The sequence below is a fragment of the Fodinicola feengrottensis genome (assembly GCF_010993775.1).
Taxonomy (GTDB): domain Bacteria; phylum Actinomycetota; class Actinomycetes; order Mycobacteriales; family HKI-0501; genus Fodinicola; species Fodinicola feengrottensis.
Window position 1 is genome coordinate 1 of record NZ_WOTO01000001.1, and the last position, 54,612, is coordinate 54,612.

Consider the following 54,612-nt stretch of genomic DNA (forward strand, 5'->3'; position numbering starts at 1 on the left):
GAATGCCGATGCCGAGATAGTCCGACTACGACGCGCGGCACAGTCCTCAGGAAACCAGTGTGGCACTGATGAGTGCGGTACCTCGATGGGACGACGCCGGCTGTGGAGGTCGTGGGCTGTGGAGCGGACGGCTGCGGGTACGAGCCGTCCCCAGCCCTAGCAACAGCATCGGGTCGCACCGGCCACGCTCGTTCACGCAAGCCCCGGTGTTGACCTGCGAGTCGTGGTCGGGGCCGGCACACTGCTCGGACTGGACGACAAACCAGCCTTCCTCGCCGGGTGCGGCGCGATCCCGGCCAGCATGGCCCGCCGCCTGGCCAAAGACTCCACCTGGCGGCGGCTGCTCACCGACCCGAGCTCCACCAAGCTCATGGAAGCCGGTCGGGCACGTTATCGACCGTCGATGGCATTGCAGGAATTCATCGAAGCCCGAGACGTGACGTGTCGTTGGCCTGGGTGTCGCTGTGCTGCCCAGCGTTGCGACAAGGACCACTCCATCCCGTTTCCGGACGGGTGCACCTGCAAGGAAAATCTCCTCTGCCTCTGCCGTTTTCACCACCGGTTGAAAACGCATTCGGATTGGAAAGCCAGACTCGACCCCGACGGCACCTACACCGTCCTGAGCCCCACCGGACGCGTCTACGTCACCGAGCCACCACCGCCCGGAGAAGACGTCGCGCCACCGACCAGAAACGGACGCCGCGGGTCGATTTACCTGAACGACAAGGACGAACCACACGTCCAACCGCCACCACCCGAAAAAAACCCACCACCTGGCCAACCGAACCACCGTTCTAAAGAGCGGTCAGCTGGCCACCCAGAGGCAGAAGGGGTGGCCAGCTGGGTCGAGGTGTACGCGTACGTCGTCCTGCGGTTGGAAGTCGGCCAGCGTCGACCCGCAGGCGAGGGCGTGGGCGCTGGCGGCCTGGAGGTCGTCGACGCGGATCTCCAGGTGCATCATCATTTGCTGTTTGGATGGCTCGGTGGGCCAGCTCGGTCGCTCGTACGGGCTCTCGGTTTGGAAGGACAGCCGCACGCCACCGTCCGGCGCGTCGAGCATGACCCAGTCCTGCTCGTCGACCAGGACATTCCGGTTGAGCAGTCTCGCGTAGAACTGGGCGAGCTCGCGCGCATCGGGTGCGCTGATATTGACCGTCGTCAGCGTCAAATGTGAATGTCCCATTCTCGCCAGGCTAGCCGGCGGGAGGAACCTGCGGGTGATGGGCGAGCAGGGTGTGGCTGGCCTGACCAACCGTCGAATCGCCGCCGCGGCCGGCGTGTCGCTGGGCTCCCTCACGTACCACTTTCCCAACCGGTGCCACCGGCACCACCCAGGTCTCGGCCGCCCTCACCATGCTGGTGATCGGCGCCAGCAGCTAGTCCTTGGGGGGACGGCCTCGGCGGGGGATTTCGGGGGTGGCGCGGGGCATTCGGTTGGCGTCGGTCAGGGCCCGCCGGAGCAGGAACTCGATTTTGCGCGTTGGTGCTGCGGAGCTCGGCGGCGGCCCATTTCGCGAGGGCGTCGTGGACCGCCGGGTCGAGTCGTAGCAGGATGTTTTTTCGTTCCGCCACGGGAAAACCTCACTGGTAGAGCGAGCCGGCGTTGACCACGGGTTGGGTGTCGCGGTCGCCGCAGAGTACGACGAGCAGGTTGGACACCATGGTGGCCTTGCGCTCCTCGTCCAGTTGTACGACGTTGTTCTCGGCCAGCTTGTCCAGGGCCAGTTTCACCATGCCCACCGCGCCTTCCACGATTTGCTGCCGGGCCGCCACCACCGCGCCGGCCTGTTGGCGACGAAGCATCGCCTGGGCGATTTCCGGGGAATACGCCAAATGAGTGATGCGGGATTCGACGATCCGTACGCCGGCGGCCACCACTCTGGCCGCCACCTCGGAGGAGAGTTTCGCGGTGATCTCGTCCGCGTTGTCACGCAACGACATCTGGTTCGGGTTGTGCGCGTCGTACGGGTAGCTGTTGGCGATGTGCCGGACCGCGGTTTCGGTCTGGATGCCGACGAAAGCGCTGAAGTCATCGACCTCGAAAATCGCTCGCGCGGTGTCGGCGACCTGCCACACGACGACCGCGGCGATTTCGATCGGGTTGCCGTCGGCGTCGTTGACTTTCAGTGCGGTGGTCTCATGGTTGCGGATCCGGGTGGAGATCTTGCGCAGCTGGAAGAACGGGTTCACCCAGCGCAGACCGTCCTGCCGCAGGGTGCCGGAATAACGGCCGAAAAGCTGCAGGACCCGCGCCTCGCCGGGAGCCACCGACGTGAGTCCCTTGAGTGTCAGCCAGCCCAGGACGAACGCGAGCACGCCAACGACGACGGTCAGCAGGTTCGAGCCCGAAGAGGTGAGGCCGAACGAGGCCAGGATCGCCGAGTCCACCACGCCGAGCCCGAGCACGAACAGGCCCAGGCCGCCCAGCAGCAGAATCAGGCCGACGAAGAACATCACCAGGCCCGGCGCTCCGGGCTTCAGCTTCTCCCGCACCTGAGGGGCCGGCAGGTGCAGTCCCAGTTGTTCTGGGTTCGGAGTGTTCATCGCGCGCTCCTTGGCGTACGTGGATCAGATAGCCGGAGCATAGCATTGTGATATCACTTTTTCCATCGAGTGCGACGTGTCGAGATTGTCATGTTAGTTTTGACGTAACGGTTCCGGGAGGTGCGAATGTCGCTGCGGCACGCGTTGCTCGGCCTGTTGCACGACGGGCCGGCAAGCGGGTATGACCTGACCAAGATGTTCGAGAGCAGGCTGGAGCGGTTCGCCTGGCATGCCCGGCACAGCCAGATCTATCCGGAGCTCAACAAAATGGCGGTCGACGGGCTCGTCGAGGTGATCGAGGAGGGGGCCGCGCGGTCGCCGAACGTACGCGATCACCGAGGTCGGCCGGACCGACCTGCATGACTGGATGATGAACCCGCCGGCCGACCCGCAGGTGCGCAGCGAGCCACTGTTGCGGATGTTCCTGCTGTCCACATTGGACGCCGAGGACGCGCGCCCGCTGTTGCGAGCGCACGCCGACTCGGCGGCGGCCACGATCGACTGGCTCCGCCGGGAAACGGCCGAGATTCCCGCCGACCCCGACGAAACCCAGCTGGCACAGCGAATCCTCAACGAGATCGGGCTGCGCCAGAACCAGGCCGAATATGACTGGGCGATGTGGGCGATTGCCCAGCTGAACTAGCCGGTGGCCAGTTTCTGGAGTTGGGTGTAGGGACCGTTGAACCAGTCCTGGTCGCCGGGGAAGGTCCCGTGGTCCGCGCTTTGCCAGATCGTCTGGAATCCCCAGTTGAAGGGCATCGGGCCGGGCGAGCCGTTGTAGTTGGCCAGCGCCAGCGGGTTGGTCGACGAGAAGTCACCGGTGTTCCCGGTGCATTCACTCCACCACGAGGTCGCCGTGTAAATCATCGGCCACCGGGTTGTACGGGCATGGTATTCGTCGCTGAAAGCCTTGATCCAGGCCACCATCGAGCCGTAGCTCTGGCCGTAGCAGTCGGCGCCGTACGGGTTCCACTCGATGTCCAGCATTCCGGGCAGGGTTTTGCCGTCGCCGGACCAGCCGCCGCCATGGGAGACGAAATAGTCCGCCTGGGCCGCGCCGCCGGAGACATCCGGCCGCGCGAAATGGTACGAGGCGCGGATCATTCCCACGTTGTAGGAGCCGTTGTACTGCTGGGCGAAGTTCGGGCTGACATAGCCGGTGCCCTCGGTGGCCTTGACGTAGGCGAACTTGGCTCCGTTGTTCCAGGCGGTCTGCCAATCGACGTTTCCCTGCCAGGCGCTGACATCCATGCCCGGAACCTGGGTCGCGGGGGATTGGGCGATGTACGGCGCGGCGGACACGCCGTGGCTCGTACGGGACAGGCCCGAGCCGGCGTGATCGGCGTCGGGCGTCGGGGGGTGGGTGGCGCGGCGGCCGCCGATGAGGCACCGGCGGCCAACCACACGGCCGCCGCGAGGGCGGCCGCGAGCCACACCCTTCTTTGGGTGAACATGTTTTTAGCGCACATTGAACTGAACATTTCGGGGTTCTCCCTCGTTGCCCGAAGAGGTGTTCTTGCCAGCGCGATCGCGGTGGTAATACTTTGCGCTCTCGGGAGCGAAAGCGGAAGACTTCTCCGTCATGTGAATATTCGGGCAATACTGTGAGGATAATTAGCTTCAAACCGGATGGGAGGTCGAAAAGCTAACGAATGGGAAATCCATTTCTGGTGGGTTGGTCGAGAGTGTCCGACGAGCTCGCAGGCGCGGGTTCGCTTCCGCGCCAAGGGGTTGTCGCTGATTCGGGCGGCGCGTGCTTGGCCACGTAAGCGGCATAGATGGCGAACCATTGCTGAGTGGTGTAGGGCGACCAGCCGTGCGGTTTTGCTCGGCCGTAAACGAAAGTGGCGTCCGCCGGCGGTGACGTTTCGGCGTCGAGTTGCTGCTGGAGCAACTGGACGGCGTCATTGAGGTAGTACGTGTCGGTGTCGCCGACGTAAAGATAGATTTTCCCGCGTACCAGCGCCCCCGACCGTCGACCAGTGCGAAGCCAGGTACGCCCGGATGTCCTTGGCTTGCCAGCTGGCCGCGACGGTGTGGTTGATCTGCCCGGTTTTCTTGTCCCACACCAGCGCGGGATATCCGTCTGCCCCCGCGCGGTCCGTACACCGCCTCCCAGACCGCCCAGGCACCTTCGGACCGGTCGTGGTCGCCGCGGGCCAGTTCGTAGTGGTTTTCCTGCAGGTTGGTGTACTGGATTTCGCCGTCCACGGTCCGCGAGTCCGGCCGTTCCACCCGGTCCCATTCGTTCTGGACGAAATAGCCGTTCGCGTCGGAGTAGATGTTCACGATCTGGTAGCGGTGGAAGTCGACCGGGTCCGGATAGCCGGAGAAGGCGCCGCCGTAAACATCCGGATAGAAGACCTCGCTGGCCAGCGATTCCCAGCCGCCGGTGGAACCGCCGGACGTGACCCGGGCCCAAGGCTGGGCGATCGTCCGGAAATGCCCGTCCAGGTAGGCACCAACTCATGGTTGGTGGCTGTGCCGTACGGCCCGACGTTGGGGGGGGGAGTCGACGACGTAAGAGGAGTCGTAGAACGGGTTTTCCTCACGGAACACAATGGAAATGAACCGTGGTGCCGAGGCTGACAGCCACCAGGACGAGAAGCTGTTCGCGCCGTTCTCCTGGAATCCGTGCGGAGCGCCGGTGCTGAAGTGGCCGAAAGCGTATTCGACCGGGTAGTGGACACCGGCGTTCGCCGGGTCATCGTATCCGGCCGGCAACAGGACATTAGCCCCGATGTAGATCGGCCGTCCCCAGAATGTGGTCAGCGCGGGGCTGAGGATCTTGACATATTTCACGTGTGCGGTGTCGCTCGGATTGCCTTGCTGGCAGGTGCCGCCAGCGGGGACGGGCTGCGCCGGCGTGATCACGTGGTCCAGCGTCAGCGCGATCGCGCCGGAGTGATGTGGATCGAGGTGCAACAGTTTCGGGGTGCCGTAAAGGTTGCCGGGAGAGGAGAACATGTCCTGGCCGTCCCCGCACGGCATGTGCAGCCGTACGGTCGAGCCGTCGCCCCGGTGAAAGGTGTCGTACGTGTTGAGGAATGCCTGCACGTAATAGTCGCCGGCCGGCAGGCGGTCCAATGAAGACAGCGGATAGCCGTACACGTCTGGTTGGTCGCCGATCGACACCGGCCGGCCGGGCCGCAGGTCGGTCACGTTCCGGCCCCAGAACGGGACGCCGCCCACGATGTCGGTCTGGGTGATCGGCGCGGTGGCGCCATTGCGGGAGATCACCACGAGCACCCGACCGTCGACCGCGGTGTCGCGCACCTGCGGCGAGAACGACACCGTGAACTGCAGAGGTCGAGGCGCCGCCGGCGCCGCCGACGCGCTCAGTCCGCCGGCGGCCACCACGGCCGCCACCGCCGCGACAATCAGCCTTTTCCGCACGTTCATTCCCGACTCTCCTCACTCGTTCGGCTACGCTGCGATGGTGGATCGCGAGAAGATCAACCCTGACCGGTGCCCAGGAAACCATGCTCGCCACGCTTTACGGCCGTGCCCTGGACAGCCGGCTGCCCGCCTCCATCCTGCACGACGACGAGGCCGCGCGGGCCGTCAAACGGATTGACTACGACTTCCGGAAAACCGGCATCAAGCGCACGAGCGCGGTGGGGGTGGCCGTACGAGCGAAAACCCTCGACGACTGGGCCGCGGCCTTTCTGGCCAGGAACCAGGAGGCGACCGTGCTGCATCTCGCGTGCGGGCTGGACACTCGGGCGCAGCGGCTGAGTCCGCCGGCCTCGGTCGCGGGGGTGGACGTCGATTTTCCCGAGGTGATCGAGCTCCGTGAGCGGCTACTTCCCAGCCCAGCAGGCGATTACCGGATGGTCCGGTCGTCGGTGACCAGCGACGAATGGCTCCAGGAAATCCCGGCGGATCGTCCCACGGTGGCTGTTTTCGAAGGCCTGTCGATGTATTTGACAAAGGACGACGGGAAACGGCTGATCCAGCGGATCACACCGAGCGCTTTCGCGGTGGCGAACTGCTCTTCGACTGCTACGGGACTTTGGGCGTACGACTGCAGAAATGGGTGCCGGCAGTCCGGCGGACCGGCGCGTCACTGCATTGGGGAATCGACGACCCGACCGAGTTGGAAGCTTGGCATGACGGGCTTAAATGCCGAGAATCCCGGAACAGCATGGAACTGGGGCTGGACCAGATGTCCGCACTCGGCCGGCTGAACATGAAGATGCTCGCCGGCATTCCGGGTTTCCGGACCATTGGCCAGATCCTGCGCTACGAGTTCTAGTGTCCTGCGCCCGAAGTTCGCTACTTTCTCCGGCGCCCAGACGGCGACTGAGAGCACCGGAGAATCGCCCACATACCACCAGTATGAGGACGATCCTCCGGCGCACTCAGATCACCGTCTGGATCACCGAATAAAGCAACGAACTTCAGACGCAGGACACTAGCGGGCCTGGGGGAGCCGGACCGAGCCGGGTCGGGGTGGCGACGCGCGACGGACGAGGGCGGCACCGTTGGGCCGGCGTCCCCGTCCGGCGCCTCGTCCAGGTCGACGATGACCGGCGCGTGGTCGCTCGGCGCGGTGCCTTTTCGTGCCAGCCGGTCGATCCACGCGGCCCGTACGCGATCGGCCACCGGCCCGGTGGCCAGCGCCAGGTCGATTCGCATGCCGAGGTTCTTCTGGAAGAAGCCGCCGCGGTAGTCCCAATACGTGAAGATGCGCTCGTGCGGCCAGCGGTCCCTTACGACGTCATGTAGACCGAGCGCCTGCAACTCGGCCAGCGCGGCCCGCTCGGGCGCCGTCACGTGCGTCTCGTCGGCGTACGCCAGTGGGTCGAAAACATCGGCGTCGGTCGGCGCGATGTTCATGTCACCGCACACGATCGCGTCCCGAGGCCCGGTGCCGACCATGTCCCGCAGCGCCGCCAACCAAGCCAGTTTGTACTGGTAGTGGTCCGAGTCCGGCACCCGGCCGTTGGGCACGTACAACGAGTGCACCCGGATCCCGGCGCAGGTCGCGGCCACCGCGCGGGCCTCCGGGTCGGGAAAACCGGGCGCGCCGGGGATGCCGACGACGACATCGTTCAGGCCGACACGGGACAGGATCGCCACCCCGTTCCACTGCACCTCGCCGTTGAGCGCGACCTCGTACCCGCGGTCACTGAGCTCGTCGCCCAGCAGTTTGGTGAACGCGTTGTTGGCGAGTTTGGTCTCCTGCAGGCAAACCACGTCCGGTTGCCGCTGGTCCAGCCACGGCAGCAGCCGTGGCACCCGGCGCTTCACCGAGTTGACATTCCATGTCGCCACTCGCACCCGGTCAACCGTAGCGAATAATCACGTCAATGACGCCCGAACCGGCCCGCAACCGCCTGTTGCTGAACGCGATCCTCTTCAGCGCGCTGGCGATCGTGTGGGTGCTGCTGTCGCTCACGCTCGCCAGCACGACCCTGTCGATGATCCTGACCTGGGCCGGCGCGGTCCTCTGCGCGATCGCGGCCGCCGTCTTCTGGCTTCGCTACCTGCGCTGATCAGACCAGCGTTAAGACCACTGGTCTACACCTCTTGCTTCTGCCCAGGCGGACAGCTCGTCAAGATGGACCCGACGGCGGCTCGGTGGCGGTGGAGGTGCGATGGCTCGGCGAGGGATTCTGGGATGGGTGGCCAGCGGAGCGGGGCTGGTGCTGGCCGCGGGCGTACTGGCCGGCGGCACGGCACCGGCGGCGGCCGACGCGCGGGCGTCGGTGTGGACGGAGTCCTCCTACGCCAGCGTTTTCAAGGACAGTGGTCCATCGGCTGACGCGGGCCGCGAGATCCGGTTGGACACCGCGAAGAACGACTACGAGGCCGGCCAGGTTGTGCTGCGGATGGACCGGGCCTTCAGCATCGACGGGCTCTCGTTCTCCGATTTGCGAGCCGGCGGTCGAACGATCGCTGCGAGCAACGTCTCGTACAACTACGTCGGCTACGAATATCTCAACCACAGCTCGGTTTTCGGTACGCAGGAGGTCTATCCGCTGACTCGGTCGGGCCCCGGAGACTTCCCGGACCGGCTGCTCAACGATCACCGGATCTCGGTGCCGGCCAACACCACGCAGTCGGTGTGGGTGCGGGTGTACGTGCCGGCCACCGCCGCCGCCGGCATTTATCGAGGCAGGGTGACAGTCCGTACGAACCGCGGCGACTATTCCGTGCCGATTTCGGCGGACGTACGGAACGTGACGATTCCGTCGTCGCAGCAGGGCGACTTCACCAACGTGCTCTGGCAGTTGTTCACCGGGAACATTTCCTATGACGAAGGCGCCGGCGACACTGTCCAGCTCTACTACAAATTCGCGCGGTATTCCGACCAGTGGTGGCACTTGATCGACAATGTCGCCGAAGTGATGAAACGCTATCGTACCAACGAACTCTCGGTCCCGGTCGTACGGTTGCTGATCGATGGCGGCAGCAAGGTCGATGCGAGCGGCGACTATTCGTTCAACTGGAGTCGGTTCGACCAGGTTGTTGAGCGGTTTATGCAACACGGAGGCGTGAAGCGGCTACAGGGTTTCTGGCAGAGCGGCCGGCACGGCCCGAATCCGCCTTGGTATACCGAGGTGATCGGCAAGGACCCGGCGACCGGCGCGGCCGTACGATCGTTCCCGGAGACCGACAGTGCGGTGACCGACCGCTGGGTCGCGCAGTACATTCCCGCGCTGAAGGCCCATATCCAGGCCAAAGGCTGGGCGTCGATCTTCCAGATGCAGATCACCGACGAGCCGCAGTCGGCCGACGACGAGGCGCACTGGAAGGCGATGAACACCAAGATCCGGGCGCAGTGGCCGGACGTACGGATCGGGGACGCGACCTTCGACGAGCCGGTTGCCTCACACCTGGCTCCGCTGGAGGACGTGATGATCCCCGAGGAGCTCAACTATGACAACAGTCCGCAGGTCTATGACGCCCTGCGCGCCAAAGGCAAGGAACTCTGGCTCTACAACTGCGTTATCCCGGTCGGCGACTACCTCAACCGATTCATTGACCAGCCGGAGTGGGACCAGCGGCTGACCATGGACTACGCGTACAGCAAAGGCATGACCGGTTATCTGCACTGGGCGATGAACAACTGGCAATATGACATCGACTCGCAGAGCACCAAGGGCGACGGCTTTATCGTCCGGCCGGACGTGGCCAACGACACTGTCGAAGTGTCACCGCGCTACGAGTCGCTGCGGGACGGCATCGAGGACTGGGAAGTGCTGAACATCCTGGGCAAAACCCAGCCGGGCCTGGCCAAGGACCTGGCCGCGAGCCTGGCCCAGAGCAGCCGGCAATACACCTTCGACACGGGTTATATGCAGCGTGTCCGCGCCCTGATTCTGGACGCGGCCGGTGGAAAGCCGCTGACTGGTCTGGTTTCCGCGCCGGGACCTCAGGTCGACCTTCATCGGCAGGCACAGGTGGACGGCGTGTTGCTGCATTGGGGGAGTGCTGACGGAAAGACCTACCGCGCGTCCAGGTCTCGTACGACGGCAAGGAATGGGCCGACGCGACGACGGTGACCGGCGGCCAGAACTTCGTCGGAATCAATGGGAAAGCGCGCTATCTCCGGGTCATGGGGGACACCCCGGCCCCGCTCACCAGCATGCAGGTCGTCGGTTTCTGGCTGGGGCAACAGAATCTGGCCGGTGGCAAAACGTACACGAAGACCTACCTTGATGGCACCGTGGCCACTCCGTCCGCACGTTTTCCCGACAAGGGCAACGATTCCACCGACGGCGTGCTCGCGGCCCCTGGGGTGACGGCCGTTCGTACGGATATGAGCTCACTCCTGGGCAGGCGGCGACCGTCAATGTCACCGTCGACCTTGGCTCCGCGCAACGAGTGGGCAAAGTACGCGCACACGCGTACGAGGAATATCCCGACTACCGTCCAGACCTGCTTTCGGTCTCGACCAGCACCGACGGCCGTACGTTCGTGCCGCGCGGCCAGCTGACAGCGGCCATGGCGAGTCGCAGCTCTGGTACGACTTCGCTTTTCGTCCGACGCAGGCCAGATACGTCCGGCTGACGTACGCGAAAACCGGTACGCCCAAGGGGTCCGGAATGTTTGTCGACGATATTGAGGCGTACACCGGCTCCTGATTCGCCCGAAAGCGCAATCTCCAGGGTCCGACCTCGATCTCGGCTCGACAGACCAGCGATCAGCTGCGCAGGATTGTCGTGAGAGAAAGAGACGACATGACCGATTCCCTGGTGAGCACGGCTCGCACCCTCGTTCCGCTGCTTCGAGAGGAAGCCCCGCAAGCCGACGCCGACCGCCGGCTGACCTCGCGTAGTGCCACGGCGCTGCGCGAGGCCGGCCTGTTCCGGCTTGCTGTGCCACGGTCCGTGGGCGGCCACGGGAGCACCATGCGGTCGTATTTGAGCGTGACCACCGAATTGGGGAAAGGCTGTGCGGCGGCCGCTTGGGTGACGACGATCCTCGCCGGCGGTGCGTTCGGGCGGCGAGTTTCCCCGATGCGGTAAGGGAAGAGCTGTGGGGGACGAATCCTGACACGACGATCTGCCTGAGTACGGCGACGCCTGACGCTGCCGCCCGCGGGACCGACGGCGGGTTTGTCGTCAACGGGAAATGGCACTACGCATCAGGCTGCTACCAAGCTGACTGGGCTGTGTTGGCCGTGCCGTCTGTCGACGAAAGCGGGAAAAATGTCGGCCGGGCCTTCGCCCTGATCCCGATAGCGGAGCTGACTATCCAGGACACCTGGCAGGTCGCCGGAATGCGTGGCACCGGAAGCAACACGCTGGTCGCCCAGGATGTTTTCGTGCCGGATCACCATCTTCTGTCGTGGGCCGCGCTGCTGGCCGGCGCAGGCGCCGACGAGCCGCTTTACCGCACTCCGCTTTCGTCCATTCTCGCCCTCACCCTGCTCGGCCCGATGCTTGGCCTGACCAAGGCAGCGTACGAGATTGTCCTTGAGACCGCCAAGAAAAAGCCGATGTCGCTGTCGTTGTACCAGCGGCTGGCCGATTCCCCGAGTGTCCAACTGGCCATCGCCGACGCGGCCAACCTGATCGACACGGCCGAGTTTCACATCTTCCGTTCCACCGACGACCTGGACCACGCCAACCAACAGGACGTACGGCTGGAAATGCCGGCGTGGGCCCGCGTACGCATGGACGCCGCCTACGCCGCGATGCGCTTGCGTGAGGCGCTGGAACTTCTGCTCAACGTGAGCGGCGCCGGCACCTTCGCCGACGCCAACCCGCTGCAACGTTTGTGGCGCGACCTGGAAGCCGCGACCCGGCACGCTTCGGTCAACATCAACCTCAACCGAGAGGTCTACGGACGAGCCCTCCTGGAGGTCGACGAAACCGCCCAGCAGATCTAGGGCGTGTCTCCTAACCCCAGGCGGCGAGGGCCGAGCCCAAGCGTCGGCTGCCGGCACCGGGCGATCACCCCCATACAACAACGGTATGAAGGTGACCGCCCGGTGCCGGCAGCCGACGCTTGGATCTCGACCCTCATCCACCTGGAATTAGGAGACACGCCCTAGAACATCGCGCCGTTGGCTCGTATGGTTTGGCCGGATACCCAGCCGGCCTGGTCGCTGATCAGCCAGCCGACGACCGGTGCGATGTCTGCCGGGTGACCCAGTCGGCCCTGCGGGCTGTGGTGGGTGGCCGCCGCGATGGACTCGGGAGTTTCGGCTCCACGGTAGAAAGAATCGTCGACCGGGCCGGGCGCGACGGCGTTGACGGTGATGCCGCGGTCGCCGAGTTCCTTGGCCGCGGCCAACACCATCCGCTCGACGGCGGCTTTTGAGCCGGAGTAGAGACCGTACGTGCCGGTCATGATCGCGGTCAAAGTGGTGGACAGTACGACGTACCGGCCATTGTCGGCGATATGCCTGGCGGTGGCCCGCAAGGTGTGGAACGCGCTGCGGGTGTTGAGATTGATCAGGTGGTCGAAGTCGTCATCGGTGAAGTCGACCACGCGTGGTTTCTTGATGACCGCACCCGGCGTGTGTACGACGATGTCGAGTTTGCCGTATTGCGCGACGATTCCTTCGAACAGCGCGTCGACCTCGGCGGACACCGTCGCATCCGAGCGGATCGCCTCGGCGGTGACGTCGTGTTTTTCCAGCAACAGCAGGGTTTGTTGGGCCGCTTCCTGGTTTCCCGCGAAGCTGATCACGGTTGTCGCGCCGCGCGAGGCGATGTCCCGCGCGAAGGCGGCGCCCTGGTTACGGCTGCCGCCGACCACCAGCGCCACCTTGCCTTCTAGATCGCGTTCAGGTGTAGTGGGCATGACAAATGTCCTTTCACGCAGTTCCGGTGTGCTGCCAAAAGCATCGGCCGAAATCCACGCTGGAACAACGGGCTATTCTTTATGGACGGCCGGCGGCGAATTATCGATCGGCCGTCACATTTATCCAAATGTGCTGCAGATGGGACGTTTAGCTCCGGCCATAAGCGGCTAGGGCGTCGCGAGGTTGGTCGATGATCGTGTGTGCGGGCGAAGTCGAATCGAGCCTGCCCGGTGCCCGAGGTCAGCTCGGCCGCGTAGCGGCGGGTGTTCGGGAAGCGGACGGCATCTATGGCGCTGAACCGTTCGATGAGTTCTTCGTGGCTAAGAACCCAGTCGTCATCGTGGCTTTGTTGTCGTTGTTGGACAAGCGAGCGTTCCAACGCGTACGCGCTGACGTAGAGGGTGAGTGCGTCGCGGGCCCATCCAGCCCGCTGCGGTGCGACGCCGCCGGCGAGCAGGATCGCCAGGATTCCCTCGCCGAGTCGCATGGTCTGGTCATGCGTGGAGACCGCGGCCAGTGCGGCGTGGGAGACGCCCGGATATTTCAGGTACACGTCGCGCAACTGTGCGTACACGTCGAGGATCTGCTGTCGCCACGTCGCGGGGTCGGGTTCGGGTAGGTCGATCTCGGCGTGCAGCCGGCCGATGATCAGGTCGTCGAGGTCTTCTTTGCTGACGATGTGTGCGTACAAGGAGGAAGGCCCGGTGTTGAGCACCGCGGAGACCCGGCGAATGGTCAGCGCGTCGTAGCCTTCGGTCGCTATGACCTGCAGCGCGGCGTCGGTGATCCGGTCGGCGGTGATGGGTTTCTTGCGGGGCGCGAGGTCTTCGTGAGGTCTCGTACGGCGGGCCGCGCCACGCTGCTTGGGGTCGGCTGGCATGTGGGTCACTCTACCGCGACGCGAACTTAGTTCGTCACGTAGAACTAAGTTCGCGCCGGCAGGTGTGCCGCTAGTAGACGCCCATCGCACACCAGCTGCCGTAGTGGTCAGCCGTGTACCGGACGGTGTGGTTGTAGGCGTCCCGTACCAGCCGTCCAGACAGTCGCGGCTGGCCCGCCGTCGACAGAAACGTCGTGTCGTACGAGTTGTACGTGCCCGGCGGGAGCTTCGGATTTGTTCTGTTCTGGTAGTCCTCGCCACCCCAGATCCACACCCATTTTCCGCCGGCTGGGCTTTGGACCCGCCACTCCTCCTTGTTGCTCGGACCATTCCGGGGCCATCCGAAGTCCAGCCACCAGCGTGCCAAGGCCGACGACGGATCCGCGCACGCCGCTGGTTGGGAAACGCTGGCCGGTACGGCCCTGGTGGCGATCGCCGCGCTGGCTGGTGTCGACATGCCTGCCAGCAGGGCAATGCCAACGGCGGCCGCGGCGACGACCTGCTGGAATGGTCTTCCGGTTCTCATGGAGATACCTCCGCGCGTCTCGGGGACACGGCTCCCGGAATCGGGACCGCACTATGTCCCTGTCTAGGCGATCTGGGTTGTTCGGAGTCGGTTTCGCCGGGGCGAACGACAAACTCCGAACAACCGTCCGCGCTTGGAGCACGGCGATTTGCCGTCGCGGCTATGGATGCCTGACCCAGAAATTCTCGAGTTCCGCGTCCAGCGCGGCACTGGCCTGCATCGGCAGCGAGTGTGTGGTGTGCGGCCAGATCCTGACCTGCGCATGCGGGATCAGTTGCGCCTTCTGGCTGCGCGCCGTCGCCGGACAGCGAGTCGTCGGACGCCAACGCGACGTAGACCGGCATGCGCAGCCCCCGCAGCTCGCGGTCGGTCAGTAGGTTCGGCGTAGGCAGGCTGCTGGAATCGAAGTGCTCGCTGCCGGCCGCGATCATCCGGACCATCGGGTCGTTGGGGTCGACCTCGCCGTCCTTGACGCCGCCGATCTTGTTCAGCGCGTGGTCACGCCACGACTTCGGCATGCCGGGAAGGGACGCCACGGTCGTCCACCCCACGGCCCAGGCTGGGATGATCCCCAGGGTCATGATCGGTTCCAGCAAGGTGAGGCTGGCGATGCGGCCCGGATAGCGTACGGCGACCGTGGCCGCGAGGCCACCGCCCTGCGAGTGGCCGACCAGGTGCACCCGTTCCAGGTCGAGACCGGCCAGCGCCTCCTCGACCCATTGCGCGCTGTCGCCGATGTCCCGCATTGGAATGGTCTGCGTGGACAGGCCGCTGTCACCGATGGCGTCGAAGGCGTAAACGGTGCGGTGAGCGGCAAAGTCCGGCAGGTTGGTTCCCCACATCGGCACACCACTGGCACGGCCCGGTAGCAGGACCACCGGCACGTCGTCGACGGGATGACTGTTGATCCAGACGTACGCATGCACCGTGCCGAAGCTGGTCGCGACATCGCGGGCCTGGGTCGGTTTTGGCAGCGTCGCGATTGCCGCTTGATAGGCGCTGACGTACGCCTTTTGTCCTGCCAACGTGCGGAAATGTCCGACGCCAGGTCCGCTCGCCGCCAGCAGCGTGACCAGGCCACCGGTGGCGAGCCCGACAACCCCGGCCAGGAGCACCACAGGCCAACGTCGCCGCTTCTGCTTCGTCTCGGCAGTCATCTCCAGCCATCTCCTACGGTCGCTTTTGCAATATGTTCGTATTGTAACAGGTCGCAATACGGTCGTACCGGATAAGCTCGTTGGATGCCGAAGATCGTCGACCACGAGCAGCGCCGCTCCGAGATCGTCCGCGCGCTCTGGCAGATGATCGCCACCCACGGCGTCGAAGGAGTCAGCCTGCGCGAGGTGGCACAGGCCGCCGAGGTCTCGATCGGCCGGATCCAGCACTATTTCGACAGCCGCGAGGCGCTCGTGCTGGCCGGTCTCGAACGCCTCATCGCGCAGGCCGCGCGCAGCGTACGAGGAGACCGCCAGCTCATCGCCGCGCGACCGGTTGCTGCATGTCCTGGTCCAGCAGGTGCCGCGCAGCGAGCTGGGACGGATCGGCGTCACCGTCTGGTACGCGTATCTGGCCACCGCGATCACCGACCGCCGCATCCGCGAGGTCCTTGCCGAGGCCCTCCGCGGCGGCGAGACCGAGTGCGCCACCCACGTAGCGGCCCTGCGCGGCATAGACAACGTGGAGGCCCGTGCGGTGGCCCGGCGGTTGCTGGCACTGTCCGATGGCCTCACGTTGCGCGTACTGGTCGACGGGCTCGACCCCGACGACGCGATCGCCATCCTGCGGGCTGAGGTGGACACCGGCGATCAGGCCGCGAAAAGTCGGGTTTTGCGACCAGTGCGGTCAGGACGTGAGACCTGGCGCTAGGTTGAAGATGAGAGCGATGAGGCCGCCTGCCGTGAGTACGAGAGTCGTGCCGGGGTGCATTCCGATCGACAGCCGAAGGTCCTTCTTCCACCAGACGAGCAAAGGCCCCGGGAGGAAGAAGATCACCCGGGAAATGAACGACCAAGGTGACCAGAAATGGTAGAGCGAAAACAGGACCGTGTTGACCAGCGGCGCCCACCGGCCCAGTTGCGGAAGCCTGGGCAACAGGAAGCCACGGAAATAGAGTTCCTCGATGAGCGGCAGGGAAAATCCGGTCAGCGGCAGGCACACGGCTAACGTGATAATCACCGTCGATCGCGAGTAACCATGGAGGTATCCGGTCGCTGAGCCCGCGCCATCGAACGGCAGCCACGTGAAAAACGCTTGGTAAACGGCGTTGTCCAGGGATATGAGCCCCGTCGACACCACCACGAACCACACGATCAGAGCGGCGACGATCGCGACGAGCTTCCCACCCGAGACCGGCTTGTCCAGGTATTTCAGTACGCCACGCAGCGAAAGGCGGCCATTGCGTTGGCGGCCCAACCACAGCAGCCCGAGCAGGACCGGCCCGAGAACAAGGCACAGCGCGATCGCCCAGCTCACGAACGACGGACAGCCGAGGGCCTTCACGACCGGTTGGACAAGAAAGTAGACAGCGACGATCAGAGCGCCGGGGACGAGATGGAGCGTGATGGAAAGTGGAAGAGAATGGCGATCGGCAAGCAGCTTCTCCACTACTCGGTTCGGTCTGGCGATTTCCTTGGTGGCCATGTTTTTCACCTCATGAAAGACGTGGGTAGTCACCCGGCGTCGGGCGCGACGGGTGCCTATTTCTCGGCAGTGCCAGGCTTCCCGCTGATGGATTGCTGATAGATGTCCGAATAGGTGGGCGAGTCTTTCACCAGATCGTCGCAGAATGCCGCGACGTCGTCGCCGATGAGCTGTAGAACTCCCTTGCCGGCGGCCGCGCCTTCCTCGAAGAAGTCGACGATCCCCGGGAGAAGGGTCCCGTCAGTAAGCTCGACCGGCCCGACCTTGAAGAAGTACTTCTGGATCTCCTTGTAGACGATCTGGTAGTCCGGTGGGAGCGCCTTGACCCGCGCCAGGTGCGCCCGCCACTGTTTCTTGCCCTCGATGATGTCTTGGATTCCCACGTTATTCTCCTAGCTTTCCCAATTTCCTTGCGACGTTCCTGTTCAGCTGTTCGCGCCACCGGTCGCGATAGTTCCGGGCTCCTTCGCCACCCGCCAGCGCCGCGCAGAAGCCCTCGATGTCGTCACCGAGCACCTCGTGAATGCTTTGCTTCTCGGACGCCGTTTCTTCCAGCAGTCCCAGCGCACCGTCGAGAATCGGCGTCAGGTTGCGGCCGGTGAGGTCCGAGTACGAAAGAAGATGAGCGCTGATCTGCTCCCCATGCCGACCGGTAGTCGGCCGGCAATGCCTCGGCCCGTACGTCGAATGCTTTCCATTCTCTGGTGATGTCGCTTCCGGTGATGGTTTCCCAGAAGTTCATTCCTCGCCCTCCTTGAGCTAGGTGATCTTGCGGCGATAGATGACCATGGCGAACGCGAAGGCGACAACGAGGATGCCGACCATCCAGGCGAGCGCGATCCAGATGTCGCTGTTGCCCGGCTGCTGCGCGAACAGGTCGCGGACGGTGTTGACGATGGGCGTCACCGGCTGGTTGTCGGCAAACCATCGCACCGGAGCGGGCATGGTGCTGGTGGGTACGAACGCCGAACTGATAAACGGCAGGAAGATCAGCGGATAGGAGAACGCGCTCGCACCGGAGATCGATTTCGCTGTGAGGCCGGGGATAACCGCGACCCAGGTCAACGCGAGAGTGAACAGGATCAGGATGCCGGCCACCGCCAGCCATGCCCACACTCCCGCGCCGGTCCGAAAGCCCATGATGAACGCGACGGCGAAGACCACCGCGACCGAGATGATGTTGGCTACCAGCGAGGTCAGCACGTGCGACCACAGCACGCCCGAGCGTGCGATCGGCATGGACTGGAACCGCCCGAAAATCCCGGTGGTCATGTCGGTGAAAAGCCGGAACGCCGTGTACGAGATGCCCGAAGCGATCGTCATGAGCAGGATGCCCGGCAACAGGTAGCCCACGTACGTACCGCTGCTGGCCCCATGGCTGATCGCTCCGCCGAACACGTACACGAACAACAGCATCATCGCGATCGGAACGATCGCCGTGGTGATGATGGTGTCCATGCTGCGCGTGACGTGTTTCAGCGAGCGCCCGGTCAGGACAGCGGTGTCGCCGATGATGTGCATGCTCATTGTTGGGTCCCCTCTCGATTCGCACTCGCACCTGCCGCGGCCTTGGGGTTTTCGCCGACGAGGGCGAGGAAGACGTCTTCGAGGCTCGGCTGTTTTTCGACGTATTCCACTCGCGGGTGGTAGCAGTCGCTTGAGTTCGGCGAGGGTGCCGTTCACGATGATCCGACCCTCGTGCAGGATCGCGATCCGGTCGGCGAGCTGTTCGGCCTCGTCGAGGTACTGCGTGGTCAGCAGCACCGTCGTACCGCCAGCGGACAGTTGCTTGACGGCATTCCACACCTCGATGCGTGCCTGCGGGTCGAGCCCGGTGGTCGGCTCGTCGAGGAAGATGACCGGCGGGTTCCCGATGAGGCTCATCGCGATGTCGAGGCGGCGGCGCATGCCACCGGAGTATGTCGCGACCTTGCGCGCGGCCGCGTCGGTCAACGAGAAACGTCTCAGCAGGTTGTCCGCGACCGAACCAGGCTTGCCGACATGCCGCAACCGGGCCACCAGTACGAGGTTTTCGCGCCCGCTAAGGATTTCGTCGACAGCCGCGAACTGCCCGGTGAGGCTGATCGACTTCCGTACGTCCGCGGGCTTGCGGGCGACGTCGAAGCCGTTGACACGGCTGTGCCGGTGTCGGCTCGCAACAGGGTGGACAGGATGTTCACGATGGTGGTCTTGCCCGCGCCGTTCGAGCCGAGCAGCGCGAAGATGCTGCCGCGCGCGACCTCGAAGTCCACGCCGTGCAGCACTGGCAGCTTCCCGTACGACTTCGTCAGGTTCCGCACCTGGATCACCGGCGTCTGCGGTGTCGGCATCAGATGGTTCTCTTGTGCGTTGGACATGGTCATTTGCCTTTTTCTCGGAGTTGTTCGAGTCGTTCTGCGAGGAAGTCCCAGGTCCTCCAGAACTCTTGGAGGTAGTCCCGTCCCGCGGCGTTGAGGGAATACACCTTGCGCGGCGGACCCTTCTCGGACGGAACCTTCTCCACATCGACGAGTCCCTGCCGCTCAACCCGGACCAGCAGCGCGTAGATGGTGCCCTCGGCGATGTCGGAAAAGCCCTGGTCCCGCAGCCACGCCGTGATTTCGTAGCCGTACGCGGACCGGTCGGACAGGATCGCGAGAACAACGCCCTCCAACGTGCCTTTGAGGATCTCCGTCGCCTGCTTGCCCATGGAGGTCCGCCCTTCTACTCAGTGACACTGACTACTGGTAGATAGTAGCGCCGACTACCGGTAGATAGCAACACTGAATAGTGGGCCGCTCGCCGAGGCTTACGTCGGCGGATCGAGGGCGACGACCTCGCGTACGGCCGCGGCGATGGCCGGGGAAGCCTTTTTCAGGATCGCACCATGACTGCTGGGGACCTTCGCGGTCATCTGGACGTGCGGGTTGCGGGCGATCACCCCAGCGAGGCTGGTGCGTATCCGTTCCTGCTCATCACCGCGGCTCCCGAAGGACGTCCCCGAAGCAACGACATACCGCACGGGGACGGTGATGTCGTCCAGCACGGGGGCCAGCTCATGCTCGCGGGAGATCACGCCGAGCTCGATGTTGCTGTCGGCCTGCTGTTCGGCGGTCATCCGGGGAGTAAGGCCGGTCGGACGCAGCAGCGGCATGAACCAGTTCAACCGCCGAAACAGCGTCCGGATCCGCTGCTCCATGGCCTCGTCGAGCCAGTCATATGGGTACGCGCCGTCAACGAGGACCGCGCCAAGGGTCCGGTCCGGGTTCCGGCTGGCCCAATGCGCCGCTACGTACGCTCCGTAGGACCAGCCCACCACCAGTGGCCGGTCCACACCTCTGGCCGCGAGAACGGTATCGACATCGCGGACGGCGCCCGCAAAGGAATAGTCCGCCGATCGCTCCGATTTGCCGCGGGCCCGCTCGTCGTAGGTGATGTGCCGACAACCCGTCCCCAGTTCAGCGATAACCCGCCGCCAATACCCTTGAGTGGCGAACTGACCATTGAGGTAAACCACCGGGATACCGGAACCACCAGTGTCAGTGACGGCCAGGGCCGTATCGTCGACCGGCACCATTCCGGTCCACTTCGCATGGGTCGAGGACGTGCTGTTTTTGTTCATGCAGCTACTGTCTGCGTCTGCCCTGACGCCATCCCGCGCTGACGCGGTCATGGAGACAGTGTTCCCATCTGGTCACGAGGAACGAGCAACTCGTCCCTGGCGACAACAAGCGGGTCTCAGGCTGATCTGATCGAGGCCTCCAGACGCAGGACCGCCTGGTGTGAAGCCTTGGCCCCGTCCGGGGTGTCGCCTAGCGCGACCGCGCACGCGATACCGGCTACCAGCCGGCAGGGCGATCTGGGTGAAGCGAATCCGATCCGTACGGCTGGAGCTCTCGGGCTCGTGTGCCTCTCTCGGTGTCCGTACAGCAGCAGCGGCCCTCGCGCTCGTTGCACACAGCCTGTCGGCCGTATCGCCCTTGGCGTGATCTCGGCTCATGCGGTACCCATGACCTGAAAATGCGCTTGGTTTTCGCGCCCGTCACTGCTGCTGAGACTAAGTCTGAGCAGCGATAACCCGTTGGACTGTCGCCAAAACATCGGCATCCTCTACCAGCTGTGCTACCTGGTAGGCCGCCTCACCAGCGGCCTTTGCTGCGTCGGCGCGTCTAGGGTGTAGTACGCCGTCTCGTATAGCCGAGCAGCAGCCCAAGCTTTGTCGGCAGCAGCCTTGTCATCGTCGAGCTGCTCGGCATCCAGTTCGTCCGCGGTGAACTTGTCACGCACCTGCTTCACCCAAGTACGCAGCCCAGAGTCGCCATACGCACCAGCCATCAGCGCGGCGCGGATTTCCGGTAAGCCGTCGAAAGCCCCGCCGGTGATGGTTGCCATCTCTAGCATCTGTGCCGCCACGGCGCGTTGAGCCTGTGCGCTGGCGGCCGCCAACTGGCGCCATACCTCTACAGACAGCAACTCCATGCGGTTGGTGATCATGGTTTGGGGCCTCCTTGGCCGTGGGATGGTCCTGACGGCGGTGGCTCGTAATTCCACTTGCGACGGTTCATGGCACCGCGGTTGGCCTCGTACTGGCGCTTGGTGAGCGTGCTCGACTTGATGCCTTTTGCTTGGATCCGATCAGTAGGGTCGGCACAGGGCGCGGTGCCGATGTGGCCACCGGTCCGTTTCCCTGCGCCGCCCTCCGAACCCGACGTGCCGGTCTCCCGGCATCGGGCTCTCCGCGTGTCTTGGCCACTGGTTAGCCGTTGGTGGCTGCTGGTTTGGGGGACCATGGGGTTGCGATGGTGTTGCCGCGGTAGCGGTAACGTGTGATGGCGACGCTGGATGCGCCGCTGAAGATGGTCCCGTTGTGGGCGAATCGCCATCCTCTGTCGCAGAACCGGCGGCGGAGTTCGGTCATTCCGAGCTGGTGTTTGCCTGCGTACTTGGCACGTATCCAGCGCATGATCCGCTTCCATGTGAAGCTGTCGATCGCGTTGAATACAGCCGCAGACACGCCGTGTCGGAAATAGTTCGCCCATCCCTTCAATGTCCGGTTGAGACTGACGAGCAGTTCATCCAGGTCCATGTGCCGGGTTGACCTGTACGTCTTGGCCTTTACCTTGCCCTTGATCGACGCGATGGCCTTCTTTGGACGGGGGATGGTGTAGACGTACTGCTTCTGCGTTCCTGGTTTGCGCATCCGACGGATGTGGAAGCCGAGGAAGTCGAAGCCCTCATCGATATGGACAACACGGGTTTTCTCCGGTGCCAGCTGTAACCCCAGAAGGTCGAGTACAGCTGCCACCTCCTCCCGCAGTGTCTCGGCGTGGTGGCGCTGCCCGTCCACCATGAGGACAAAATCGTCCGCATAGCGAATGAGTCTCCACACGCCGAGGCCATTACGTCTGCGTTTGCTCCGCTGGTATGCGGTTCCCATCTCCCGGTGCCATTGCTGGGCAAAGTGCTCGTCCAGCGCGGACAAGGCGATGTTCGCCAGCAGCGGAGAGAGGATTCCGCCCTGCGGGGTCCCGGTCACTGTTTCTTCCCGATCGCCGGACGTCGTCATGACCCCGGACTTCAGGAAGGCCTTCACCAGCGCGCAGACTCTCTTGTCCTTGATTCTCGCCCGTAGGCGACACATCAAGCCGTATGCGATATTTCATCGAAACAGGCTTTGATGTCCGCCTCCAATATCCAGTGGTAATTCCTGGGGTTGGTGGCGAAAAGATGAATCTCGGCAACAGCGTCGTGTGCGCGCCGGTTCGGGCGAAAGCCATACGAGCACGGTTGGAAATCCGCCTCGAAGATGGGCTCCAGCACCGCTTTGAGGCTTGCCTGGACTACGCGATCGGCGACAGTGGGAATCCCGAGTTTCCGGACTTTCCCGGTCGTCCCCTTGGGGATCATGACCTGTCGTACTTCGATCGGCCGGAACTCACCGGATTTCAGCGAGTCACGGATATAGCCCAAGAACTCCCCGACCCCGACCCGAGTCTCGATCCAGGCCACGGTGGCCTTGTCGACACCCGGAGTCCTCGCCCCAGCGTTGTTGGACACGCGTTCCCACGCGTACATAAGAAACGCTGGAGCGTAGACGAGGTTGAACAGGTCACCAAACCGGCGAGAGGAACGTTCTCCCGCCCAATGGTGCAGTTTGGTCTGCATCCTCCGTACCGTGCCGCGAGCCGAATCGGGATCCGGCCACAACACAGCGCCGGTATTCACCGACACGTCTTCGGACATTGCATTCCCTCCCTAACTGACACGCTGCCGCCCTTCCCCATGCGCCAGGCTTTCCCCGGCTCGGAGTACTACGGCGGCTCCGCCCCATCCGCGCCTTCGGTCGGCATCGGACCTATCCGCACCCCGACCCTCTGGTCGAAGGCTTGGCGCGGAGCGGTCACGGACGGTTCCCACGTTCACTGCTGTTCGGTTGACGGGTTAGGCACCCGGCTTTGCCCCTGCGGCATCGCCACGGCTACGCCGTAGACAATTCACCATGGCCTCCCGCCCAGACTGCGAAGACCCAGACAAGGAGTTCCCCACCCGCAAAAGGTGGGTGCGCGCCGCGTTCCAGCCCGTATCCACCGGATTTGAGCTGGCGCCATGTTAAGAGGCGTAACAACACCGGTTCCTCGCGTATACCTTCTTCCCGTCTTGCTCACCACGCCCGGCCCATCCGGCAGTACCGAGCCGACGCGACTTTGTCGAGGCTGCTCCCACCCTCACCGACGACCCTCGGCTCAGGCTGCCTCCAGCTTCACTCCGCCACTACGATGACGAAGAGATGGATGGTCTCTCACCCCCATCCGATACAGCAGCGCCTCGTGGCGCACTCACAGTCATAGCAAACGTCCAGGCCAGCCCCGATGGCGACTACCCGTCGGTTGGTACGGTCGGCCCAGTCGATGCCACGAACCTCGGCGTGTTTGCGTTCCCGATCCTTGGACACCACCTGGGCGCCGTAGATCTCCAGATGCGGCAGTACGGCTTCGGGGATGCTGCCGCCTCGGCCGCTGGCGGTCATAAGGCGTAGCTCGTTGCTGCCGTCCTGGTCGGTGACAACCAGCGCCGAGATGCACTGCTCCTGAATCCATAGCTTCTGCCGTTCCGACCACACCCAGGGGACATGCCGCTGGGCGTCGCTGGCGCAGCGTCTCGTCCAATCTTGGCGTTCAGGTGCCAGGAGTTGATCGCGACCTCGGTTGTAGACACGCTGGAGCCGGGCGAAGGACTCTTCGAGACTTTCGTCCGGCATAGCGGACAGTTTGCCACGAGGTGAATGCGTAGGGTGACGATCAGTCATACACACATCGCCAGCAGCAAGAAGCGCCCCGGACTGAGGCATACTCGATGCTGTCCGTATGACACGCCCCTCCGCTGATGAGTCTGATGGCAAATAACCGCTCGCGTAGCAGGGCAAGACAAGCTGCCAGAACGGCTGCCGATGACACGCCCAACCCCTATCTGGGGTCCGCGATCATAGACATCGAGCCGACGGTGACAGGTGCTATCCGCACTTTTCGTCGTCCAGGAGATGCTGACCTTGCTGACGTGCAGCGGTCGGTACTGCGTGAGTTGACCGATGCTCAGGAACGCCGTCCACGGCTGCTCGCTGAGATCTCGGCGTGCGCGAGTGATGCAGATCCATTACTGCTGTACAGCCGTTTGGTGACACTTGCTGGAATGCGGCGAATCATGCCTGGCCCAACCGTTTTTGGCTTGGATGCAGTGCTCGAGTTCTATGGTGGCTTGGTGACTGCAATGCAGCCAGATGAGGTCGTCGCGCGTCTTGGATCTGACGATTCACCTCAGTCTTTGTATGAAATGGATAATTTACTGCGCGAGTATGCGATTGCTGAAAGACGCGTGGGAGATGGCCAGGTGCTGCTGAAAGGCGCTTCGGACTCACAGGCCGGCACTCGTCATCTGTTGGACTTCGAGCAACGATTTGATCGGATGCTTGGCTATCCAGCACAATTGCGGCCAATCTTCACCTCCATCACGGATCCACTTGAGGATAAATCACGTGCGGCCTTGGGCTTCTCGCTTGGGGACGCGTTGATGGCTGCCGATGCTTACGGTTCGGTACTGACTGAACGGCGCCTACGAGCAGCACAAGAGTGTGAGAACGCGTTCGGTTCCATTCCTCGGGATGTCGATCGCAACACCTTGGTGTGGCACTTGGCTTGCCGTACAGGGGCGCTGGCGACGTTCGGTTCTGCGCCGGTCGAGGAGGATCTCGTTGGTGTCATCGTTGAACGCGCGGGCCTTGCGAGCGCCGAAGTCGCACGGTTGGTGGCGGCCTTGACCACTCATCTGGGTAGCCAGCAAGAGCTGACCGGAATGCACGACACCAACACGTTGCGTCGGCGGTCGATCATTGCACTTCCGGATGGCCGCTGTCTCTGGGCTGTGCCAGACGATTTTATCCACGTCGCACTGGACTGGGCTGCAGAGGTATGCCAACGAGAACCTTTAATGATCAAAAGCTTCGATCGTGAAAGGCAGACGGCGTGCGAGCGCCTTACACAGCAGGCATTGGCCGGAATCTTCGGTGAAGACGATGTCCACGCTGCCGTCACTTACCCTGGTGATGGACGACCTGATATTGACGTTCTCGTCGCGTCACGTGGATGCAGCCTAGTAGTGGAGGCGAGGGGGGGGGGGACGATTTACAGACCCAGCACGCCGAGGAGCGCCTGAACGTGTCAAGAAGAAGAGCCAAGAGTTCGTGGACAAAGCCCTGGACCAGAATGCTCGGTCTATAGCGCATCTCCGAGCGGGCGCCGTTGACTTGAAAGACAAGAACAAACGGCGCATCTCCATTCCAAACTCGCCACACATTGCCTCCATGATCGTCACACTTGACCGTGTGGACCCCTTCGCGACGCACATGCCCGACGGAGGAAAACGGGCGGGTGTTCCTGTGGAGGGGACATGGTTGGTGAACCTTGCCGATCTGACCTTAGTAACCGATATTTTGCGTAATAGTGCCGAATTCTACGCCTATGCTGAAACGCGTGCCCAGGTCAATAGGATCGGTTCGCCAAGGGTCTTCGTGGAGGCTGACGCACTCGGCCACTGGTGCGAACATCGCATCACGCCCATACAGAACGAGCCTGGCGAGCTCGCGCTGTTGAGCATGTCCTCTCAAACAGTGAACGACTATTACACGTTCGTTCACTCTGACGGGGATCGCGAGCCACCCGCTCGTCCCACGAGTGGTGTGCCTGTGGAGGTCCTTGCGGCGCTTGACGATGTTCTTCGCGACGAGCCAACACGTTGGCACGGCTTGATCACAGATGTCTTCGCTCTGCCGTCAACCAGGTGGGACCTGGTCCGGAAGGCGATAAAGCGTTGCGCGGAACCGCAGTCTACGCGGCGGGCCAAGAAGCGAACTCGTCGAGCTTCTTCAGGCATTCAGCTGTCCCGGAATCTTCGCGTGGTGGTCCGGAGTCGCGACCTAGCGGCCGCAGAATCGCCGTCCTGTGATCTCGTAGTCACCGTTAGGTAAGTCGGAGGAGATAGCCCACAACGCTACTCAGCTCGTCTGCGGTCGTTTTGGCATTCGTGCGGAGAGAGTCGATGCTGCACGCTGATCAACCTCCGATACCCAGGCCGTGTAGATGCGAAGGGTCGTCGTACCCCCCCCGGAGTGACCAAGGCGGCCGCCGACGGTGCTGGGATCCACACCAGAGGTGATCAGCTCGGTCGTGCTGTAGTGGCGCAGCTGATGCAGGTGGCTGTCGATACCGAGGCGCTTGGCGAGTCGGTCGAAGCGTTGCGTTGCGGTGTCAGGCAGCGGGGGGGGGAGCGGAGCCGTCTACCGCGAGAGAGAATACGTACGCGTCCGGCGGCAACGTCATGTCGAGGGCCTTGGCGCGTTTCTCGGACCGCGCGCGTAGTTCGCGGAGCACCTCGATTGTCTCGGTGTCGAGCGCGATTCGACGCCGCTGATGTGTCTTGTTCAGCTTCTCAAACCTGCCCCCTTTCCTATGCGCGATGCTCGTACGGATCACGAGTACGCCGTTGTCGAGGTCGAGGTAGCTCGGCACGCGCCTCTTGCGGCCCTCAGATTTGTCCTCGGTCCACACCTCCTTTGGTCCCCAATGGATTGCGCACAACTCGCCTCGACGGGCACCGGATGTCATTCATTGCTGTCCATACGAAAGCACCCCAGTCGGGATCCTTGAAGGAGGCGGTCACGAGCGATGCGGCGTCGGCAGTTGAGGGTGCTTCTGGGTTTGGCGGCGGCGGGGGAGGAGGTTCGGCGGTGTCCATCGGGTTAACCGTCACCCATTTCCACCTGCGTGCCTTTTGAAAGGCGCCGCTCAGAATCCAGTGGATCTGACGTACAGCCGACGCTGACATCGGTGTGCATCGATGCGGCAGGCATTTCCGTCGGCATGCTTTGCACGTCTCCGGTTGCGGAGGTTTGCAAGGGCTTCCTATGTGCTCATCACACTTGTGCTCACCACGCGTACGGTGATCCTTCAGTGCGCGACCGTTGCAGTGGACCTTGCATTTTCGCAGCGAGGCGTAGAAGGAGTCGATGATCTCGGAGTCGTTCTCGATGGCGGCCAGCGGCCTCGCGCCGATCAGTGGAGAGATGTGGTTGTCGATCAAGCCGCGATTGGTACGCCTGGTGTTTCCTCCCAGTCGGCGACCTCGACGTACTTCTCGATCAACTGGTTGATGGTTGCCTTTGTCTTCGGCGCTCGCCCCTCCAGCACCTGGTTGACGACTCGGTTCAGCATCTTCTCTGCGATCTTCTGCGCGTCCGGTCCGGCGGAAACCGTCTCCTGGAAGTAGTGCTCACTGCCTGTAACCGGGTCGACCCCAGCGTAAACGCGAACTCTCAAGGCACCGCTGGGAAGAGTTGTGATGTTCCCGCGGGGGCGCGTTCGACGTGGCATGCACCAAGCGTAGACGGTTTCATGTCACGTTCCATGTCACGCGGCGTTGCGTGTCGCGGTGTTTGGGCTGGTGGGGCGGGTGGGGCTCGAACCCACGACCGACAGATTATGAGTCTGCTGCTCTAACCATCTGAGCTACCGCCCCTGGCCGCCTCGGTGACATCTGATCAAGCCTGTGACATCGTACGCGGCGAAGTGACGGCGAGAGGAGCGGTGTGCCGAGGGTTTGTTTTCTGCTGCTGCGGGCGATCGGACCGGATCGGATGGCGGAGTACCGGGAGCGGCACGAGCGGGTGTGGCCAGAGATGGTGGCTGCTTTGTCGCGGGCTGGCTGGCAAAACTACTCGCTGTTCATTGACGATGACGGGCTCGTCGGTGGGGTACGTCGAGACCGATGACTTCGAGCAGGCGCTGGCCGCGATGGAGAAGACCGAGGTCAACGGGCGCTGGCAGGCCGAGATGGGGGAGTTCTTCATCGGGCTGGACGGCCGGCGGCCAGATGAGGGCATGCACGTCCTCTCCGAGTACTTCCACCTTGACTGAGGCAGAGGGCGAGTCATGACCGAAGACCTTGAGCGCTCCACCATGCAGGTGGTGGGCAGGCGCCTTATTCCTTTCCTGATGCTCTGCTATTTCCTGTCCTATTTGGACCGTACGAACATCAGCATCGCCTCGCTGACGATGAACAAGAGCCTCGGGCTGACCGCCGCCGAGTACGGCCTGGGTGCCGGCCTGTTCTTCATCGGCTACTTTCTGTTCGAAATCCCCAGCAACCTGATCCTGCACCGGGTCGGCGCGCGACTCTGGATCGCCCGCATCATGGTGAGCTGGGGCGTGGTGGCGGTCGTGATGGCCGCGATCCAGGGCCCTGTCAGCCTTTATGTCGTACGGATTGTGCTCGGCATCGCCGAGGCCGGCTTCTTCCCCGGCATCATTCTCTATTTGACGTACTGGTTCCCGGCCAGCTACCGGGGCCGCGCGGTGGCCTTTTTCATGTCCTCGATCGCGATTTCCACCGCCGTCGGGGCGCCGCTGGGCGGATTGCTGCTTGGCCTGGACAAAATCGCTGGACTCGACGGTTGGCGGTGGCTCTTCGTGCTGGAAGGAGTGCCGACGGTGATCGTCGGCATTCTGGTGGTTTTCCTGTTGCCCAGCACGCCCAGGCGCGCCAAATGGCTGACCGACGACCAGCGGAACTGGCTCGTCACGCGGCTGGACGCCGAGGACGCGAAGACACGTGCCCGGCATCACATGACCGTCCTGCAAGCCATCGTGAAGCCGCGGGTGCTGGCGCTTTCGTTGATTTACTTCGCCACTGTGTTCGGTTTGTACGGGATCGGGTTCTGGCTGCCGCAGATCATCAAGAAGAGCCTGGGAATTTCCAGCAACCTGCAGGTGTCGTTGCTGACGGCTGTTCCGTACGCGATAGGGATTGTGGCGATGATCTTGTGGGGGCGGTATTGCGACCGCACCGGCCGATACGCGGTCGGTACGGCGGTGCCGATGCTGGTTGGTGGCGTGGCGCTCACCGCGTCGGCGTTCCTGACTGGCCTGCCCTGGCTGGGATACGCGGGCCTGTGTGTCTGCACTTTGGGCGTACTCATGTCATTTCCGGGTTTCTGGGGCCTGCCCAGCGCCTTCCTGACCGGCGCCGCGGCGGCCGCGGGCATCGCGACCGTGAACACCATCGGCAACCTGTCCGGCTTCCTCGGCCCGTACTGGGTCGGTTGGATGACGCCTCTTCGGCTCCGCGAAATGGGGCCTCGTGACGATTGGGCTGGTCATGGTGGTGGGTGCGCTGGGCGCCTTCGCGTTGGGTAATAGGCCCCGAACGGCGCGGGTGTGATGTCCAAAGCTGGTGATCTGACCTGGCTGGTGGCGCTGGGTGCGGCGCTGTGGGGCACGGACGCGCTGCTCCGGCTGCCGTTGACGCACTCGTTGCCGGCGACGGTCATCGTGGTGGCAGAGCACGCGATCGTGGTTCTCGTACTGATCCCGTGGCTGCCGCGAGCTTTCCGTGCCTTCAAAGCGATGTCGGCGGGCGCGTCGAGCGGTGGTGCGCGCTCGCGGTCGGCGCCGGCTCGTCGGCGCTCGCGACCTGGCTGTTCACGCTGGCATTCGGCGGCGGAGACCCGCTGACTCCGCTGGTTCTGCAGAAACTTCAGCCGTTGATCGCGATTCTGGCGGCCCGACTGTTCCTCGGCGAGCGGATTCGCGGCCGGTTCTGGTTTTTCGCCGTGCCGGCGCTGATCGGTACGTGGCTGATCGCTTTCGCCGATCCGCTGCACATTCAACTCAAGGGAGCTGAGGCGGCGCTGTTGGCGATTGGCGCGGCCGTGCTGTGGGCCGCCGGCACGGTCCTGGGCCGGCGGCTGAGCGTCGCGTACGCACCGACGACCGTGACCACGCTGCGGTACGCCGTCGGGCTGCCGGCGAGCCTGGTCATCGCGGTGATCGTCGGCGGTCCGTTCACGGTCGCGCTCGCCGACGTGCCCGGCCTGGCCGGGTTGGCGCTGATCCCCGGACTGTTGGCGCTGAGTCTCTACTACAGAGGCTTGCAGCGGACTCCAGCAGCGCGCGCGACGCTCGCCGAGCTGGCGTTCCCCCGCTCACCGCGGCGGTTATTGGTGTGGTGTTTCTGCACGCCCAGTTCACCATCAGCCAGTGGATCGGTGTCGCGCTCGTGGTGGCCGCGGTGACGGCGCTGGGCTGGCATGAGCGTACGAGCGCGCAGCCAGCGGTGGTCGCCGCCGAGCCGGTTCGCGCGAGCCGGCTGCCACCGGTTGAACAGGCCAAACGGGCTGTTTGCGGCATCAATCGGCGGCCTGTATGTCGGTTGTATCTGCGGTAGCCATGCTGTCCCTGCGCTGCTCGACGAGCGGAGGACTGCCATGCACGGGCAACTCAGGTTCCGGGACGCCGTGAAAGTGTCCCTCTCAGCAAGGAAACTGCTGGTCAGGGGAGCGGCCGCGGTCGCGATGATCACCGCTTTGGTGCTGGTGGGGGCCAGCCCGGCGTTCGCCGCGAGCGGCACGGTGCACACCGACACCGGTGTCGCGGTGACGGTTCGGTCCGGGCCGCACACCACCTCCAGCGCGGTGGGCAGCGCCGCGGACGGCACCGCCGTCACGATCGACTGCCAGGCCAGCGGCGACACGGTGACCGGCAAATACGGCACCACCGACATCTGGGACCACGTGCCCGCGCTCGGCGGGTACCTCACCGACTCGTACGTCTACACCGGCTCTGACGACCGGGTCGCGCCGGACTGCTCCGGCACCACGGTGAGCTGTTCGACGAGCGGCACTGGCGACCCGAACTCCTGCAGTGCGGCGGTGGCCTGGGCGAAGGCGCACGTGCACACCAATGACAATCCGGACTACTACAACTACTGCGACCGCATCAACGCCTGGGCGTACGGCTGGAGCGCGAGCGGTTCGACCACCGCTTATGTGCACTGGACGCAGATCCCGGCGTCGTACAAGCACCCCGGTGACAGCTCGGTGCCGGCCGGCGGGCTCGCCTTCTTCAGCAACGGCGGCGCCGGCCATACGATGATCTCGATCGGCGGCGGCAACTTCCTGTCCAACGACATCCATGGCGCTGGTACGTACACGCAGACCACCATCGCCGAGATCCGCAGCACCTGGGGCCAGACCTACGTGGGCTGGGCGCAACCCTGGTTCAAGGTCAACCACTAATCGTCACCCGGTTCTGTCCGCATGGCCTCCATGCGTGCGTCCGCCGCACGTATGGGGGCCATGCGGACGTCTGTGGGGTGACGGAGGGTAGCTTGTGGTCGACCGACTGTGGGTCGGTTGATCAAGTTTGAGTAAGGCGTACCCCATGAGATTCTTTCGGCTAGTGAAAACTTGCGTGCCGTGCAATCATGGGTGTCGTGGTACGCGAGGGGATGTACGTGCCTGGGCTGCGTGAGCGAAAGAAGCAGGCCACCAGGCAGGCACTGAGGGAGACCGCTCTGCGGTTGGCCGAGCAGCATGGGCTGGACGGGCTGACCGTCGAGGCCGTCTGCGCGGAGGTAGGCGTCTCGACGCGTACCTTCTTCAACTATTTCCCCTCGAAGGAAGACGCTCTGGTCGGCGACGGCCCGGCACTGCCGCCGGACGCCGTGGTGGACCGCATCTTCGCCGAACACGCCGCCGACGGACCGATCGCCGGTGCCTCAGCGGTGTTGTTGCACATGGTGGACACCGGCACCCAGCCCGATGTACGCCACAAGGCGCAGATGTTCGAGCGTTTCCCGACCCTGGTGCCAGCGTTGCTGGCGAAGTTCGCCGCTTTCGAGCGGAGCCTGGCCGAGGCGGTGGCCCGCAACATGGGCCCGGCGCCGCGGCCGGACTTCTATCCGGAGCTGGTCGCCGCTTGCGCGGTGACCGCGATGCGGGTAGCGGCGAAGCGGTGGAGTACGGGCGACCGCGAGGAGTCGCTCGCCTCGTACACACACGGGGTTTTCGAGGTATTCCGTAAGGAGCTGGCATGATCCGCGGCTTCGACATCGCATTTGTGGGAGTAACAAGGTGAGTTCGACCATCGACGCCGGTGATGCGGCAACGGGGCAGCATCGCGACCAGGCGACCGCAGGACAACCACTGGGACAACGGCAGCTGTTAGCGGTCGTCGGCGCCTTGATGCTGGTCGTCCTGCTCGCCGCCCTCGACCAGACCATCGTTTCCACCGCACTGCCCAAAATCGTCGGCGACCTGCATGGCCTGACCGACCTGCAATGGGTGATCACGGCGTATTTGCTGGCCTCCACGATCGTGCTGCCCATCTACGGCAAGCTCGGCGACCTGATCGGCCGGAAATGGCTTTTCCAGCTGGCGATCGTGATCTTCCTGGTCGGCTCGGCATTGTCCGGAGCCTCCCAGAACATTACCCAGCTGATCATTTTCCGTGCGCTGCAAGGTGTTGGTGGCGGTGGTCTGATGATCGGTGCGCAGGCGATCATCGGCGACATGGTCTCGCCGCGCGAACGCGGTAAATACCAGGGCCTGATCGGTGGCGCTTTCGGTGTCGCCTCGGTGGCCGGCCCGCTGCTCGGTGGATTCCTGACCGACCTCGGGCAGGGCACCTGGCGCTACTGCTTCTACATCAACATCCCGCTCGGCGTGATCGCGATGATCGTCACTGCGGTCGTCCTCAAACTTCCGCGCCGCAAGGCCACTTTCAAGCTCGACTATTTCGGCGCCGCGCTGCTTGCCGGCTTCAGTACTTGCATTGTGCTGATCACCAGCTGGGGTGGCACGAAATACGCCTGGGACTCGGGCCAGATCATTGGCCTTGGGATCGGCTCGGTAGTGCTGCTGGCGCTGTTCATCGTTGCTGAGGCGCTCGTCAAAGAGCCCATGCTGCCGCTGAAACTCTTCAAGAACAGCATCTTCGCGCTGACCAGCGTGATGGGTGTCGCTCTCGGTGTCTGTATGTTCGGCGCGCTCAGCTATGTCCCGACCTTCCTGCAAATGGTCGACGGCAAGAGTGCGACGGTGTCCGGCCTGCTGATGCTGCCGATGATCGTCGGCCTGCTGATCGCCTCGCTCGGCTCCGGCCAGCTGATCAGCCGGCTGGGCCACTACAAGACTTTTCCCATTGTCGGTACGGCCATTCTCGGCGTCGGGCTTTTTCTGCTGTCGCGTCTGGACCAGAGCAACACGATCCTGGAGAACAGCGTCTTTTTTCTTCGTGGTCGGCATCGGCCTGGGCATGGTGATGCCCACGCTGATCCTGATGGTGCAGAATTCGGTGCCATTCCACGAACTCGGCTCGGCCACCTCGTCTTCCAACTATTTCCGGCAGATCGGTGGCTCGCTCGGCGCCTCGCTGGTGGGCACCTTGCTGGCCAGCCAACTGGCGGACAAGATCCCGCAGTACGTGCCGGCCGCCGCACTGAACGCGCTCGCCCAGTCCGGGCATCCGCTGGACACCAACAGCCTGACACCGACGCTGGTCCACGACGCGCTGCCGGCGGTCATTGGAAATGGCATCGTCAAGGCGTACAACGACGTCCTGCCACCGATTTTCCTCTATCTCGTACCGATTATCGGGGTAGCATTCGTTCTTTCGTTCTTCCTCAAGCAGATCCCGCTGCGTACCGCATCGCCGGCCGCCGGGCAGCCGGCGGGCGGCTCGACGCGCCGCCGCGGTCGGCCCGCTGGCCGCCGCCGCACCGGTCGGTGCCGCGGTCGGTGGGGTGCCGCCGAACGGGCGGCACAGCGGCCCGCTGCCGGCCGAACGGCCACTGGTGGCCGTGGCGGCCGCGAATGAGCCGACCACGGTGTTACCGGTATCGGCCATGGCCCAGAATGGCGTCGTGCAGAACGGCGGTTCACCCCAGAACGGACAGCCGGCGTTCGCGGTGGCGCCGGTCGCGGTGGCGGCCGAGGCGCTGCACGCGTACCCGACCAGCGCGCCCAACGGCGGCGTACCCGTGCGTGGCTATGTCCGTGGCGGCGGGGCGGGGCAGCCGCCGATTCCCGGCGCGGTGCTCACCCTGATCGACTCCGCGGGCCGGCAGTTGGGCCGCGGCCGCAGCGGTCCGGACGGCGCCTTCGACCTGCCCACTCCCGGTCGGGGCAGCTATGTGCTGATCGCTCGGGCCGCCTCGCACCAGCCGCAGGCCACCCTGGTCTCGGTCGGTGACGTGCCGGCGCACCTGGAAGTGGTGCTGATCGGCACCAGCGGGCTGACCGGTGTCGTACGGGTGACCGGCGGCGGCCGCGCTCGCCGGCGCGACCGTCACCATCGCTGATGGCCGTGGCGAGGTCGGTCGCATCGCAGCTGACCGACGCCGACGGCGCGTACACGTTCTCCGAGCTGGTCGCCGCGACGTACACGGTAGCCATCAGCGCGGACCGGTTTCGTCCGGTCGCGGCCCTGGTGGAGGTGGCCGAGGGCGGCATGACCCAGCACGACGTGTCGTTCGCCGGCGCGGCCCGGCTGCGCGGCCACGCCCACGGTGGCGTGGGCCGGCAGCCGCTGGCGGACGCTCGCGTCACGCTGGTCGACGAGGCCGGCAACGTGATCGCGGCGACGATGACTGGCCCAGACGGCGGTTATGAGTTCGGGGATCTTCCGGAGGGCAACTACACAGTGGTGGCGACTGGTTACCCGCCGTCGGTCAGCATGCTCACGCTGAACGGCGGGAAGGAAACCGAACACGACGTATTGCTGAGTCATGACGAGCACTGATGAGCCTTAGGGAGAGCCGATGACGACGGAGCCGGTCGAGATGCGCTCGCACAGCCAGGCCGGTGGCGTACGAGCGACCATCCAGACCAGCGACGGCTGGGCGGTCTCGACCGCGATCCTGACCGTCACCGATTCCGCCGGCCGCCAGGTCGGGCGGGCGATGGCTGACGGCGACGGCGTGGTGGCCACCGGCCGACTGGACCCCGGCACGTACACGGCGATCCTCACCGCGCCCGGCTTCACCCCGTCCGCGCACACCGCGATGGTGACCGCGAGCGGCTCCGCCGAGCTGGGCACCCTGCGGCTGTCCCGGCTGCCCGGCGCGGACCTGCCGGCCACCGGCATCTGGACCATCGACCCGGCCCACACCAGCATTCTGGTCAGCGCCAGGCACATGGGCCTGACCAGCGTGAGTGGCCGGTTCACCGCCTTCGCCGGGACGATCCAGATCGCCGAGCCGCTGGAGCGGTCCTCGGTCACCGCGGTGATCGAGGCGGACAGCATCGACACCGCCAACAAGATGCGCGACGACCACATGCGATCCGCCGATTTCCTCGCGGTGGACCGTTTCCCGACCATCACGTACAGCGGCCTGGGGCTCACCGCCCGGGGTCCGGAGAAGTGGGCGCTGTCCGGCGACCTGACGATCAAGGACGTGACGAAGATGGTCACGCTCGAGCTGACCTACCTCGGCCTGCGGGTCGACCCGTGGGGAAACACCCGGCTCGGCGTCAAAGCCCTTGGCGAACTCCGCCGCGGCGACTTCTCCATCACGTACAACCAGGTCCTCGCCGCCGGCATCGACGCGGTGGGCACGACGTTGCGAGTGGAAATGGACATCCAGGCGGTCCAGGGCGACACCGTACCGTCGCTGTAGCCGCTCGCCGATGACAGCTGCCACCGGCGCGGAGACCGACCAACGGCCAGGGTTGCCGAAGCGGTTCAGTGCGTCGGTGGCGCTGGGTACGCTTCTGCAGCCGCTGAACTCGTCGATGATCGCGGTCGCGCTGGTGCAGATCGGGGTCGCGTTCCACGTTCCCGCCGGCAGCCAGACCCAGTGGCTGGTCTCCGGGCTCTACCTCGCGACCGCGGTGTCGGCGCCGACGGCCGGGAAGTTGGCCGACCTTTTCGGCGCCCGCAAGGTGTTTCTGACCGGGCTCGCGCTGGTCGCGGTCGTCTCGCTGCTCGCGCCGTTCTCGCCGAGCCTGGGCTGGCTGATCGCGGCGCGAGTGCTGCTGGGCATCGGCACCGGCGCCCAGTTCCCGGCCGGGGTGGCGATGATCCGCCGGATCGCGGACCAGCGCAAAGCATCCGCGGTTGGTGCGCTCGGCATCCTGTCGATCTTCGCGCAGACCTCCGCGGCGCTCGGGCCGAGCCTCGGTGGGGTGCTGGTTGGCGGCTTCGGGTGGGAGTCGATCTTCTTCGTCAACATCCCGATGACGCTCGCCGCGGCCATCTGCGTACTCAGGATGGTGCCGCCGGACGTGCCGCGCGAGATCGGCGGCTGGCGCCAGGTCGTACGAGAGATCGAACCTGCCCGGGCTGATCATCTTCAGTGTCGCGATGACGGCCTTGATGCTGACTCTGCTGTCGCTGGCCGACCAGCCACAGTGGGCGCTGTTGGCGGTCGCCGTGCCGGCCTTCGCGGTCTTCGGGTGGTGGGGGAGCGCCGGGCCGCCACGCCGTTCGTGGACGTGCGTCTGCTCGTACGAAGCAAAGCCCTGTCCCTCACTTATGTGCGCACGCTTCTCACGTACACGGCGTTCTACGCGATCTTCTACGGCTTGCCGGGCTGGCTGGAGCAGGCGCGGCACCTGACCCGACCGCGGTCGGTCTGGTGGTGCTGCCGATCGCGACCCTGGGCGCGCTGACGATCGTGGTCGCGACCCGGATCGCCCACCGGAAAGGTCCACGGCCGCTGCTGGTGGTCGGGTCCGCGGGCCTGCTGGTGGGCGGCCTGGCGCTCGCGCTGGCGGTCCACTCGGCCACCCCGATCGTGGTGTTGGTGCTGATCAGCGCGGTGTTGGGGGTGCCGAACGGGTTCAACAGCCTGGGCAACCAGCTGTCTGTTTACCGGGCGGCGCCGGCGGAGGCGACTGGGTCGGCGTCCGGGCTGTTCCGTACGTCCCAGTACGTCGGTGCCAACTTCGCCGCGGTCGCCATCGCGCTGGTGTTTGCCGGACCGGCGAGCGATCCAGGGTTGCACCGGATGGGCGCGTTGGTCGCCATCATCGGCGCGATCCTGCTGATCGACGCTGTCCTTATGAGACGGCGGCCCTGACCTTCACATAACAGGCGGCACTGTCGTACCATCAGCATCACAGGTATCTGGTCTGCCAGCGGGTCGTAGATCGCAGGGGAAGGCGCATCTCGACCAACCGGGAGGTCACCGTGCCTGCTCGTGGCGTGTTGTACGTCCACTCGTCGCCGTCGGCTGTGTGCCCGCACGTCGAGTGGGCGATCTCGCGCGTCCTTGGCGTGCCCGTACGTCTGGAGTGGACGGCTCAGCCGGCTGACCCCAGTACGCAACGGGCCGAGTGCCAATGGAGCGCACGGACCGGCACTGCCGGCACTCTTGCTACTGCGCTGCGCCAGTGGCCGATGATCCGTTTCGAGGTCACCGAGGAACCGACGCCTGGCGTGGATGGCGAACGGATCGCGTACGTCCCGGGTCGGGGCATCTTCCGGGCGACGATGAGCGCGACCGGCGACATCTTGGTAGGCGAGGACCGTCTGCGCGCACTTATGGCCACCGCGACGACTCCCGACGCGTTATCGCACGGCCTGGAGAAGCTGCTCGGCACGTCGTGGGACATCGACTTGGAGCCTTATCGCCATGCCGGTGACGGCGCCCCCGTCACCTGGCTTACCCAGAGCGTCAGCTAAGCGCTCGCTCGTGGGCAACGCGCAGGGCATCGGAGGCGGGGACTTCCACGTCCGGGATCACGCCGATGCCCTCCCAGTTGGTGCCCGAAACGGGGCTCACCCCGCGAGCGGTCGGGACGGTCGCCTCCAGGTGCGGGTGCAGCCGGAAGCCGACCCGGGGATGGGCGCCGCCGCCGGTACGCTCGCCGATGAGCGTCGCCCGGCCGTGTTGCTGTAGGTCGTACGACAGCTCCTCGCCGCCGGAGAAGGTGGTCGAGCTGGTCAGGACGAAGATCGGCTTGGTCCCGCCGAAACGGGCGCCGGGCACGTAAGGCGCGCTCCAGAACTGCGTGGTCCGGTCACCCTCGCGCTCGTACATGGTGATCAGGTGCGTCGACTCGTCGAACAGGTAGCCGCAGATCAGCGCCACCGTCTCCGGGTCGCCGCCGCGCAGGTCGCGTACGTCCAGGATCAGCGCGTCCGCTGACGCGACCAGTTGCATCGCCGCGGTGATCGCCGGGCCGGCGATGGTCGGCGGGAACAGGACCGGGCGCAGGGCGAGGTGCGCGACATTGCCGTCCAGTAGCCCGACCCGGCCGATGCCGTTCATCGTCACCGCCGCCTCGCGGGCCATCAGGTTCATTCCCATCTCGTCCGATGGCAGATCGGGGATTTCGTCCTCGTGGAACTTGAGCCGCAGGTGGCGATCCTGGTTGATCGACTGCAGATCCTTGGTGACCGCCGTGGACAGCTCCAGCGGGGTGCTCACGTCGTACGTACGCGATGCCAGTAAGTCGTGGATTTTTCTGGCCGATGTCCGGAAAGACGTAATACTCGGCGACCAGTCGGGCGGTTTCGGCGACGATGTCGGTGCTCTTCATGGGGCCCAGTGCAGCATGCCGGTTGACAAAGTGTCAAGAACTGCAGACACTTGATGAGTGGACGAAGTAATGGAGATCACCACGCCCGAGCAGTTCAAGGCGCTCGGGCACTCGTTCCGGCAGCGACTGCTGTTCGCGCTCGGACAGCAACCGGCGACCATCAGTCAGCTCGCGAAGATTTTGTCGGCCCGCAAGGGAAACGTCGATCATCATCTGAAGGTGCTGCGGGATGCCGGCCTGGTGCGGATCGCTGAGACGCGGACGGTCAGGGGCGGCACCGAGCACTACTACCAGCGCAGTTCGCGGCGAATCCGAGTGCTCAGCCCGGAAGCCACCTCAACCGCGGCGATGTTGGCCGCGTTCGCTCAGGAACTGAGCATCGCTCCGGTCGAACCGCTGCTCAACCTGCGACACCTTCGGCTGACGGCCGCGCAGGCGGAGCGTTTGCGGAACGCGCTTGAGGGGCTGGTGGACACGGCCGAAGACGCCGGGGACGGTGAGCCTCGGTATGGAGTGCTCGTGAGCCTTTACCAGCAGCCGTAACCGTCGATGGGTGGGTCGTCGCGACCGTACGCCTCGCCAGGATCCACTGAAGTACCTGCTACGGCGTGGATTGTCGTAGTCGTCCGCAGCCCCCAACACGCAGCGTCACCCAGTCGCGGGCTTGTAGCTACTGGTAGCGAGATTCGTTGTTGATCTTGTTTACTTTGCCTACCCAAAACGGACATTGGACTGAATTATCCTTTTTGGGTAGGCGAAGTGAACAAGATCAACAAAATGTAGCGATGCAACAGCCGCCGAGCGAACCCTCCAGCACCTTTAGTCCCAAAAACCTCAGGACTTGCCAAAATTTTCGTCTACGCGCGTCCTCAAACCCACCCCCACCCGATTTTGGTGGGGGCCAATTTCATCAAGGGGTACGACAGTTTCGAGCCGTAGCGGGTATTTCCGTGGTGTCCCTCTTTGCGAGGGGTGTTAGCTGTCGATGGCGCTCATCACGTGTTTGATGCGGGTGTAGTCCTCCAAGCCGTACATGGACAGGTCCTTGCCGTAGCCGGAGTGCCGGAAGCCGCCGTGTGGCATCTCGCTGACCAGCGGGATGTGCGTGTTGATCCAGACACAGCCAAAAGCGAGCCGTTTGGCCATCCGCATCGCCCGGCCGTGGTCGTGCGTCCAGACGCTGGACGCGAGGCCGTATTCGACGCCGTTGGCCCAGCGTACGGCTTCATCTTCGTCGTTGAAGCGCTGGACCGTAATAACCGGACCAAAAATCTCGGACTGGATCGCCTCGTCGTCCTGGCGCAGCCCGGAAAGCACGGTTGGTTCGTAGAAATACCCGGCGGTGCCGACGCGGTGCCGCCGCCGGCGGTCAGGGTCGCGTGGTCGGGGAGCCGGTCCACGAAACCGGATACTCGCGCCAATTGGTTGGCGCGTTGTTGAGCGGACCATAAAGCACGTCTTCGTCGCTGGGCGGGCCGGTACGGGTCGACCGCGCCTGCTCGGCGAGGGCCGCGACGAACTCGTCATGCACGCCTGGGGCAGCCAAAACTCGGGTGGCCGCGGTGCAGTCCTGGCCGGCGTTGAAATAGCCGGCGGTCGCGATGCCTTCGGCGGCGGCCGCGATGTCGGCGTCGTCGAAAATCACCACGGGCGCCTTGCCGCCCAACTCCAGATGTGCTCGCTTGAGGTCTTTCGCGGCGGAGACGGCGACTTCGATGCCGGCGCGTACGGACCCGGTGATCGCGACCAGTTGCGGAGTAGGGTGCGAAACCAGCGCGCGGCCGGTGTCCCGGTCGCCGGTGATGACATTCAGTACGCCGGCGGGGAAAAATTCGGAAGCCACCTCGGCCAGCAGCAGGGTGCTCGCCGCCGCGTGGTGTCGCTCGGCTTGAGGACGATCGTGTTGCCGGCGGCCAAAGCCGGCGCGATTTTCCAGATCGCCATCAAAAGCGGATAGTTCCATGGCGTCACCTGGGCGACTACCCCGATTGGTTCGCGCCGGATGAAAGACGTGTGGCCGGCCAGGTATTCGCCCGCGGCACGGCCTTCCAGTACGCGAGCCGCTCCGGCGAAAAAAAAGCGCAGAGCGTCCACCGCCGGCGGGATTTCCTCCGACAGCGTCAAAGCGCGCGGCTTGCCGGTGTTCTGGACCTCGGTGTCCACGAAGTCAGAAGCTCGCTTTTCCAGTGCGTCGGCCAACTTCAGCAGCGCTAGCTGCCGTTCGGCGGGGGGGTGGTCTCGCCCCAGGTCTGGAAGGCGTTGTCGGCGGCCTTCATCGCGCGGTCGACGTCCTCGTGTCGGACACCGGTGCCGACCCGTACGCCGCACCGGTGGACGGGTCGGGTCGATCACCTCGGCCCGGTGACCGGCCGCACTGTCCACGTACTCGCCGTTGACGAAGTTCCGCAGCTGCATGGTGCTCCTTAGATTCGGCCGCCGGCGGACTCGCCGCCGACCCGGGTGGCCAGCCACACCGGCAGCACCGAGAGGATCACCAGCGCGGCGGCCACCACGTTGATCACCGGCGCCTGGTTGGGCCGGAAGAGGTTGGAGAAAATCCAGATCGGCAGCGTGGTCACGCCCGGTCCGGCGGTGAAGGTCGTGACGATGATCTCGTCGAAGGACAGCGCGAAAGCGAGCAGCCCACCGGAGAGCAAAGCCGTACGGATCAAGGGAAAAGTCACGAATCGGAAGGTTTGGAAGACATCCGCTCCGAGATCCATCGACGCCTCCTCCAGTGATCCGCCCAGCCGGCGCAACCGCGCCAGCACGTTGTTGTAGACGATGACAATGCAGAAGGTAGCGTGCCCGACGATGACCGTGAAAAGGCTCAGCGAGATCCCGAACGGCTGCAGTACGGCCCGAAAGGCGTTGTTGAGGGCTATTCCGGTCACCACGCCCGGCAGCGCCAGCGGCAGGATGACCAGCAGTGAGATGGTGTCCCGGCCGAAGAACTTGAAGCGCTGGACGGCGAAAGCGGCCATCGTGCCGAGCACCAACGCCACCGCGGTCGCGCCGATGCCGGCCTCGACGCTGGTGAGCAGCGCCTGCAGCATGCCGGCGTTGTCGATCGTACGAGCCCACCAGTCCAAGGTGAAACCGCTCGGCGGCCAGCCGAAAGTCCGCGACGAGTTGAACGAGTTCACCACGACCACCAGCAACGGCACGTAAATCACCGCGAGGCCGAGCATCATCGCGACGAACAAAAGGATGCGGGCGCGCCTGGACAGGATCATCTGCGGCTCCTACAGGTTGTCCAGCGCGCCGGACCGGCGGACGGCCGCGAGGTAGATGACCATCACGGCACGGCGACCGGAAACAGCCCGGCCGCCGCCGCGAAGGGCAGGTTGTCCGCGGTCACCACGTTGTCGTAAATGACGTTCGCGAACAGTTGCGACTTGCCGCCGACGATCTTCACCGTGATGTAGTCGCCCAGAGTCAACGAAAAGGTGAAAATCGAACCGGCCACCACGGCCGGGAACAGCAGCGGCAGAATGACGGAGCGAAAGGTTCGCCACGCGCTCGCGCCGAGGTCGCTGGATGCCTCGATGAGCGAGTTCGGAATGCGCTCCAGACCCGCATAGACCGGCAGGATCATGTACGGCAGCCACAAATACGCCAGGGTCACGGTGGTGGCGGTCAGGCCGTAATAGGACTGACTTCCACCACCGATCATCCAGTCCAGCACGCCGGAGCCGCCGAGCATCACCCGCCACGCGTACGCCTTCACCAGGTAACTGGCCCACAACGGGGTCAGCACCGCGGCCACCAGGAATCGCTGCGCCCGCGGCGAGGCCACCTTCGCCATGAAGAAGGCCAACGGCAGCGCGATGATCGCGTCGATCACGGTGACTCCGGCGGCCACCCCGAGACTGCGGGCGGCGACCGCCAGATACGTCGGGTCGGAGAACAACGAACCGAAGTTTCCCAGCGAAAATCCCGGAACCGGGTTGCCGGTGAAGGCGTCCACGGTCCAGAAGGCGGTCAGGAACATCGCCGCGAGCGAGCCGAGATAGGCGATCACCAGCCACAGCAACGGCAACGACAGCAGCGAGCCGAGCCGCAGCAGCGGTTTTCGGTAGAGGACCCGGGAAAGCGTGGCCGTCCTCACCCCTTGATGTCCGTCCAGGCCTGGGTCCACTTGGTGTAGTCGGCGCACTTGGTGTCCGTACGACCGTCCAGGCAGGCCACGGTCGGGGTCGTCCAGTACCAGATCTTGTCCGAGTACGGCTTGTCCGCCGCGTGGAAGGTGGCGCATTCGGCGGCCATGCCCGCCTCCGCGCAGGCCTTGGACTGTGCTGGCGCCTCACCGAAATACGTCGCGACCTGAGCGTTCACCGAGGGCGAGACGATCCAGTCCAGCCACTTGTACGCGCAGGTCGGGTGCGGTGCCTTGGCCGCCACCATCCAGGTGTCCGACCAGCCGGTGGAGCCCTCGGCCGGCAGGATCGCGTTCACCTTCACCTTCTTGTCGGACGTGATCAGGTTGTTGATGACCTGCCAGGTGGTGCCGAGCACCGAGCCGCCGGACTCGAACGACTGCACCGATTTCGTGTAGTCCGACCAGTATTCGCCGACGTTCGCCTTCTGCTGCTTGAGAAGCGCGACCGCGGCGGCGAACTGCTTGTCGTCCAGCGCGTACGGATTCTTGATCCCGAGGCTTTTGTTGGTGTTCATCAGGTAAAGCGCCGCGTCGGCGATATAGATGGGGGAGTCGTACGCGGTGACTTTGCCCTTGTACGGGGAATTCGCCGCGAACACCGAGCTCCACGAGGTCGGCGCCGGCTTCACCACGTCGGTGTTGTATTGCAGCAGGTTCGCGCCCCAGCCGTGCGGGACGCCGTACGCGGTGCCACCGACCGAGTTCCACGCGCGGTTCTTCAGGAACGGGAAGATGGTCGCGTAATTGGGCACCAGTGCGGTGTTCACCGGTGCGACCGTGCCGCTGTAGACGAGTCGTAGGCTCGCGTCGCCGGACGCCGACACCACGTCATATTGGTTGGTTTTCATCAACGTGACCATTTCGTCGGACGTGCCGGCGACCTTCACGTTGACCTTGCAGCCGGTCGCCTTGGTGAACGGGTGCACCCAGTCGACCTTCGGGTCGTTCGAGCCGTCCTCCGCATAGCCGGCCCAGGCGATCACATTGACGCTGCCCTCGGGCTTGCCCAGCTTGTCGAGGGCTGCGATTTTCGGTGGTGCGCCGGAGGTTCCCGAGGTGCCGGACGACCCGCAGCCGGCGCTGGCCAGGGCCAGCCCGAGACAGGTCACCAGGATGGCGAGCTTGCGGCGATTCATTTTTTCTTCCCCCTCGGTGGAAACGGACTCTGTTGCTCCAACACGTAAGGCGTGCTCGGCTTTCCAGGCCAGCCGGATCTGGTCGCCGGTCGCGGCTGGCTGGCGGGCCGCGGTGTTCGGGGTGACCACGATCATGTCGATCCCGCTGTCCAGACGTACGACCAAGCGAATTTGTGAGCCGACGTAAGCGACATCCGTGACGACACCAGAGGCGCCGCGTTCGTCCGCAGCCACCGTCGAGGAGATCTGGATCCGTTCCGGTCGCAGGCTCACGGTGGCGTCAACGCCATGCACGGCAACGGAATCCGCGCCGGTGGTCAGGTTGGCGGTGCCGACGAAACCGGCCACGAAATCGGTGGCGGGTCGCTCGTACACCTGCACCGGGGTGCCGACCTGCTCGATCCGGCCGTCCGCCAGTACGGCGATCCGGTCGCTCATGGTCAGCGCCTCCTCCTGGTCGTGCGTCACGAAAACGAACGTGATTCCGACCTCGCGCTGGATCTTTTTTCAGTTCGATCATTTCCTGCCGCAGCTTGAGGTCCAGCGCGCCCAGCGGCTCGTCCAGCAGCAGGACTTTGGGGCGGTTGACCAAAGCGCGCGCGAGGGCGATCCGCTGTCGTTGCCCACCGGACAGCTGCGCCGGCTTACGGCTCGCCACCTGCGGCAGCCGTACGGTCTCCAAAGCCTGCTCGGCGCGCTGGATGCGTTCCGCTTTGCGAACGCCCTTGACCTTCAGTCCGTACTCGACGTTGGCGAGCACGCTCATATGCGGAAAGAGTGCGTAGTCCTGGAAAACCGTGTTCACGTCCCGGTCGAAGGGCGCCGTCCGGCTGACATCCTTGCCGTCCAACAGAATCTGCCCGGAGGTGGGCAGCTCGAAGCCGGCGATCAACCGCAACACGGTGGTTTTCCCGGAACCCGACGGCCCGAGCAACGAGAAGAACTCGCCGTCCGCGATGTCCAGGTCGACGCCCCGGACCGCCTCGGTGCGGTCGAAAGTCTTGCGTAGCCCTCGCAACGTGATGGACGGTTCTGGCATAGACCACTCCAGGGTCGGGACTGTCCACAATGGCCGGTGGCAGCGGTGGTACGAGCGAGTGCCATGCGGCTCTGGCGGCCGGGCCAGCGACGACCTGCCCGCCCACGACGGTGCCGCCGGATGAGCGCGCCGCGGCCAGTCGGGTCAGCACTCGCCGGTCATCCGGCGGGCGTCGGTGCTGGCGGCCCGGTCGAACGCGCCGGGCCGCAACTGCGCGGCCGCCCGACAGGCCACGCGTGCGGGGACCTGCCGCATTCCGCCTCCCACAGCCAGCCCATGTGCTGGGCACGCTAGAGAATCCCGACATACCGGGTAAATGTTCACCTGCACCATGATTGCCGAGTCGCGTTGTGCATCCGTACAGTTAGCGGCCATGGCGCTGACCGTTCGGGACGTGTTGGCCGAGCCGGACCTGGGCATCGGCCTGGTCAGCGGTGAGCCGGACGCGCTGACCAGGCCGTCCGCTGGGTGGCCGTCACCGAGCTGGCCGACCCGCGGCCGTTCCTGACCGGCGGTGAGCTGGTGCTGACCACCGGCCTGCGACAACGCGGCGCGGCGAGCCAGCGGGAGTTCGTCCGGCGGCTGGCCGAGCGGGACATCGCCGCGCTCGGTTTCGGCGTCGGGCTGAGCCATCCGCAGGTCCCGGCCGGCACCCTGGAGGCGGCCCGCGCGGCCGGCATGGTGGTGTTGGCGGTGCCGTACGAAACACCGTTCATCGCCGTCGACCGGTTCGTCGCCGATCGGGTGCTGGGGGAGCATTTTGGCCGGGTGCAACGGCTTCTGGACAACCATGACGTGCTGGCCCGGGCGCTGCTGTCCGGGCAGGGGATGGGTGCGCTGGTCGCCGCGCTGCGGCAGATGATCGACGCGCCGGTGATGGTCGCCGACCAGCAGGGCACCGTGCTTGCGTCGGCGCCAGCCAAGGCCGCCTGGCCGGTCGAGCAGCTCGGCCGGCTGAGCCGTACGGCCGCGACGCAGGACCTCACCGTCTACCCGGTCGAGGTCGAGAACTTCGTGGTGGCCTATTTATGTACGCGGCGCTCCGCGGACGTACTGCCCTACGCGGTGTCGTTGGTCGGCCTGGAGGTGGCCCGCCGCCAGGCGGTGCTGTCCGGCCAGCGCCAGCTCGCCGGGCAGGTGCTCGCCGATGTGGTACGAGGGACCGTGACGGCCGCCGACGCCGACCGGCGGCTGGGCACTTATGGCATCCAGGCGGCGGGCAGTCACGCGATCGTGCTGGCGATCCCCGAGGAGCAGCCGCGCGGCTCCGAGCTGATCCGCCGGCTCACGTACAGTCCCCTGCCGCTGCCCGAGGTCGTCACCGCCGTGGTGGACGGCGGCCTGGTGGCGGTGCTGCCGGCCGGCCAGCCCGCGGACGAGGCCGCCCACCTGCTGCATGGCCAGGTTCGTCAGCTCGGCGGGCAGGCCCGGATCGGGATCGGCGGCTGGTACGCCGGCGTGAGCGGCCTGCGGTGGAGCTATTACGAGGCGCGGGAGGCCGCGAGCCGCGGGCTTGGCGTCAACGAACGGGCTCCGATGAGCCTCTCCGGCCTGATCCTGGCCAGCGAAGACGTGCCGCTGCGCGACCTGGCCGCGGATGTGTTGCGGCCGCTGGTCGACTTCGACGCGGCTCACGATGGCGCCCTGATCGTCACGTTGCGGGCGTTTCTGGACGCGAACGGCTCGGTGGGTACGGTCGCGCAGCGGCTGATCCTGCATCGCAACACGGTCCGCTATCGGATCGCCCAGATCGAGAAGCTGACCGACCGCTCGCTCGCCGACACCGCCGACCGGGTGCAGTTCTGGCTGGCCCTGACCGCGGCCCGCCTCACGGAGTAACCCCTTGTCGGGAGGGTGCCCTGTTTGTCGCCCCCAGAGCGTCACCTTCGCGAGGATCCCGCCCAACCGGCGGCGGCGGTCGTACGTCTTAAGACCCGATGACTAACCGACAATCTGGACCCCCGCGCGCCCCGGCTGGGTGGCTGTCCCACACTGGTCCGATGCGAAGAAGTGTGCTGGTCACAGCGGTGTTGTTGGTCGGCGCGCTGGTGGTCGCCGGCTGCGGGCAGAAACCGGGTGGCGCACCGGGCCCGTCCGTCAGTCCGTCCGTCGCGTTGCCCGCCGATCCGGACGCGCGTGCCGCCGCGATCGCGTCCCGGCTGTCCGATGTGGACGCGGTCGGGCAACTGCTGGTGCCGTTCGTCTACGGGCAGGACGCGACCAGTGTTTCGGCCAGCACGGCCAAGGAAAAAACAACGCGAAGTACGGGGTAGCCACCCCGGCCGCGGTGATCGCGAAATACCGGCTGGGCGGGTTGATGCTGGTCCGGCAGGCCAGCGACGACCCGACCGCGGACACCAACCCGACCTCCAACGTCACCTCGCCAGCACAGATCCTGCGGCTGACTACCGGCCTGCAGACGGCCGCCACGAAGCTGCCCGCCGGCGTACCGCTGCTGATCGGCACGGACCAGGAACACGGCTCGGTCACCAGGATCCGGGACGGCGTCACGCTGCTGCCGGCTCAGATGGCGTTCGGCGCGGCCGGCCAGCCGGCCCTGACCGAAGCGGCCGCTGCGGTGTCCGGTCAGGAGTTGCGCGCGCTCGGCCTGAACGCCGACTTCGCGCCGGACGCGGATGTGACCGAGGGCGCCGACAACACCGTCATCGGCTCGCGTTCTTTCGGCAGCGACCCCACCCTCGTCGGCGAACAGGTTGCCGCGGCCGTACGAGGTTATTCCGCTGCCGGGATCGCCTCGACTCTCAAACATTTCCCGGGCCACGGACACACCAATGTGGACAGTCACGAGGGTCTGCCGATTTTGCGGCAGAGCAAGGCTTCCCTGATGGCCAACGATGTCGCGCCCTTCCAGGCGGGCATCGCGGCGGGGGCGCCGATGATCATGTCGGGTCACCTGGACGCGGAGGCGATCGATCCGGGCACGCCAGCCACCCTCAGCCACAAGGTGCTGACAGATCTTCTGCGTAACCAGTTGGGTTTCAAGGGCGTCATCATCACCGACTCCATGACGATGCCACCGGTGACGAAGAAATACGGCGAGGGTGAGGCGGCCGTGCTGGCCATCCTGGCTGGCAATGACATGTTGTTGACCCCGGAAAACCTCGGGGTCGCGCAGCAGGCGCTGCTGGCCGCGATCAAGTCCGGCCGGCTGCCACGGGCCCAGGTGAACGCGTCGGTGACCCGGATCATCGCCCTGAAACTCAAGGAAGGCGCCACCGCGCAGCCAGCGCTGTCCACTGTGGACATCGCGGCTCACCAGGCGCCGGTGGACCGGGCAGCCGCCGCTGGCATCACCCTCTACAAGGGCAACTGCTCAGGTCCACTGGTATCCGGACCGGTCGCCATCTCCGGTGGATCGTCGCAGGCTCGCGACGCGCTGGGCAAGGCACTGGAAAGCGACGGCATCACCACGTCGGCCACCGGCACGAGCCGGATTTTCCTGACTGGGTACGGGGACACCAAGGCGGACCTGCAAGCCGCCGACGTCACGGTCGCGACGGATTCCCCGTACTTGCTGGGATCCGCTCGCTCCAAGACCTTGCTGGCCACCTACGGCACCGCGCCGGCCTCGATGCGGGCGCTCGCGGCCGTGCTGGCCGGCAAGGCGAAAGCCCCCGGCCAGTCCCCGGTCAAGGTCACCGGCCTGCCCGCCACCGCCTGCTGATCACCGTTGGGTGTCCTTTGTGGACGGTGTCGAGTCGATCAACCGGAACAGGCTGTCGCGGATGGACAGGCGTTCGGCGCGGTCCAGGGTCAGGGTGCCCAGTGCCTGGTTGAGCCAGAGGCCGTCGAGGGTGAGCTGGACGACCAGCGCGGTGCCGGCGTCCGCGCCCTGCGCGAGCGCGGCCCCTATCGTACGAGTGTTGGCGGCGCGGGCACCGTCGAGAATGGCCGGATTGTCGTCGGCGGCAAGTAACAGCACCCGCAGCAACGCGACATCCGGTCCGGTCCGCGTCCGCGCCCTCGGCCAGCACGCCCCACTCGACGTAGCGCCGGAGCCAGTCCCCGTCGCCGGCATGCTCGGCGATCGTGCGGCCCACCTCGTCGTGCAGGTATTCCACGACGGCGCCGAGCAGGCTGACCTTTGTCTTGAAATGGTAGAAAAAGCCGCCCTTGCTGATGCCGGCCTCGGCCGCCACCAAGTCGACACTCAGCCGACTGACGCCGTCGCGGGTGATGACTCGTACGGCGGCGTCCAGGATCTTCGCGCGGGCGTTCTCGTACTGACGGGGGGCCACGGTCGCATACTACACCGACTGGTCGGTATACTCTCGGTCGGCGTCCAGAACGGCGCTGAAGGCACGTTGCACGTGGCTGCGCCAACCGCCGTTCATGATCCGCCGGGACAGCTGGTGGGTAGCGTTGTCCGGGTCGAAGCCGCGGTGTTCCAGCAGCACCCGGGTGCCGCGGCCGTCCGGCGTCAGGTCCCAGGTCACGTGCTGTCCAGCGTGTTGACGCCCTGCCCGCCCCGCCAGCTGATGCTCAGCCGTCGCAGCGGCACCAGCTCCAGGACCTCGCAGGCGATGTCGCCGGAGAACTCGACCTGGTCGACCGGGCGCGTCTTCATGGTGAACTTGTGCCCCACTCGGGGCTCGAAGTCGTTGGGCATCAGCCAGCGTGCCATCAGCTCCGGGACGGTGAGGACCCGCCAGACCCGTTCGACCGGGTGTGGAAAGAACTGGTCTACCTGGATCGTGGTCAGGTCCTCGCTCATGTGTCGTCCTCGTTTTCCGCTATCTCATCCAAAACCGAGCCCATCGCGGTCAGCCGGTCGCGCCAGAAGCGTTCGTACGGGCTGAGCCACTCCTGTAACTCGTGCAGCGGCCCCGCATCCACGCCGTAGTAGCGAAACCGGCCGTCCCGGCGCTCTTCGACCAGGCCGCAGTCCCGCAACACCTTCAGGTGCTCGGAAACGCTGGGACGTGCCATGTCGAACCGGGCCGCGGGCCGCGATGTCGGCCACCGTCCGCGGACCCCGCAGGAGCAGATCCAGCACGTCTCGCCGAGTGGGGTTCGCCAGTGCCCCGAACACCCGGTCGGTGACCGAGTCCTTGGCCCGCTGCGGCATGCGAACCCCTTTCGCTTGAGGGGTCCGATATTAAGTAGGAAGTGTCCTACCTGTCAAGAAGAAGGTCGCCGTGACGGCTTCGACCGGAGGGAGTCGGCGAAGCCGTCACGGCGAGTGTGGAGTCGCTTAATCGCGAAGTCCCCGCGAAAAGAGTATCGGCGGCCCGCCGAGAACGGAATAATTTTGGACGTACTGGTGACATTTGTCAGCCAGGAAGCCAATCTCGACCGTCCTTTGTGGACAGTTGACGGGTCGGTTACAGCGGAATGTTCCCGTGCGCGCGCCGCGGCCGGCCGGCGCGGCGGCGAGCGCCTCGGCGAGCCGTCGGCGGGTGGCGGTCGGCTGTACGACCGCGTCCACGACACCGATCTCGATGGCTTGTTCGACGCCGCCGGCGGCCCGCTCCTGCTCGGCAATCAGCTTCGTACGCAACGCTTCCCGCTCTCGCATCGGTGTCGCGGCGAGCTTCTTGCGGTGCAGGATCCCGACCGCGGCCGGGGCGCCCATCACCGCGACTTCCACGTCAGGCCAGGCGAAAACGGCGGTCGCGCCGAGCGAACGCGAGTTCATCGCGATGTACGCGCCGCCGTAAGCCTTACGGGTCACCAAAGTCACCCGCGGCACGACGGCTTCGGAGAAGGCGTGCAGAAGTTTGGCGCCGCGGCGCACGACCCCGTCCCATTCCTGGCCGACGCCAGGCAGATAGCCGGGCACGTCCACGAGGACGACGAGCGGAATGCCGAGGGCGTCACACATGCGTACGAACCGGGCCGCCTTCTCCGCGGAGGTGGCGTCCAGGCAGCCGCCCAGCCGCAGCGGGTTGTTGGCGACTACCCCGACAGTACGTTTGGCGAGCCGGCCCAGACCTGTCACGATGGTTCGGCGCCCACTTGCTGTGCAGCTCGATCATCGGCTCGTCCAGCACCGCGTTGGCCAGCGGTTTCACGTCGTACGCAAGATGGGACCGGGCCGGCAGCAGGGCCCGTAAATCGGCGCCGTCGACCGGCAGGTCGACCGGCGAGAAGCGGCCCGGACGGGCCAGCAGGGCGGTGAGCTCACGTGCCTTGTCGTTGGCCGCGGCCTCGGTTTCGGTGACGATGTGGACGACCCCGCTGCGCCGGCCGTGCGCCTCGGGGCCGCCGAGGTGCTCCATATCGACCTGCTCGCCGGTGACGCTCTTGACGACTTCGGGGCCGGTCACGAAAACCCGGCCCGCCGGGCCCATGATCACGATGTCGGTCAGCGCCGGCCCGTACGCGGCGCCGCCGGCCGCCGGGCCGAGCACTACGGAGATCTGCGGGACCCGGCCGGACGCGCGGATCATCGCGGCGAAGACCTCCCCGACCGCGTCGAGGGCATGGACCCCCTCGTGCAGCCGGGCGCCGCCGCCGGAATGCCAGAGGCCGATGATCGGGACCCGCTCGCGGACCGCGAGGTCGATGGCGTCCACGATGTGCCGGCACCCCTCGGTGCCCATCGCGCCGCCCATTTTTTGGTGCCGTCGGTCGCGTACGCCACGACCGGGTTCCCGTCGATCAGGCCGCGCGCCGACGTGGCACCGGAAGCGTCCCGGCCGGACACCTCGACCATGGTGCCGGGATCGAACAGCGCGGCGAGCCGCACGTCCGGATCCCGGAAATCGACCTGGGCGGCCGACACCATGGTCATCGTTACGGCTCTCCTCTTACGGCTTGGTGAAAGCGAGCGCCACGTTGTGGCCGCCGAAGCCGAATGAGTTGTTGAGCGCCGCGTCGATGGTGAGCTTGCGCGGCTCGACCCGTACGACATCGAGCGAGAGCGCGTCGTCGGGGTCCTCGAGGTTCGCCGTCGCCGGGATCACCCCGTGGTGGATCGACAGGATGGTCGCGATCGACTCGACCGCGCGGCACCGCCCAGCAGGTGGCCGAGCATTGACTTGGGCGCGGTGAGCACCACGTCGGCGCCAACCGCGGACCGGATCGACAACGTCTCGGGCATGTCGCCGACCGGCGTACTGGTCGCGTGCGCGTTCACATGCGAGATGTCCGAGCCCTTCAGCCCAGCGTCTTCGATGGCCTGCGCCATCGCGCGGGCCTGGCCTTCGCCGGACGGGTCAGGCTTGACGATGTCGTAGCCGTCGGCCGTCACACCGGCGCCAGCCAGCCGCGCGTAGATCCGCGCGCCGCGGGCGACCGCGAAGTCTTCACGTTCGAGTACGAGTGCGCCGGCGCCCTCACCGAGGACGAAGCCGTCGCGGCCCTTGTCGAACGGGCGGGACGCGCGTTCGGGCTCGTCGTTGCGGGTCGACATGGCCTGCATCTGGGCGAAGCCGGCCAGTGGCAGCGGGTGGATGACGGCCTCGGCGCCACCGGCGACGATCACGTCGTACCGGCCCGAGCGCAGCAGGTCGAGAGCGCGAGCGCGATCGACTCGGAGCTGGACGCGCAGGCGCTCACGGTGGAGGACACCCGGCCCTTGGCGCCGAGCTCCAGACCGACCCACGCGGCCGGACCGTTGGGCATCAGCATCGGGATGGTCCGCGGGGACACCGCCCGTACGCCCTTGGTCTCCAGGATGTCGTCCTGTTCGAGCATGCTCAGCGCGCCACCGATGCCGGTGCCGAACGCGACCGCGAGCCTGATCGGATCGACCTCGGGAGCGCCGGCGTCAGCCCACGCTTCCTGGGCGGCCACCACCGCTACCTGCTCGGAGCGATCCATCCGGCGCGCCTTCACCCTGGCCAGCTTCTCGATCGGCTCCTGCGCCAGCGAGGCGGCGATCCGGACCGGCAGCTGGGCGGCCCAGTCCTGGGTGAGCGGGCGTACGCCCGACCTCCCGGCGAGCAGGCCTTCCCAGGTGGTGGCGACGTCGCCACCGAGCGGGGTGGTGGCACCCAGCCCGGTGACGACGACTCCGATGGAGGGCACAGCCATCAGGCCTGAGCCTTGTCGATGTAGCTGACCGCGTCGCCGACCGTACGCAGGTTCTGCACGTCGTCGTCGGGGATCTTGATGTTGAACTTCTCCTCGGCGGCCACAACGACCTCGACCATGGAGAGCGAGTCGACGTCGAGGTCGTCGATGAACGCCTTGTCGTCCTGCACGTCGTCGGGGGCGACGTCGGCGATCTCCTCGAGGATCTCGGCGAGGCCGGTGCGGATCTCGTCACGCGATGCCACTTGGTGGTTCCTTTCGTGTGGTGCTGGATATTTGGGGTAGATGGCCCGGTCAAGGACTGAGAACGACCTGGCCGGCGTAGGTGAGCCCGCCGCCGAAGCCCAGCAGCAGAACCGGAGCGCCGGACGGTATCTCACCACGCTCGATCATTTTGGACAGGGCCATCGGGATCGACGCGGCGGAGGTGTTGCCCGATTCGACAATGTCCCGGGCGATCACCGCGTTGGCCGCCCCGAGCTTGCGGGCGACGGACTCGATGATCCGCAGGTTTGCCTGATGGGGCACGAAGGCGGCCAGTTCACTTGGCTGGACTCCGGCCCGCTCACAGATCTCCTTGGCGATCGGCGCGAGTCCCGTCGTCGCCCACCGAAAGACCGACTGGCCCTCCTGGTAGATGTGGTTGCGCTCGGTCATCCCGATCATCGTGCTGGGCTCGCTGCCCCAGGAAACCGGTCCGATCCCGGGCGTGTCGCTGGCGGTCACCACCGCCGCTCCAGCGCCGTCGGCGAAGATGATGCACGTCGACCGGTCCTCCCAGTCGATCACGTCGGAGAGCTTCTCCGAGCCGATCACCAGAACGTTGCGGGAGGCGCCGGCTCGGATGGCGTGGTCGGCGGCGGCCAGCGCGTACGAGAATCCCGAGCACGCCGTGTTGATATCGATCGCGGCCGGCTTGATGCCCAGCTCGATCGCGACCCGGGCGGAGGCGTTCGGGATGGGGATCAGGTCGGTGCAGCTGGCGACGATCAGCGTGTCGATGTCGGTCGGCGCGAGTCCGGCAGCGGCGAGCGCTTTGGGGGCGGCCGCCACCCCCATGCTGACCACGGTCTCTTCGGGGCCGGCGATCCGGCGGCTGACGATGCCGACCCGGTCCCGGATCCACGCGTCGTTGGTGTCCACTCGCTGCGACAGCTCGTCATTGGTCACCACCCGGGCCGGCTGGTAGTGGCCCAGGGCGACGATCCGCCCGTACGACTGCGTTTGCACAACCTGCATTCGTGTCACGCTCCTGCGGTGTTCGAGCTGGTGGAGCCGCGGTGCCGGGCCGCGAGGTCCACGGCGGCGGGCAGGTCGGCGGGGGTGTTGACGGTGACGATCTCGATGCCCTTGAGCACCCGCTTGGCGATGCCGGCGAGCGTGCCGGCCGGCGGCAGCTCGATCATCGCGGTGACGCCCAGCTCGGCGAGGGTGGCCATGCAGAGGTCCCAGCGCACCGGCGAGGTGACCTGTCGGACGAGCCGGGTCACCATCTCGGCGCCAGTCGCGACGGCTTTCCCGTCCGCGTTGGACAACAGCAGCCGGCTCGGGTCGGCGGGGGTGATGC

At 65.4% G+C, this 54,612-nt stretch carries 62 protein-coding genes, 1 tRNA gene and 13 pseudogenes (1 of these 76 only partly in view); 34 read left to right on the forward strand and 42 right to left on the reverse strand.

The annotated features are described in order from the left end of the window. Positions 1-223: 223 nt before the first annotated feature. Positions 224-424: pseudogene (locus GNX96_RS62010) on the forward strand (hypothetical protein); the annotation flags it as partial. Between the two features lie 381 nt (positions 425-805). Here GNX96_RS62010 and GNX96_RS00010 read toward each other — a convergent pair. Beyond that, entirely contained in the window at positions 806-1,183 is a 378-nt protein-coding gene (locus GNX96_RS00010) for a VOC family protein (RefSeq protein ID WP_163566543.1), read from the reverse strand. A gap of 55 nt (positions 1,184-1,238) precedes the next feature. Here GNX96_RS00010 and GNX96_RS00015 point away from each other — a divergent pair. Further along, a pseudogene (locus GNX96_RS00015) lies at positions 1,239-1,316 on the forward strand (TetR family transcriptional regulator); the annotation flags it as partial. Positions 1,317-1,376: 60 nt separating this feature from the next. Here GNX96_RS00015 and GNX96_RS00020 read toward each other — a convergent pair. Together GNX96_RS00020 and GNX96_RS00025 are read right to left on the reverse strand one after the other, a co-directional pair. Then, positions 1,377-1,572: pseudogene (locus GNX96_RS00020) on the reverse strand (hypothetical protein). Positions 1,573-1,581: 9 nt separating this feature from the next. Continuing rightward, positions 1,582-2,454 carry an SPFH domain-containing protein gene (locus tag GNX96_RS00025; protein WP_279579030.1) on the reverse strand — a complete coding sequence of 291 codons (873 nt, stop codon included), beginning with the start codon at positions 2,452-2,454 and terminating at the stop codon, positions 1,582-1,584. Positions 2,455-2,670: 216 nt separating this feature from the next. On the opposite strand from GNX96_RS00025, the gene GNX96_RS47285 reads away from it, so the two are divergent. Continuing rightward, the gene (locus GNX96_RS47285; RefSeq protein WP_279578861.1) at positions 2,671-2,907 is read left to right on the forward strand and encodes a PadR family transcriptional regulator; all 237 of its coding nucleotides are present in this window, start codon (positions 2,671-2,673) and stop codon (positions 2,905-2,907) included. A 4-nt stretch (positions 2,908-2,911) separates the two neighbouring features. Next, positions 2,912-3,187 (forward strand): hypothetical protein, encoded by a 276-nt coding sequence (locus GNX96_RS47290; RefSeq protein WP_279578862.1) that lies wholly within the window; start codon positions 2,912-2,914, stop codon positions 3,185-3,187. On the opposite strand, the gene GNX96_RS00035 is transcribed toward GNX96_RS47290, so the two are convergent. From GNX96_RS00035 to GNX96_RS00040, 3 genes are all read right to left on the reverse strand, one after another. Next, complete coding sequence (locus GNX96_RS00035; RefSeq protein ID WP_279578863.1) at positions 3,184-3,978, reverse strand: lysozyme; 795 nt, start codon at positions 3,976-3,978, stop codon at positions 3,184-3,186. The two genes, GNX96_RS47290 and GNX96_RS00035, sit on opposite strands and share 4 nt — an antisense overlap. A 470-nt stretch (positions 3,979-4,448) precedes the next feature. Further along, the gene (locus GNX96_RS47295; RefSeq protein WP_279578864.1) at positions 4,449-4,613 is read right to left on the reverse strand and encodes a hypothetical protein; all 165 of its coding nucleotides are present in this window, start codon (positions 4,611-4,613) and stop codon (positions 4,449-4,451) included. 397 nt (positions 4,614-5,010) lie between these two features. Beyond that, complete coding sequence (locus tag GNX96_RS00040) at positions 5,011-5,946, reverse strand: hypothetical protein (protein WP_163566545.1); 936 nt, start codon at positions 5,944-5,946, stop codon at positions 5,011-5,013. An 80-nt stretch (positions 5,947-6,026) separates the two neighbouring features. On the opposite strand from GNX96_RS00040, the pseudogene GNX96_RS00045 reads away from it, so the two are divergent. Continuing rightward, a pseudogene (locus GNX96_RS00045) lies at positions 6,027-6,802 on the forward strand (class I SAM-dependent methyltransferase). A gap of 20 nt (positions 6,803-6,822) precedes the next feature. On the opposite strand, the gene GNX96_RS00050 reads toward GNX96_RS00045, so the two are convergent. Next, on the reverse strand, positions 6,823-7,830 hold the full coding sequence (locus tag GNX96_RS00050; RefSeq protein ID WP_163566546.1) for an exodeoxyribonuclease III: 1,008 nt from the start codon (positions 7,828-7,830) through the stop codon (positions 6,823-6,825). Positions 7,831-7,859: 29 nt separating this feature from the next. On the opposite strand from GNX96_RS00050, the gene GNX96_RS00055 reads away from it, so the two are divergent. From GNX96_RS00055 to GNX96_RS00075, 5 genes are all read left to right on the forward strand, one after another. Further along, on the forward strand, positions 7,860-8,045 hold the full coding sequence (locus GNX96_RS00055) for a hypothetical protein (RefSeq protein WP_163566547.1): 186 nt from the start codon (positions 7,860-7,862) through the stop codon (positions 8,043-8,045). 102 nt (positions 8,046-8,147) lie between these two features. Continuing rightward, positions 8,148-10,058 (forward strand): DUF4091 domain-containing protein, encoded by a 1,911-nt coding sequence (locus GNX96_RS00060; protein WP_163566548.1) that lies wholly within the window; start codon positions 8,148-8,150, stop codon positions 10,056-10,058. Continuing rightward, entirely contained in the window at positions 10,055-10,492 is a 438-nt protein-coding gene (locus GNX96_RS00065) for a hypothetical protein (protein ID WP_163566549.1), read from the forward strand. Before GNX96_RS00060 ends, GNX96_RS00065 begins: the two co-directional genes overlap by 4 nt. Before the next feature lie 244 nt (positions 10,493-10,736). Further along, entirely contained in the window at positions 10,737-11,024 is a 288-nt protein-coding gene (locus tag GNX96_RS00070) for an acyl-CoA dehydrogenase family protein (RefSeq protein ID WP_163566550.1), read from the forward strand. Beyond that, the gene (locus GNX96_RS00075) at positions 10,964-11,890 is read left to right on the forward strand and encodes an acyl-CoA dehydrogenase family protein (protein ID WP_163566551.1); all 927 of its coding nucleotides are present in this window, start codon (positions 10,964-10,966) and stop codon (positions 11,888-11,890) included. Before GNX96_RS00070 ends, GNX96_RS00075 begins: the two co-directional genes overlap by 61 nt. A 161-nt stretch (positions 11,891-12,051) precedes the next feature. Here GNX96_RS00075 and GNX96_RS00080 read toward each other — a convergent pair whose 3' ends face one another. The 4 genes from GNX96_RS00080 to GNX96_RS47300 form a co-directional block, all read right to left on the reverse strand. Then, the gene (locus GNX96_RS00080) at positions 12,052-12,810 is read right to left on the reverse strand and encodes an SDR family oxidoreductase (RefSeq protein WP_163566552.1); all 759 of its coding nucleotides are present in this window, start codon (positions 12,808-12,810) and stop codon (positions 12,052-12,054) included. Next, the gene (locus GNX96_RS00085) at positions 12,783-13,691 is read right to left on the reverse strand and encodes a TetR/AcrR family transcriptional regulator (RefSeq protein ID WP_163566553.1); all 909 of its coding nucleotides are present in this window, start codon (positions 13,689-13,691) and stop codon (positions 12,783-12,785) included. The genes GNX96_RS00080 and GNX96_RS00085 overlap by 28 nt, the downstream gene beginning before the upstream one ends. Before the next feature lie 70 nt (positions 13,692-13,761). Beyond that, positions 13,762-14,217 carry a hypothetical protein gene (locus GNX96_RS00090; RefSeq protein WP_163566554.1) on the reverse strand — a complete coding sequence of 152 codons (456 nt, stop codon included), beginning with the start codon at positions 14,215-14,217 and terminating at the stop codon, positions 13,762-13,764. Continuing rightward, positions 14,214-15,374: an alpha/beta fold hydrolase gene (locus GNX96_RS47300; protein ID WP_390623870.1), complete on the reverse strand. Its 1,161-nt coding sequence runs from the start codon at positions 15,372-15,374 to the stop codon at positions 14,214-14,216. Before GNX96_RS47300 ends, GNX96_RS00090 begins: the two co-directional genes overlap by 4 nt. Before the next feature lie 144 nt (positions 15,375-15,518). Between GNX96_RS47300 and GNX96_RS62015 the strand changes: the two are divergent. Together GNX96_RS62015 and GNX96_RS47305 are read left to right on the forward strand one after the other, a co-directional pair. Further along, a pseudogene (locus GNX96_RS62015) lies at positions 15,519-15,575 on the forward strand (hypothetical protein); the annotation flags it as partial. Between the two features lie 157 nt (positions 15,576-15,732). Further along, positions 15,733-16,083: a TetR family transcriptional regulator C-terminal domain-containing protein gene (locus GNX96_RS47305; protein ID WP_279578867.1), complete on the forward strand. Its 351-nt coding sequence runs from the start codon at positions 15,733-15,735 to the stop codon at positions 16,081-16,083. Here GNX96_RS47305 and GNX96_RS00105 read toward each other — a convergent pair. The 11 genes and pseudogenes from GNX96_RS00105 to GNX96_RS00150 all read right to left on the reverse strand — a co-directional run bounded on the left by GNX96_RS00105 (position 16,060) and on the right by GNX96_RS00150 (position 23,956). After that, a complete protein-coding gene (locus tag GNX96_RS00105; protein WP_163566556.1) occupies positions 16,060-16,857 on the reverse strand; it encodes a CPBP family intramembrane glutamic endopeptidase in 798 nt (265 codons plus the stop codon). The two genes, GNX96_RS47305 and GNX96_RS00105, sit on opposite strands and share 24 nt — an antisense overlap. Before the next feature lie 56 nt (positions 16,858-16,913). Then, on the reverse strand, positions 16,914-17,240 hold the full coding sequence (locus GNX96_RS00110) for a DUF1048 domain-containing protein (protein WP_163566557.1): 327 nt from the start codon (positions 17,238-17,240) through the stop codon (positions 16,914-16,916). A gap of 1 nt (position 17,241) precedes the next feature. Beyond that, positions 17,242-17,490 (reverse strand): DUF1048 domain-containing protein, encoded by a 249-nt coding sequence (locus tag GNX96_RS47310; RefSeq protein WP_313885562.1) that lies wholly within the window; start codon positions 17,488-17,490, stop codon positions 17,242-17,244. A 126-nt stretch (positions 17,491-17,616) separates the two neighbouring features. Then, positions 17,617-18,384 (reverse strand): ABC transporter permease, encoded by a 768-nt coding sequence (locus GNX96_RS00120; RefSeq protein WP_163566558.1) that lies wholly within the window; start codon positions 18,382-18,384, stop codon positions 17,617-17,619. Further along, positions 18,381-19,187 (reverse strand): annotated as a pseudogene (locus GNX96_RS00125) (ABC transporter ATP-binding protein). Before GNX96_RS00125 ends, GNX96_RS00120 begins: the two are co-directional and overlap by 4 nt. Before the next feature lie 29 nt (positions 19,188-19,216). Continuing rightward, positions 19,217-19,546 carry a PadR family transcriptional regulator gene (locus GNX96_RS00130; protein ID WP_163566559.1) on the reverse strand — a complete coding sequence of 110 codons (330 nt, stop codon included), beginning with the start codon at positions 19,544-19,546 and terminating at the stop codon, positions 19,217-19,219. 99 nt (positions 19,547-19,645) lie between these two features. Continuing rightward, positions 19,646-20,413, reverse strand: coding sequence for an alpha/beta fold hydrolase (locus GNX96_RS00135; protein ID WP_279579032.1), 768 nt, complete (start codon positions 20,411-20,413; stop codon positions 19,646-19,648). Between the two features lie 545 nt (positions 20,414-20,958). Further along, a complete protein-coding gene (locus tag GNX96_RS00140; protein WP_163566561.1) occupies positions 20,959-21,330 on the reverse strand; it encodes a hypothetical protein in 372 nt (123 codons plus the stop codon). 262 nt (positions 21,331-21,592) lie between these two features. After that, positions 21,593-22,402, reverse strand: coding sequence for a group II intron maturase-specific domain-containing protein (locus GNX96_RS60755; RefSeq protein WP_452124455.1), 810 nt, complete (start codon positions 22,400-22,402; stop codon positions 21,593-21,595). A gap of 24 nt (positions 22,403-22,426) precedes the next feature. Next, positions 22,427-22,863 (reverse strand): annotated as a pseudogene (locus GNX96_RS66945) (reverse transcriptase domain-containing protein); the annotation flags it as partial. A gap of 772 nt (positions 22,864-23,635) precedes the next feature. After that, positions 23,636-23,956 (reverse strand): hypothetical protein, encoded by a 321-nt coding sequence (locus GNX96_RS00150; protein ID WP_163566562.1) that lies wholly within the window; start codon positions 23,954-23,956, stop codon positions 23,636-23,638. A gap of 263 nt (positions 23,957-24,219) precedes the next feature. On the opposite strand from GNX96_RS00150, the gene GNX96_RS00155 reads away from it, so the two are divergent. Continuing rightward, complete coding sequence (locus tag GNX96_RS00155) at positions 24,220-25,542, forward strand: hypothetical protein (RefSeq protein ID WP_279578868.1); 1,323 nt, start codon at positions 24,220-24,222, stop codon at positions 25,540-25,542. A gap of 838 nt (positions 25,543-26,380) precedes the next feature. Here the strand turns inward: GNX96_RS00155 and GNX96_RS62020 are convergent. The 4 genes from GNX96_RS62020 to GNX96_RS00165 form a co-directional block, all read right to left on the reverse strand. Beyond that, a complete protein-coding gene (locus GNX96_RS62020; RefSeq protein ID WP_390623871.1) occupies positions 26,381-26,641 on the reverse strand; it encodes a tyrosine-type recombinase/integrase in 261 nt (86 codons plus the stop codon). Next, entirely contained in the window at positions 26,634-26,933 is a 300-nt protein-coding gene (locus GNX96_RS47315) for a hypothetical protein (RefSeq protein WP_279578869.1), read from the reverse strand. The genes GNX96_RS62020 and GNX96_RS47315 overlap by 8 nt, the downstream gene beginning before the upstream one ends. 528 nt (positions 26,934-27,461) lie before the next feature. Then, positions 27,462-27,701: a hypothetical protein gene (locus GNX96_RS47320; RefSeq protein WP_279578870.1), complete on the reverse strand. Its 240-nt coding sequence runs from the start codon at positions 27,699-27,701 to the stop codon at positions 27,462-27,464. A 122-nt stretch (positions 27,702-27,823) separates the two neighbouring features. After that, positions 27,824-27,900 (reverse strand) — tRNA-Ile (locus GNX96_RS00165). 118 nt (positions 27,901-28,018) lie between these two features. On the opposite strand from GNX96_RS00165, the gene GNX96_RS47325 reads away from it, so the two are divergent. From GNX96_RS47325 to GNX96_RS00225, 16 genes and pseudogenes are all read left to right on the forward strand, one after another. Next, entirely contained in the window at positions 28,019-28,153 is a 135-nt protein-coding gene (locus GNX96_RS47325) for an L-rhamnose mutarotase (protein WP_279579033.1), read from the forward strand. After that, positions 28,131-28,298 carry an L-rhamnose mutarotase gene (locus tag GNX96_RS47330; protein WP_279578871.1) on the forward strand — a complete coding sequence of 56 codons (168 nt, stop codon included), beginning with the start codon at positions 28,131-28,133 and terminating at the stop codon, positions 28,296-28,298. Before GNX96_RS47325 ends, GNX96_RS47330 begins: the two co-directional genes overlap by 23 nt. A 15-nt stretch (positions 28,299-28,313) precedes the next feature. Next, entirely contained in the window at positions 28,314-29,576 is a 1,263-nt protein-coding gene (locus GNX96_RS00175) for an MFS transporter (protein WP_163566564.1), read from the forward strand. Between the two features lie 24 nt (positions 29,577-29,600). Next, positions 29,601-29,894, forward strand: coding sequence for a hypothetical protein (locus tag GNX96_RS47335; RefSeq protein WP_279579048.1), 294 nt, complete (start codon positions 29,601-29,603; stop codon positions 29,892-29,894). Then, positions 29,858-30,454 (forward strand): DMT family transporter, encoded by a 597-nt coding sequence (locus GNX96_RS47340; RefSeq protein ID WP_452124456.1) that lies wholly within the window; start codon positions 29,858-29,860, stop codon positions 30,452-30,454. The genes GNX96_RS47335 and GNX96_RS47340 overlap by 37 nt, the downstream gene beginning before the upstream one ends. Beyond that, complete coding sequence (locus GNX96_RS47345; RefSeq protein ID WP_279578872.1) at positions 30,442-30,606, forward strand: hypothetical protein; 165 nt, start codon at positions 30,442-30,444, stop codon at positions 30,604-30,606. The genes GNX96_RS47340 and GNX96_RS47345 overlap by 13 nt, the downstream gene beginning before the upstream one ends. Positions 30,607-30,646: 40 nt before the next feature. Further along, positions 30,647-31,456 carry a hypothetical protein gene (locus GNX96_RS00185; RefSeq protein WP_279578873.1) on the forward strand — a complete coding sequence of 270 codons (810 nt, stop codon included), beginning with the start codon at positions 30,647-30,649 and terminating at the stop codon, positions 31,454-31,456. A gap of 218 nt (positions 31,457-31,674) precedes the next feature. Further along, entirely contained in the window at positions 31,675-32,256 is a 582-nt protein-coding gene (locus tag GNX96_RS00190) for an acyl-CoA-like ligand-binding transcription factor (RefSeq protein ID WP_279578874.1), read from the forward strand. A 148-nt stretch (positions 32,257-32,404) separates the two neighbouring features. Next, positions 32,405-33,361, forward strand: a pseudogene (locus GNX96_RS62025) (MFS transporter); the annotation flags it as partial. 121 nt (positions 33,362-33,482) lie between these two features. Then, positions 33,483-34,037, forward strand: coding sequence for an MFS transporter (locus GNX96_RS47355; RefSeq protein ID WP_279578876.1), 555 nt, complete (start codon positions 33,483-33,485; stop codon positions 34,035-34,037). Continuing rightward, positions 33,964-34,521 (forward strand): hypothetical protein, encoded by a 558-nt coding sequence (locus GNX96_RS47360; RefSeq protein ID WP_279578877.1) that lies wholly within the window; start codon positions 33,964-33,966, stop codon positions 34,519-34,521. The genes GNX96_RS47355 and GNX96_RS47360 overlap by 74 nt, the downstream gene beginning before the upstream one ends. Continuing rightward, entirely contained in the window at positions 34,521-34,961 is a 441-nt protein-coding gene (locus GNX96_RS00205) for an MSCRAMM family protein (RefSeq protein ID WP_279578878.1), read from the forward strand. The genes GNX96_RS47360 and GNX96_RS00205 overlap by 1 nt, the downstream gene beginning before the upstream one ends. Positions 34,962-34,980: 19 nt before the next feature. Further along, positions 34,981-35,838, forward strand: a complete 858-nt coding sequence (locus GNX96_RS00210) for a YceI family protein (RefSeq protein WP_163566569.1) — start codon at positions 34,981-34,983, stop codon at positions 35,836-35,838. Between the two features lie 10 nt (positions 35,839-35,848). Further along, positions 35,849-36,832 carry an MFS transporter gene (locus GNX96_RS00215; protein WP_163566570.1) on the forward strand — a complete coding sequence of 328 codons (984 nt, stop codon included), beginning with the start codon at positions 35,849-35,851 and terminating at the stop codon, positions 36,830-36,832. After that, positions 36,802-37,242: an MFS transporter gene (locus GNX96_RS00220; RefSeq protein ID WP_163566571.1), complete on the forward strand. Its 441-nt coding sequence runs from the start codon at positions 36,802-36,804 to the stop codon at positions 37,240-37,242. Before GNX96_RS00215 ends, GNX96_RS00220 begins: the two co-directional genes overlap by 31 nt. 110 nt (positions 37,243-37,352) lie before the next feature. Next, positions 37,353-37,847 carry a DUF3145 domain-containing protein gene (locus tag GNX96_RS00225; RefSeq protein WP_163566572.1) on the forward strand — a complete coding sequence of 165 codons (495 nt, stop codon included), beginning with the start codon at positions 37,353-37,355 and terminating at the stop codon, positions 37,845-37,847. Here the strand turns inward: GNX96_RS00225 and GNX96_RS00230 are convergent. Then, complete coding sequence (locus tag GNX96_RS00230) at positions 37,840-38,595, reverse strand: S41 family peptidase (protein ID WP_279578879.1); 756 nt, start codon at positions 38,593-38,595, stop codon at positions 37,840-37,842. The genes GNX96_RS00225 and GNX96_RS00230 overlap by 8 nt on opposite strands. Positions 38,596-38,764: 169 nt before the next feature. Here GNX96_RS00230 and GNX96_RS00235 point away from each other — a divergent pair, with 169 nt between their 5' ends. After that, positions 38,765-39,250, forward strand: coding sequence for an ArsR/SmtB family transcription factor (locus GNX96_RS00235; protein WP_279578880.1), 486 nt, complete (start codon positions 38,765-38,767; stop codon positions 39,248-39,250). Between the two features lie 432 nt (positions 39,251-39,682). On the opposite strand, the pseudogene GNX96_RS00240 reads toward GNX96_RS00235, so the two are convergent. The 5 genes and pseudogenes from GNX96_RS00240 to GNX96_RS00260 all read right to left on the reverse strand — a co-directional run bounded on the left by GNX96_RS00240 (position 39,683) and on the right by GNX96_RS00260 (position 45,044). Continuing rightward, positions 39,683-41,122 (reverse strand): annotated as a pseudogene (locus GNX96_RS00240) (aminobutyraldehyde dehydrogenase). A gap of 8 nt (positions 41,123-41,130) precedes the next feature. Next, positions 41,131-41,943, reverse strand: coding sequence for an ABC transporter permease (locus tag GNX96_RS00245; RefSeq protein WP_163566574.1), 813 nt, complete (start codon positions 41,941-41,943; stop codon positions 41,131-41,133). A gap of 62 nt (positions 41,944-42,005) precedes the next feature. Further along, positions 42,006-42,818 (reverse strand): ABC transporter permease, encoded by an 813-nt coding sequence (locus GNX96_RS00250; protein ID WP_279578881.1) that lies wholly within the window; start codon positions 42,816-42,818, stop codon positions 42,006-42,008. Further along, positions 42,815-44,386: an extracellular solute-binding protein gene (locus GNX96_RS00255; RefSeq protein ID WP_452124457.1), complete on the reverse strand. Its 1,572-nt coding sequence runs from the start codon at positions 44,384-44,386 to the stop codon at positions 42,815-42,817. Before GNX96_RS00255 ends, GNX96_RS00250 begins: the two co-directional genes overlap by 4 nt. After that, on the reverse strand, positions 44,286-45,044 hold the full coding sequence (locus tag GNX96_RS00260) for an ABC transporter ATP-binding protein (protein WP_163566575.1): 759 nt from the start codon (positions 45,042-45,044) through the stop codon (positions 44,286-44,288). Before GNX96_RS00260 ends, GNX96_RS00255 begins: the two co-directional genes overlap by 101 nt. 373 nt (positions 45,045-45,417) lie before the next feature. On the opposite strand from GNX96_RS00260, the gene GNX96_RS47365 reads away from it, so the two are divergent. From GNX96_RS47365 to GNX96_RS00270, 4 genes are all read left to right on the forward strand, one after another. Further along, positions 45,418-45,552, forward strand: coding sequence for a hypothetical protein (locus GNX96_RS47365; RefSeq protein WP_279578882.1), 135 nt, complete (start codon positions 45,418-45,420; stop codon positions 45,550-45,552). Next, the gene (locus tag GNX96_RS00265; protein ID WP_163566576.1) at positions 45,513-46,883 is read left to right on the forward strand and encodes a PucR family transcriptional regulator; all 1,371 of its coding nucleotides are present in this window, start codon (positions 45,513-45,515) and stop codon (positions 46,881-46,883) included. Before GNX96_RS47365 ends, GNX96_RS00265 begins: the two co-directional genes overlap by 40 nt. A gap of 161 nt (positions 46,884-47,044) precedes the next feature. Then, positions 47,045-47,317, forward strand: coding sequence for a hypothetical protein (locus GNX96_RS47370; protein WP_279578883.1), 273 nt, complete (start codon positions 47,045-47,047; stop codon positions 47,315-47,317). A 14-nt stretch (positions 47,318-47,331) separates the two neighbouring features. Continuing rightward, the gene (locus tag GNX96_RS00270; protein ID WP_279578884.1) at positions 47,332-48,729 is read left to right on the forward strand and encodes a glycoside hydrolase family 3 protein; all 1,398 of its coding nucleotides are present in this window, start codon (positions 47,332-47,334) and stop codon (positions 48,727-48,729) included. Here the strand turns inward: GNX96_RS00270 and GNX96_RS00275 are convergent, their stop codons facing one another. The 10 genes and pseudogenes from GNX96_RS00275 to GNX96_RS00315 form a co-directional block, all read right to left on the reverse strand. Continuing rightward, a complete protein-coding gene (locus GNX96_RS00275) occupies positions 48,730-49,083 on the reverse strand; it encodes a hypothetical protein (protein WP_163566577.1) in 354 nt (117 codons plus the stop codon). 103 nt (positions 49,084-49,186) lie between these two features. After that, a pseudogene (locus GNX96_RS62030) lies at positions 49,187-49,303 on the reverse strand (TetR family transcriptional regulator); the annotation flags it as partial. Between the two features lie 9 nt (positions 49,304-49,312). Then, on the reverse strand, positions 49,313-49,501 hold the full coding sequence (locus GNX96_RS47375) for an SRPBCC family protein (protein ID WP_279578885.1): 189 nt from the start codon (positions 49,499-49,501) through the stop codon (positions 49,313-49,315). Further along, positions 49,498-49,779, reverse strand: a complete 282-nt coding sequence (locus GNX96_RS47380; protein ID WP_279578886.1) for an SRPBCC family protein — start codon at positions 49,777-49,779, stop codon at positions 49,498-49,500. Before GNX96_RS47380 ends, GNX96_RS47375 begins: the two co-directional genes overlap by 4 nt. Then, positions 49,776-49,994 carry an ArsR/SmtB family transcription factor gene (locus GNX96_RS62035; RefSeq protein WP_390623866.1) on the reverse strand — a complete coding sequence of 73 codons (219 nt, stop codon included), beginning with the start codon at positions 49,992-49,994 and terminating at the stop codon, positions 49,776-49,778. Before GNX96_RS62035 ends, GNX96_RS47380 begins: the two co-directional genes overlap by 4 nt. A 395-nt stretch (positions 49,995-50,389) precedes the next feature. Then, positions 50,390-51,801 (reverse strand): annotated as a pseudogene (locus GNX96_RS00295) (acyl-CoA carboxylase subunit beta). A gap of 16 nt (positions 51,802-51,817) precedes the next feature. Next, positions 51,818-53,045 (reverse strand): annotated as a pseudogene (locus GNX96_RS00300) (beta-ketoacyl-[acyl-carrier-protein] synthase family protein). Beyond that, positions 53,045-53,290: an acyl carrier protein gene (locus GNX96_RS00305; protein WP_163566578.1), complete on the reverse strand. Its 246-nt coding sequence runs from the start codon at positions 53,288-53,290 to the stop codon at positions 53,045-53,047. Before GNX96_RS00305 ends, GNX96_RS00300 begins: the two are co-directional and overlap by 1 nt. 49 nt (positions 53,291-53,339) lie before the next feature. Next, complete coding sequence (locus GNX96_RS00310; RefSeq protein WP_163566579.1) at positions 53,340-54,284, reverse strand: beta-ketoacyl-ACP synthase III; 945 nt, start codon at positions 54,282-54,284, stop codon at positions 53,340-53,342. Positions 54,285-54,289: 5 nt separating this feature from the next. Next, a pseudogene (locus GNX96_RS00315) lies at positions 54,290-54,612 on the reverse strand (ACP S-malonyltransferase); it runs 629 nt beyond the window's last position.

Coding starts and splice junctions, on each gene's coding strand:
- GNX96_RS47370 (WP_279578883.1), top strand. CDS start 47,045: ATGCGAAGAAGTGTGCTGGTCACAGCGGTGTTGTTGGTCGGCGCGCTG.
- GNX96_RS00130 (WP_163566559.1), bottom strand. CDS start 19,546: ATGGGCAAGCAGGCGACGGAGATCCTCAAAGGCACGTTGGAGGGCGTT.
- GNX96_RS00205 (WP_279578878.1), top strand. CDS start 34,521: ATGGCCGTGGCGAGGTCGGTCGCATCGCAGCTGACCGACGCCGACGGC.
- GNX96_RS00025 (WP_279579030.1), bottom strand. CDS start 2,454: ATGTTCTTCGTCGGCCTGATTCTGCTGCTGGGCGGCCTGGGCCTGTTC.
- GNX96_RS60755 (WP_452124455.1), bottom strand. CDS start 22,402: ATGACGACGTCCGGCGATCGGGAAGAAACAGTGACCGGGACCCCGCAG.
- GNX96_RS00090 (WP_163566554.1), bottom strand. CDS start 14,217: ATGAGAACCGGAAGACCATTCCAGCAGGTCGTCGCCGCGGCCGCCGTT.
- GNX96_RS00070 (WP_163566550.1), top strand. CDS start 10,737: ATGACCGATTCCCTGGTGAGCACGGCTCGCACCCTCGTTCCGCTGCTT.
- GNX96_RS00055 (WP_163566547.1), top strand. CDS start 7,860: ATGACGCCCGAACCGGCCCGCAACCGCCTGTTGCTGAACGCGATCCTC.
- GNX96_RS00175 (WP_163566564.1), top strand. CDS start 28,314: ATGACCGAAGACCTTGAGCGCTCCACCATGCAGGTGGTGGGCAGGCGC.
- GNX96_RS00215 (WP_163566570.1), top strand. CDS start 35,849: ATGACAGCTGCCACCGGCGCGGAGACCGACCAACGGCCAGGGTTGCCG.
- GNX96_RS00275 (WP_163566577.1), bottom strand. CDS start 49,083: ATGCCGGCGACGGGGACTGGCTCCGGCGCTACGTCGAGTGGGGCGTGC.
- GNX96_RS00105 (WP_163566556.1), bottom strand. CDS start 16,857: ATGGCCACCAAGGAAATCGCCAGACCGAACCGAGTAGTGGAGAAGCTG.
- GNX96_RS00310 (WP_163566579.1), bottom strand. CDS start 54,284: ATGCAGGTTGTGCAAACGCAGTCGTACGGGCGGATCGTCGCCCTGGGC.
- GNX96_RS62035 (WP_390623866.1), bottom strand. CDS start 49,994: ATGGCACGTCCCAGCGTTTCCGAGCACCTGAAGGTGTTGCGGGACTGC.
- GNX96_RS00010 (WP_163566543.1), bottom strand. CDS start 1,183: ATGGGACATTCACATTTGACGCTGACGACGGTCAATATCAGCGCACCC.
- GNX96_RS00135 (WP_279579032.1), bottom strand. CDS start 20,413: ATGGTGCCGGTCGACGATACGGCCCTGGCCGTCACTGACACTGGTGGT.
- GNX96_RS00120 (WP_163566558.1), bottom strand. CDS start 18,384: ATGAGCATGCACATCATCGGCGACACCGCTGTCCTGACCGGGCGCTCG.
- GNX96_RS00260 (WP_163566575.1), bottom strand. CDS start 45,044: ATGCCAGAACCGTCCATCACGTTGCGAGGGCTACGCAAGACTTTCGAC.
- GNX96_RS47325 (WP_279579033.1), top strand. CDS start 28,019: ATGGCGGAGTACCGGGAGCGGCACGAGCGGGTGTGGCCAGAGATGGTG.
- GNX96_RS00140 (WP_163566561.1), bottom strand. CDS start 21,330: ATGATCACCAACCGCATGGAGTTGCTGTCTGTAGAGGTATGGCGCCAG.
- GNX96_RS00085 (WP_163566553.1), bottom strand. CDS start 13,691: ATGCCAGCCGACCCCAAGCAGCGTGGCGCGGCCCGCCGTACGAGACCT.
- GNX96_RS47380 (WP_279578886.1), bottom strand. CDS start 49,779: ATGAGCGAGGACCTGACCACGATCCAGGTAGACCAGTTCTTTCCACAC.
- GNX96_RS00080 (WP_163566552.1), bottom strand. CDS start 12,810: ATGCCCACTACACCTGAACGCGATCTAGAAGGCAAGGTGGCGCTGGTG.
- GNX96_RS47300 (WP_390623870.1), bottom strand. CDS start 15,374: ATGACTGCCGAGACGAAGCAGAAGCGGCGACGTTGGCCTGTGGTGCTC.
- GNX96_RS00040 (WP_163566545.1), bottom strand. CDS start 5,946: ATGAACGTGCGGAAAAGGCTGATTGTCGCGGCGGTGGCGGCCGTGGTG.
- GNX96_RS00155 (WP_279578868.1), top strand. CDS start 24,220: ATGAGTCTGATGGCAAATAACCGCTCGCGTAGCAGGGCAAGACAAGCT.
- GNX96_RS00060 (WP_163566548.1), top strand. CDS start 8,148: ATGGCTCGGCGAGGGATTCTGGGATGGGTGGCCAGCGGAGCGGGGCTG.
- GNX96_RS47285 (WP_279578861.1), top strand. CDS start 2,671: ATGTCGCTGCGGCACGCGTTGCTCGGCCTGTTGCACGACGGGCCGGCA.
- GNX96_RS00210 (WP_163566569.1), top strand. CDS start 34,981: ATGACGACGGAGCCGGTCGAGATGCGCTCGCACAGCCAGGCCGGTGGC.
- GNX96_RS47355 (WP_279578876.1), top strand. CDS start 33,483: ATGCCCACGCTGATCCTGATGGTGCAGAATTCGGTGCCATTCCACGAA.
- GNX96_RS47290 (WP_279578862.1), top strand. CDS start 2,912: ATGATGAACCCGCCGGCCGACCCGCAGGTGCGCAGCGAGCCACTGTTG.
- GNX96_RS47335 (WP_279579048.1), top strand. CDS start 29,601: ATGTCCAAAGCTGGTGATCTGACCTGGCTGGTGGCGCTGGGTGCGGCG.
- GNX96_RS00185 (WP_279578873.1), top strand. CDS start 30,647: ATGCACGGGCAACTCAGGTTCCGGGACGCCGTGAAAGTGTCCCTCTCA.
- GNX96_RS00245 (WP_163566574.1), bottom strand. CDS start 41,943: ATGATCCTGTCCAGGCGCGCCCGCATCCTTTTGTTCGTCGCGATGATG.
- GNX96_RS47365 (WP_279578882.1), top strand. CDS start 45,418: ATGGCGCTGACCGTTCGGGACGTGTTGGCCGAGCCGGACCTGGGCATC.